The following is a 57,671-nucleotide window of genomic DNA, read 5'->3' as shown; positions in this document are numbered from 1 at the left end:
CCGAAAATCACCAGGGAACGCCGGCTGCGGCTGATCTGCCACGGCCTCGGCAAGCGCGACGGCTTCGAGCCGGTCACGCAGTCGCATGCCTACGACGCCCTGGCGGCCTGGGGATTGCCGGTGTCGCCGCATACGCGAGTGCTGCGGACCGGCAAGGAACTCACCGATCACATCGCCTACTGGGGTGAACATCGGCACGACGCCGAGCACGAGATCGACGGCGTTGTGATCAAGGTCGACCAGGTCGCCTTGCAGCGACGCCTCGGCACCACCTCGCGCGCGCCGCGGTGGGCGATCGCATACAAGTACCCGCCGGAAGAAGCGATCACGACGCTGCTCGACATCCAGGTCGGAGTGGGCCGCACGGGACGGGTCACGCCGTTCGCCGTCACCGAGCCGGTCAAGGTCGCGGGCTCGACGGTCGCGCGGGCGACCCTGCACAACCAGGAAGAGGTCAAGCGCAAAGGCGTGCTGATCGGCGATCGGATCGTCATCCGCAAGGCCGGCGACGTGATCCCCGAGGTGCTCGGTCCCGTCGTCGACTCGCGGACCGGCGACGAGCGCGAATTCGTGATGCCCACCGAATGTCCGGAATGCGGCACGGAACTCGCCTACCAAAAGGAAGGCGACAAGGACATCCGCTGTCCGAACACCCGCTTCTGTCCCGCGCAGCTGCGGGAACGGCTGTTCCACCTGGCCGGGCGCGGTGCGTTCGACATCGAGGTGCTCGGGTACGAGGCGGCGGTCGCGCTGCTCGACGCCAGGGTGGTCGCTGACGAGGGCGACGTGTTCGACCTCAACGAGGAGTCGCTCGCCGAAGTGGAGTTGTTCCGCACCAAGGCGGGCGACCTGTCGGCGAACGCGCGGAAGCTTCTGGCGAACCTCGACTCGGCGAAGGACCGTCCGCTGTGGAAAGTGATCGTCGCCCTGTCGATCCGGCATGTCGGGCCGACCGCGGCGCAGGCGCTCGCGCGGGAATTCGGTTCGCTGCAACGGATCGAGGACGCGAGCGAGGAGGAACTCGCGAACGTCGACGGCGTCGGGCCGACCATCGCGCACGCCGTGCAGGAATGGTTCGAGGTCGACTGGCACCGGGAAATCGTCGAAAAATGGCGACGGTCCGGGGTGCGGATGGAGGAGGAGCGCGACGAGTCCATCCCGCGGAACCTGGAAGGCCTGTCGATCGTCGTGACTGGTTCCCTTGAAGGATTTTCCCGTGATGAAGCGAAAGAAGTCATCATGGCGCGCGGTGGCAAGGCGGCGGGATCTGTGTCGAAGAAGACGGCGTTCGTCGTGGTGGGCGACTCGCCGGGCTCGAAGTACGACAAGGCTGTGCAGTTGAAAGTGCCGGTGCTAGACGAGAACGGGTTCCGCGCGTTGCTGGAGCGCGGACCGGAAGCGGCTGCGGAACTGGCGCTCGACACCGGTGCGGACGAGGAAGCTGAGGGCGGCGATGAGTGAGGTGGAGATCCGGCCGGCGCGGCGCGAGGAGTTCGACGCGGTTGGCGAGGTGACCGTCGAGGCTTACCGGATCGAGGGGTTCTTCGAGACTGATGCCGCGTACGAGGCGAAGCTTCGTGACGTCTCGGGGCGGGCGGAGCACGCCGAGTTGCTGGTCGCGGTCGATCCGGACGGTCAGGTCGTGGGGTCGGTCGCGATCGTTCAGCCGGGGAGCGAGCTGTCCGAGATTTCCCAGCCGGGGGAGTTGGAGTTCCGCATGTTGGCGGTCGCGGAGGCGGCGCGCGGGCGAGGGGTCGGCGAGGCGCTTACCCAGGCAGTGCTGGACCGTGGCCGGGAACTCGGCGTCGAGCGGGTCGTGCTGAGCAGCCTCGACGTGATGCGGAAGGCGCACCGGCTCTACGAGCGGCTCGGGTTCCGGCGCTTGCCGGGGCGGGATTGGCATCCGCATCCGGGGGTCAACCTGATCGCCTACGAATACGGCTTCTGACGCCCCATTCTTGCAGGTCGGCGGCTTTTGCCGTTTTTTGGCGAAAGCGTTGGGCGGGGTTCGCCTCCGGTATTCGCCGTTGAACGGCGACGGTTCGGCGGATCTCGTCCCGGCTCCCGCCGGGCACTGATGGGGCGCTTAGGGGCCTGGCGGTGAGCGTCGGGCCGAGTGTGAGGCGGTCAGGCCCGTCGGTGGTGGACGGTTGTGCGGGGTGCGTCTGTTTGGCGAGCTTCAACTGTGTATGGGTTGTAACGGCTAGATGTCTGGCTTCGACTCAAGTTGTCACGCGTGAAGTACCGACTCGGATCGAGGAAGCGTGATCATGGCGAAGTTCGTTCAAACTGCCGTTCCGGTCGTTGGCGTTGCCGCGTTTCTTGCCGTCGCGTGCAACGCAGCACCACAGCCCGGTGGCACCTCAACGACGGTCGCGACGGAGACCGTGACCGCGACGGCAACCGAGTCGGCGACGGCGACCGTGAGTGCGCCGGCCAGCGCTGCGCAGCCGGCGACGGTCAAGGTCCCTGACGTGTCCGGCATGAATCATCAGGACGCACAGGACGCGATGCAGGCGGCTGGGTTGTACAACCTGCGCGAGGTCGATTCGTCCGGGAAGAAGCGGATGATGATCATCGACCGGAACTGGTGTCAGACCGGGCAGGATCCCAAGCCCGGAACCGTGGTTTCTGCTGGCACGGTCGTGACTCTCTATGCCGACAAGTGCTGATTACCGACGCCTGGCATGCCGGCGCAACCGGTCGCCATGACGGGCAAAGTCACCTGCATGAGGGAGATTGTCTGCACTTGAGGACCGCTGGTGGCGGCTGGAGGCGGGTGCAAAGAACGGTGGACCAGTCATGGCCGCTGGCGACTACGGCGTTCGCCAGGCTGATTAGCCGATTACCGGCAACCGAGAGGTCGGCCCGATGCTCAGCTCGGCCGCCCTCTAACTGTCAGGACAGCTGACCCAAACCTGGGGTCACCCGTCCAGAACCACCGCGACAATCCCGGCGAAATGCGCCAGCCGGGCGACCTCCGCGGCACGGAAGTTGGGCCCGCCCGGCCGCGCGACCAGCATCGCCTTTCCCGGCTTGCCCAGCGGAGTCGCGGCCAGCTCGGTACCGAGTTCCTTCCACGTGTCCGGGACCCACGAATCCTCGCCGTCCAAGACCGTCGCGCGCTCCAGCGGCAGCCAGGGCAAGTCCGTGAACGGGTTCTCCGGCGCCGCACTCGACGAAGCCAAGCGCCGGGATCCCGATTCCGAATATTCGACGATCACCGCCCACCCGGCGCGGATGATCTTCGGCACACCTTCGGCCAGCAAGTCCAGTCCGGCTTTCGGCTGCGCGGCGATCTCCTCGACCAGTTCGAGCTCGCGATGGGTGTCGAGGATGCCCGCGTACGGCCGCACCGCGTCGACCTCGACGCCTTCCACGCTCTCGGCCGCGGTGATCAGCGCGTCCGGGAGCCGGCCCGACGGGAGTTCGACCACCAGGTCGTCGATCGCGAGCCCGCCGCCGCGTTCCACCACGTCCACGCTCAGGATGTCAGCCCCGACCGTGCCGAGCGCGGTCGCGACCGCGCCGAGCGTGCCGGGGGAGTCCGGTAGCTGGACCCGGATCAGGAACGACACCACGCGCCCCTCTCGCCTCAGGCGTCCCAGCCCTGTCGTGGGACGCGCTTGCCGGGCGCCGATTGTGACAGACCGGGTACCCGCGGGGGCCCGCTGTCCGGCAAGCGGGACGCCCTGCCCGGCGCCCGCGGCCCGATAACCCGGTCGAACCGTCCGACGCCGTCACCATAGACTTGCAGCTTCCGAGAGCACCCGCACAGCACACCCCGGGAGTCACCCGCGTGCCCAACATTTCCCGAGACGAGGTCGCGCACCTCGCCAGGCTGGCCAGGCTGGCCGTGACCGACGACGAGCTGGACGTTTTCGCCGGCCAGCTCGACCAGATCCTGGACTCGGTGGCGAAGGTCAGCGAAGTCGCCGCGGAAGACGTCCCGCCGACCTCGCACGCCGTGCCGCTGACGAACGTCTTCCGCGAGGACACCGTCCGGCCCAGCCTCGAACAGCAGGACGCGCTGGCCGCGGCGCCGGCCGCCGAGGACGGCCGGTTCCGGGTGCCGCGGATCCTGGGAGAAGAACAGTGAGCGAACTCGTCAAGCTGACTGCCGCCGAGCTGGCGGCGAAAATCCACGCGCGCGAGGTGTCCGCGGTCGAGGTCGCGCAGGCGCACCTGGACCGCATCGCCGCGGTGGACGACCACGTGCACGCGTTCCTGCACGTCGACACGGAAGGCGCGCTCGGCGCGGCCAAGGCGGTCGACGAGCAGCTGGCCGCGGGAGAGCAGCCGGCGTCGCCGCTGGCGGGCGTCCCGCTGGCGCTGAAGGACGTGCTGACCACGAAGGGCGTGCCGACGACCTGCGGGTCGCGCACCCTCGAGGGGTGGCTGCCGCCGTACGATGCGACTGTCACGCGCAAGCTGCGCGAAGCCGGCGTCGTGATCCTCGGCAAGACGAACATGGACGAGTTCGCGATGGGCTCCTCCACGGAGAACTCGGCGTACGGGCCGACGCACAACCCGTGGGACCACGCGCGCATCCCGGGCGGTTCGGGCGGTGGCTCGTCCGCGGCGATTTCGGCGTTCGAGGCGGCTCTCGCGATCGGTACGGACACCGGCGGCTCGATCCGTCAGCCCGGCGCTGTCACCGGCACTGTGGGCGTGAAGCCGACGTACGGCGGAGTGTCGCGGTACGGGCTCGTGGCGTTCTCGTCGTCGCTCGACCAGGCCGGGCCGTGCGCGCGTACGGTGCTTGACGCCGCACTGCTGCACGAAGTGATCGCTGGCCACGACCCGATGGACTCGACGTCCATCGACGCACCGGTGCCGCCGGTTGTCGCTGCGGCGCGCGAAGGCGCGAAGGGTGACCTGTCCGGCGTACGCGTCGGCGTCGTGAAGGAGTTCGGCGGCGACGGTTACCAGTCAGGCGTGCTGCGGTCGTTCGAGGCCGCCGTCGAGCAGCTTCGCGCTCTCGGCGCCGAAGTGGTCGAGGTGTCGTGCCCGCACTTCACGTACGCGCTGCCTGCGTACTACCTGATCGCGCCGAGCGAAGCGTCGTCGAACCTCGCGCGCTTCGACGCGATGCGATACGGCCTGCGCGTCTCGGACGACGGCGAGCACAGTGCCGAAGAAGTCATGTCGCTGACCCGCGAGAAGGGCTTCGGCGCTGAAGTGAAGCGTCGCATCATGCTCGGCACGTACGCGCTTTCGTCGGGCTACTACGACGCGTACTACGGCTCCGCGCAGAAGGTGCGCACGCTCATCACGCGTGACTTCACGCAGGCCTTCGAGAAGGTCGACGTACTCGTGTCGCCGACGACGCCGACGACGGCGTTCAAGCTCGGCGAGCGCGTGGACGACCCGATGGCGATGTACCTCGCCGACCTGTGCACCATCCCGTCGAACCTCGCGGGCAACGCCGCCATGAGCGTCCCGAGCGGATTGTCCGACGAGGACGGGCTGCCGGTCGGCCTGCAGATCATGGCCCCGGCGCTCGCCGACGACCGGCTGTACCGCGTCGGCGCCGCGTACGAGGCCGCGCGCGACGCCGCTGCCGGCGGCTCGCTCGTGCACCAGGTTCCGGAGCTGGGAGGAACGAAGTGACTGCCGTGGCCGAGTTGATGGACTACGCCGAGGTCATCGAGCGGTTCGACCCCGTGCTCGGGCTCGAGGTCCACGTGGAGCTCAGCACGAACACGAAGATGTTCTGCGGCTGCGCCAACGAGTTCGGCGGCGAGCCGAACACCAAGACGTGCCCGACCTGCCTCGGCCTGCCCGGTTCGCTGCCGGTCGTGAACGGCAAGGCGGTCGAGGGCGCGATCCGGATCGGTCTCGCGCTCAACTGCCAGATCGCGGAGTGGTGCCGGTTCGCCCGGAAGAACTACTTCTACCCGGACATGCCGAAGAACTTCCAGACGTCGCAGTACGACGAGCCGATCGCGTTCGACGGCTACCTCGACGTGACGCTGGACGACGGCGAGGTCGTGCGCGTCGAGATCGAGCGCGCGCACATGGAAGAGGACACCGGCAAGTCGTTGCACATCGGCGGCGCGACCGGCCGGATCCACGGTGCCGAGCACTCGCTGCTCGACTACAACCGCGCCGGCGTGCCGCTGATCGAGATCGTCACCAAGCCGATCACTGGCACCGGCGAACGCGCACCCGAGGTGGCCCGCGCGTACGTCACCGCGCTGCGCGACCTGCTGCGCGCGCTTGACGTGTCCGACGTTCGCATGGACCAGGGTTCTCTGCGCTGCGACGCGAACGTGTCGTTGATGGCCAAGGACGCGACGGAATTCGGCACGCGCACTGAGACGAAAAACGTCAACTCGCTGCGCAGTGTCGAGCGCGCGGTGCGGTACGAGATGACGCGTCAGGCGGCGATTCTCGCCGAAGGCGGGTCGATCCGCCAGGAAACGCGGCACTTCCAGGAGGCTGACGGCACCACGTCGTCCGGCCGTGCCAAGGAAACCGCGGAGGATTACCGGTACTTCCCGGAGCCCGACCTCGTGCCGATCGCGCCGTCGCGCGAGTGGGTCGAGGAACTGCGCGCGACGCTGCCGGAGATGCCGTGGGAGCGGCGCAAGCGGATCCAGGAAGAGTGGAAGCTCTCCGACGAAGCGCTGCGCGACCTGCTGAACGTCGGTGCCGTCGAGCTCGTCGCGGCGACAGTCGAGGCTGGTGCGACGCCGGACGAAGCACGCGGCTGGTGGGTCAACACGCTCGCGCAGGAAGCGAACGCGCGCGAGGTCGAGCTGGCCGAACTGGCGATCACGCCGGTGCAGGTCGCCGAGGTGATCGGGCTCGTGTCCTCCGGGGAGCTGACGAACAAGCTCGCCAAGGAGGTCGTACAGGGTGTCCTCGCCGGCGAGGGTTCGCCGCGCGAGGTCGTCGAGAAGCGCGGTCTGAAGGTCGTCTCCGACGATTCGGCGCTGCTCACCGCTGTCGACGAAGCCCTGGCCGCCCAGCCGGACATCGCCGACAAGATCCGCGGCGGCAAGGTCGCCGCGGCAGGCGCGATCGTCGGCGCGGTCATGAAGGCGACCAAGGGCCAGGCCGACGCCAAGCGGGTGCGCGAGTTGATCATCGAGCGCGTCGGTTCCTGAGTGGCTTTCTCGCTTCGACGCGTCACCTGGCGCGAGTGGCTCGGCTTGGCGGCCGGGCTGCTCGCGGTCGGGTCGACGGCCCTGCCCTGGACAGTGCTGTCAGCGGATACCGCGACGTCCGACGTCCGCGACGCGTTCCGGACGTTGCCGCATAGCGACGTCGTGCGTACCGCGTGGAATTCGGACCTCTTTTCCTGGGGTCCGCCGCTGCTGCTGGCCGTGGTGGGGCTTGCGGTGGTGTTGTTCGGGCAGGTCACCAAGGCACGGGTGAACGGGCTGCCGCAGCTGTGGCTGGTGGGTGGCCTGACGACGGTTTTGCTGATGGTGATCGGCTGGACGACGCTGGACTGGGTGTTCGACAGTGACCAGCGTGCCTTCCTCGACGCTGCGGGCGTGTCGATCTCGGCTGGGGTCGGGCGGTATCTGGGGATGGCGTTCGCGGTCGGATCGGTCGTGGTGGCGATCGTGGACATCCGGGCGGCTCGGGCGGAGAGCCGGGCTTCGCGTCGTCGCCGCTGAACGGCGACGCCGGGTTCCTGGCTGAGCTGCTGGCGGATTCGCCGTTCGATGGCGAGGGGAGATGGCCTCGTCGTGGTGCGGGCGGTGACGGCGCAGCGGCATCGGTTGGGCGGTTCCCGTTGATGGGTCGGTGAGTGTCGCCGTTTCGTGGCGAACTTTGCTGGCAGGGAAACCCCGGACGGCCAGGTTGAGCGATGCTGAATGTCACCGGCCGCGATGACGGATCAGCTGTCGCCACTAACTGGCTAACCGCAGGTCAACTGGCCTTTCGGGCCCCCGAAAGGGCTCAGTCAGCGCACACCGGGTGTCAGTCCTTGCCCGGACCGCCGCCCGTGTCGCTTACCACGATGAGGACCACGCGGTCGTCGCTGGAGACTGGTTTGCCGCCGTCCTTGTTGACGGTTCCCGCGACGGCCAGTTGCGGGTTGATCATGCTCATGGCGGAGAGCCGGCCGTACGTCGTGGTGGCCTTGCTCTTGCCGTCGAGGGTGACCGTCGGCTTGCCGGTGACCGCTCCGTCCTTGTTGACCGGCACGTTCTGCAGGCCGGTCGACGACGCGATGCCGAGGATGCCGTTCGCGTCGACGAAATCGACGCAGCCCCCGAGGGAAGGCTTGTCCTGCCAGGTCCACGCGGGGGTGTTGAGCGGCTGTCCGGACTGGAGGCGGTACACGGCGTCCGGGCCGTTGGCCGGGTGATCAGTCACCCACGCGCGCTTCCCGTCGGACGAACGGCAGATGCCGCCGGGGGAGTGCAGGCCCGAGGCGTAGACGGCGGACCCGGACGTGGGATTCCCACTCGCCGGTTTGCCGGAGACATCGATGCGGAGAACCTTGCCTGCCAGGGAATTCGGGTCCGCGGCTGCGGCGGGGTTGCCGGCGTCGCCCGTCGCGACGAGCAGTGCGCCGCTTCCGTCGCTGGCCAGCGCGCCGCGGTTGCCCGTGGGGCCTTTCGGGATTCCGGTCAGCACAGGCTTCGGGGCCTGGCCCTTGGCGAATCGCACGACGCGGTTGTCCGACGCCGTGGTCACGTAGGCGAAGACCAGCTGATCCTCGACGTAGCTGGGCGACAGCGCCAGGCTGGTGAGGCCTCCGTCGCCGTCGGCTTGGACGTCCAGTTGCGCGAACGACGTCGCGTCATGCCCGGAGCTGGCCAGCATGACCCGCCCGGTTTTCCGCTCACCGGCGAGAGCGGCTGGCGCGGATCCCTCGCCGGGAAGTCCGGCGACGGCGGCGACGGTGTCGAGGCAGGTGGCGATGACGGCCTTGTCGAAGTCCTTGCAGCCTTGCGGAGGCGGAACTGGCGAGGGCGGAGCTTGTGCGGGGCCGGTCGGGGGACCGCCGCCAGGGCTGTCGCCGTGTTCCTGGACCTGTGGCGGAGATTCCGGGCTCGGCACCGGCGCGGGGGTGAACGTCTGGCCGGCGGCGGTGTCGTCGAACCGCGCGCAGCCGGAAAGCACGAGGCCGCCGCAGGCGAGGAGGGCCAGCGGCGCCGACCACCGGTACCGGGTACGCATGATGTCCCAGCGTAGGCGGCGCGGCGTGAGCCACTGGTAAGTGGTTACGGTGGTGATCATGACAGTCACCGTGCTGGTCCCGGACGACGAGGGCGTCGCCGTGCTGTCCGAAATCCCTCTCGTCCACGCGGTGCGCTACGAATGGGGCCGCCCGTTGCCGCCGGAGGCTGCGAAAGCAGAGGTGCTCGTCCCGCCCATGGATTCGGCGGGCGACGACATCTGGAGCGACCTGCCGAACCTCAAGCTGGTGCAGTTGCTGACCGCCGGAGCTGAGGACTGGGTCGGCCGCGTCCCGGAGGGCGTTCTGTTGTCCACCTGCCGCGGCGCGCACGGCGGCAGCATGGCGGAGTGGGTCGTCGGCGTCCTGCTGTCGATGTACCGGAATCTGGACGTCTACGCGGCGGCGCAACGGGCTGGACGCTGGGAGCAGTTGCCGTCCGACACGTTGCAGGGGAAGCGCGTGCTGATCGTCGGGGCTGGGGATGTCGGGCGGCAGTTGCGGCGACGGTTGGAGCCGTTCGACGTTCGCTGCACGATGGTCGGAATGTCGGCGCGTGAGGGCGTGCACGGTGTCGATGAGTTGCCGGAACTGCTGGCGGACCACGATGTGGTGGTCATGATGGTCCCCCTCACCTCGCGGACGCGAGGCATGGTCGACGCCGATTTTCTTGCGGCCATGCGTGATGACGCGGTGCTGGTCAATGCTGCTCAAGGGCCAGTCGTGGTTACCGACGCGCTGGCGGCGGAGCTCGCGGCGGGACGGCTTCGCGCGGCGCTCGACGTGACCGATCCCGAACCCTTGCCGGCGGACCATCCGCTGTGGACAGCGCCCGGTTTCGTGTTGACGCCGCATGTGGCCGGAGCGGTGCGGGGCGTCCGGCGGCGCGCTTATTTGGTGGCTGCGGCGGAAATCGCCCGGTACGCTGGCGGAGAACTGCCTGGCAATCTCGTGCGCGGCGAATACTGATCATTTCCCGGATGTCGGACCGGCACTCAGGGTGAACCCTGAAAGAGCCCCTGACCTCGGCGTGCTCGCTCGCGGGGCACGGCCGAATCCCCTAATCTTCGCCGCGTGACCACTCAAGGGGACGACTACCAGACCAGCGTGCTGTCCGGTGTCGAGGACTCTGCCGGCAACGACTACGACGAACCCCGGCAGGGCGGTCTCGGCTTCGGCCTGCTCGTCTTGCGCCTGGGGCTCGGCGTGATCATGGGTGCGCACGGCCTGCAGCATTTGTTCGGCGCTTTCGGCGGACCGGGCGTCGGCGGGTTCGCGCACGTGCTCGAGATGTTCGGGTACCACAAACAGACGACGCTGCTGTCCTGGATCACCGGCGTCACCGAGGTCGCGGGCAGCGCGCTGCTGATCGTCGGCCTGTTCACGCCGCTCGCCGCGGCGGGGCTGCTGGGCGTGGCCGCGAACATCGTCTACGCGAAGTTCCACGGCGGCTTCTTCGAAGGCACGGGCCAGGGCTGGGAGTACGAGCTGCTGCTGAGCGTGTGCGCGCTGACGCTGATCTTCACCGGCGCGGGCACCATCTCGCTGGAGCGGAACACGCCGTGGCGGAAGCGGCCGTTGCCCCTTGGTTTCATCTCGTTGCTGCTGGCCGCAGCTGCGTCTGTGGTGGTCATCGTTCTGACTCGCTGACCCGGCGCGGAGTCTGCCGCTGGCCCGGTGTGGTCGGCTGGAGGCAACGGCGGCGTGGTGGGGAGTGCTCCGGTTGGTGACCAGGCCGTTGGGGTGTTGCCGTTTAGTGGCGAATACCAGGTCAGGGCGAGAATCCTGGGGCTCGATGCTGGTGGGATCGGCCCGTGAATGGCGACTGTGGACGAAGGCGTCGCGGGCTGGAGGTGGAGTCGTGGCGAGGGCGGGGGACCCATTGGCCGTTTAGTGGCGAATGGCGTCGACCGGAGTTGCGGGCTGAGCCGGGGTGGCTGTTCGCCGTTGAGCGGCGATTCGGGTCGATCCGGGGCTGGGGCCGAGAGAGCGTTCGCCGCTGAGTGGCGAATGTTGTGGGCCGGGGGAGCGGGCCGCGGGTCGGCCGCGGTGACCGTTGGCCGTTGAGCGGCAAATCGCGTCGACCGGGATCCGGCGGCAGCGGCCGAGATTCCCGCAGTGGCAGTCGCCTAGCCGAGACACGGAAAAGGGGCCCGCGCACCACGCGCGGGCCCCTTCCAGCAGAAGCAAACAGCAGAATCAGCGGTTCGGGTCCCGAACAGCGCCGGTATCGGCCGACGTGGCCATCCGGGCATAGGCCCGCAGCGCCGAGGTGATCGGGCGCTCCCGGTCCTTCGGCTGCCACGGACGCTCCGAAGCTTCCATCTTCGCCCGCCGTTCCGCCAGAACCTCCGGTTCGACCAGCAACTCGAGCCGCCGTTCGTGGACGTCCAGGACAATCTGGTCGCCGTTCTCCACCAGGCCGATCAGACCGCCCGCGGCGGCTTCCGGCGAGATGTGGCCGACCGAAATACCCGAGGAGCCGCCGGAGAAACGGCCGTCGGTGATCAGCGCGCACTTCTTGCCGAGGCCGGAACCCTTGAGGAACGCTGTCGGGTGCAGCATTTCCTGCATGCCGGGGCCGCCAGCCGGGCCCTCGTAGCGGATGACCAGCACCTCGCCCGGCTGGATCTCCTTCTTGAGGATCGCCGAAACGGCTTCCTCCTGGCTCTCCAGCACCCGCGCCGGGCCCTGGAAGTGCCACAGGTCTTCGTCGATGCCCGCGGCCTTGATCACAGCGCCGTTCTCGGCCAGGTTGCCGCGCAGGATCGCGAGGCCGCCGTCCTTCGTGTAGGCGTGCTCGATGTCGCGGATACAACCGCCGGCAGCGTCAGTGTCCAGGGACGACCAGCGGTTGTCCGTCGAGAACGCCTGCGTGGTCCGCACCCCGCCCGGTGCGGCGTGGAACAGCTCCAGCGCCTTCTCCGACGGGGACTCGGCGCGGATGTCCCACTCGTTCAGCCACGTGGCGAGGTCCGGTGCGTGGACCGCGTGCACGTCGGTGTTCAGCAGACCGCCGCGGTACAGCTCGCCCAGGATGGCGGGGATTCCGCCGGCCCGGTGGACGTCTTCCATGTGGTAATCGGAGTTCGGCGCGACCTTCGACAGGCACGGCACGCGCCGCCCGATGGCGTCGATGTCGCTGATCGTGAAGTCGACCTCGCCCTCCTGCGCGGCGGCGAGAATGTGCAGCACGGTGTTCGTCGAGCCGCCCATGGCCATGTCGAGCGCCATCGCGTTCTCGAACGCCGCCTTCGTGGCGATCGACCGCGGCAACGCCGACTCGTCGTCCTCGCCGTACCAGCGCTTGCACAGTTCGACCACCGTGCGTCCGGCGTTGGAGAACAACTCGCGCCGAGCCGCGTGTGTCGCGAGCGTGGAACCGTTGCCCGGCAACGACAATCCCAGCGCTTCGGTGAGGCAGTTCATCGAGTTCGCGGTGAACATGCCGGAGCACGAACCGCAGGTCGGACAGGCGGAGCGCTCGACCTCGGCCAGACCGGCCTCGTCGATCGCCGAGTTCGCGGACGCCGCGATGGTGGTGATCAGGTCGGTCGGGGCGTGCGCGACGCCTTCGACGACCACCGCCTTGCCGGCTTCCATCGGACCGCCGGAGACGAACACAGTCGGGATGTTGAGCCGCATCGCGGCGTTGAGCATGCCCGGCGTGATCTTGTCGCAGTTCGAGATGCACACCAGCGCGTCGGCCTGGTGCGCGTTGACCATGTACTCCACCGAGTCGGCGATGATCTCGCGCGAGGGCAGCGAGTAGAGCATGCCCGAGTGACCCATCGCGATGCCGTCGTCGACCGCGATCGTGTGGAACTCGCGCGCGATGCCGCCCGCTTCGGCGACCGCCTCGGCGACGATCTCGCCGAGGTCCTTGAGGTGCACGTGGCCGGGCACGAACTGGGTGTAGGAGTTGGCGATCGCGACGATCGGCTTGCCGAAATCGCTGTCGGTCATTCCGGTCGCACGCCAGAGCGAGCGTGCGCCCGCCGCGTTGCGACCGTGGGTGGTGGTCCGGGAACGGAGGTGCGGCACGGCATTCTCCCAGGTCAGAAGGCTGAACCAGGCGGAGGGGAACTACGGCTCCGCAAACTGGTTCTACCAATTCTACTCGGCTGGTTTGCCGTTGCCGCCGCCGGTCCGTTCCGCGTCGGCGGAGGGCTCCGGCTCGGCGGGCTCGGGAGCGGATTCCGGGGCGGGCTCCGCGGCAGCGTCCGGCGCGGTCTCGGCGGCCGGTTTCTGACCGGTGAGCTCCTCGTCGCTCAGCACGCCGGACGGGTCCTGGATCTTGCCCTCGCTCACCAGTGCCAGCACCGGAAGATGCCGCGTCCGCACCGTGGGAAGACTGACCTGGGTGTCGTCGCCGAGGACGGCGCGCACGCGAGCCTTGTTAGTGATCGCCAACCCCTTGAGCGACGACCACGGCAGGTCGCGCTGGCCGAAGACCGTCCGGACGTGCAGTCCTTCGCGGGTCGCGACGGTGCGCGTGCGCGCTACGAACACGAGCAGCGCGAGCGGGAAGACGTACAGCCACTGGAATCCGCCGATCTCGCCCAGTGCGATAGGTGTCACACACACGGTCAGCAGACCGATCGCGAGATACGCCGTGGTGGGGATCCGGAACACGGCCTTCCGGCCCTCGTCCGCACGCTGTTCCTGCTGTTTCTTGGCCACGAAGGAATGGTGCACCGGTGCCCGGAGTGACCTGCGTCCGGGTCGCGCGCGGGCAGTACTGGCCGTCCACGATGCGGAACCGCTGTCCCGTAGAGTTGACACTCGCCCGGGCGCGCGACTAACGTCCATGCCGTGATTACGCAGACCGGTCTCGTACTTCCTCAGCGCGCCGACGCTTAGGAAGAGTCCTCTGCGTCGACGCGCGACCCTCGTGCGACCTTACGGTCGGCGAGGGTTTTTTGTTGCGTGAAACCGGTTCCCCGACCGGAAGTACGGCCCAGACAACCCGAACGAGTGACACCGAGAACCCACGAGGCAGAACCGATGACCAGTGCCACGTCGCGCAGCGACGCGAAGCCCGGGCCGACCGCGCCCGGTGTCCCAGGAGCACGTCCGAAGCCCGCCCCGCCGGCGGGTACGCCGGTGCGCGTCACCGGCGCGCAGTCGCTCGTCCGCTCGCTCGAGGCGGTCGGCGCGGAGGTCGTGTTCGGCATTCCGGGTGGCACCATCCTTCCCGCCTACGACCCGCTGCTCGACTCCACGAAGGTCCGGCACGTCCTGGTCCGCCATGAGCAGGGCGCCGGGCACGCGGCCACCGGCTACGCGCAGGCGACCGGCAAGGTCGGCGTCTGCATGGCGACCTCGGGTCCGGGCGCCACGAACCTCGTCACCCCGCTGGCCGACGCCAACATGGACTCGGTTCCGGTCGTCGCCATCACCGGGCAGCAGTCGCGCAACCTGATCGGCACCGACGCGTTCCAGGAAGCCGACATCTGCGGCATCACCATGCCGATCACCAAGCACAACTTCCTCGTCACCGACCCGGCGGAGATCCCGCGGGCGATCGCCGAGGCGTTCCACCTGGCCTCAACCGGCCGGCCCGGCCCGGTGCTGGTGGACATCCCCAAGGACGTGCTGCAGGAGATGACCTCGTTCTCCTGGCCGCCCGAACTCCGGCTGCCCGGCTACCGCCCGACGCTGCGGCCGCACGGCAAGCAGGTCCGCGAGGCCGCGAAGCTGATCGCGCAGGCCCAGCGGCCGGTGCTGTACGTCGGCGGCGGCGTGATCAAGGCCGAGGCGTCCGAGCAGCTGCGCGAACTCGCCGAGCTGACCGGCATCCCGGTCGCGACCACGCTGATGGCGCGCGGCGCGTTCCCCGACTCGCATCGCCAGCACGTCGGCATGCCCGGCATGCACGGGTCCGTCGCCGCGGTCGCCTCGATGCAGCGCGCCGACCTGCTGGTCGCGCTCGGCGCCCGGTTCGACGACCGGGTCACCGGCCAGCTGTCGTCGTTCGCGCCGGACGCGAAGATCGTCCACGCGGACATCGACCCGGCCGAGATCTCCAAGAACCGCAAGGCGGACGTGCCGATCGTCGGCGACTGCAAGGAGATCATCGGCGAGCTGATCGACGCGGTGAAGACCGAGTTCGACCGCGCCCGTCCCGACCTGACGGACTGGTGGACGCAGGTCGACTCGTGGCGCGAGGACTACCCGGCGGGCTACGAATGGCCCGACGACGGTTCGCTGTCGCCGCAGTACGTCATCGAGCGGATCGGCGAACTGGTCGGCCCGGACGCGGTGTACGCGGCGGGCGTCGGGCAGCACCAGATGTGGGCCGCGCAGTTCGTGAAGTACGAGAAGCCGCGCACCTGGATCAACTCCGGCGGCCTCGGCACCATGGGCTTCGCCGTGCCGGCCGCGATGGGCGCGCAGTTCGGCCTGCCGGACACGCAGGTGTGGGCGATCGACGGCGACGGCTGCTTCCAGATGACCAACCAGGAACTCGCCACGTGCGCCATCGAGGGCGCGCCGATCAAGGTCGCCGTGATCAACAACGGCAACCTCGGCATGGTCCGCCAGTGGCAGAACCTGTTCTACTCCGAGCGGTACTCCAACACCGATCTCGGCACGCACAAGCACCGCATCCCGGACTTCACGCTGCTGGCCGAGGCGCTCGGCTGCGCCGGCCTGCGCTGCGAGGCCAAGGAGGACGTCGACGCGACGATCCGGCGCGCGATGGAAATCAACGACCGCCCCGTCGTGATCGATTTCGTCGTGGGGAAGGATGCCCAGGTGTGGCCGATGGTCGCCGCGGGCACCGGGAACGACGAGATCATGGCCGTGCGCGGCATCCGGCCGCTGTTCGACGACGACGAGGTTTCGCAGGAAGCTGTCGAGGCCGCCGCCGCGGAGGGAGAGCAAGCATGACTGTCCACACGCTGAGCGTGCTGGTCGAGAACAAGCCCGGTGTGCTCGCCCGGGTCTCCGGACTGTTCTCCCGCCGCGGCTTCAACATCGAGTCCCTTGCTGTCGGGCCCACGGAGAACCCCGAGGTGTCCCGGATGACGATCGTGGTCGCCGTCGAAGAGCTACCGCTCGAACAGGTGACCAAACAGCTCAACAAGCTGGTGAATGTGATCAAGATCGTCGAGCTGGAAGCAGGCAGCGCGGTCCAGCGCGAACTGCTGCTCGTGAAGGTCCGGGCCGACGCCACCGTGCGCAGCCAGGTCCTCGAGACCGTCCAGCTCTTCCGCGCCAAGGTGGTGGACGTCTCGCCGGAGGCGCTCACCGTCGAGGCGACCGGGACGTCGGACAAGATCGGCGCGCTGCTGCGGATGCTGGAGCCGTACGGCATCCGCGAACTCGTCCAGTCCGGCATGGTCGCGGTGGGCCGCGGGGCCCGCTCGATCACCGCCGCTTCTCCCCGCTGAACCTCAGATTTCGTGTAAGTACGGAAGGAAGTAGTACCCCCCATGGCAGTGGAAATCTTCTACGACGACGACGCCGACCTGTCGATCATCCAGGGTCGCAAGGTCGCCGTGATCGGCTACGGCAGCCAGGGCCACGCGCACTCGCTCAGCCTGCGCGACTCGGGCGTCGACGTCCGGATCGGCCTGCAGGAGGGGTCCAAGTCCCGGGCGAAGGCCGAGGAGCAGGGCCTGCGCGTGCTGTCGGTCGCCGAGGCGGCCGCCGAGGCTGACGTGATCATGATCCTCGCGCCGGACACGAAGCAGCGCTTCATCTACGAGGAGCACATCGCGGCGAACCTCAAGGACGGCGACGCGCTCTTCTTCGGCCACGGCTTCAACATCCGGTACGACCTGATCAAGCCGCCGGCCAACGTCGACGTCGCGATGGTCGCCCCGAAGGGCCCGGGCCACCTGGTCCGCCGCCAGTTCGTGGACGGCAAGGGCGTGCCCTGCCTGATCGCGGTCGAGCAGGACGCTTCGGGCAACGCCCAGGCGCTCGCGCTCTCCTACGCCGCGGCGATCGGCGGCGCGCGGGCCGGCGTCATCAAGACGACCTTCACCGAGGAGACCGAGACCGACCTCTTCGGCGAGCAGGCGGTGCTCTGCGGTGGCGCGTCCGCGCTGGTGCAGACCGGTTTCGAGGTGCTCACCGAGGCCGGCTACGCCCCGGAGATCGCCTACTTCGAGGTGCTGCACGAGCTGAAGCTGATCGTCGACCTCATGTACGAGGGCGGCATCGCGCGCCAGCGCTACTCCATCTCCGACACCGCCGAGTACGGCGACCTCACCCGCGGCCCGCGCGTCATCTCGCCGGCCGTCAAGGAGGAGATGAAGAAGATCCTGGGCGAGATCCAGGACGGCACCTTCGCCCGCGAATGGGTCGCCGAGGACGAGGCGGGCCGGCCGAACTTCACGAAGCTCGAGGAGCAGGGTAACCAGCACCCGATCGAGAAGACCGGCAAGAAGCTGCGCGACCTGATGTCGTGGGTGGACCGCCCGATCACCGAGACCGCCTGACCGGTTTCCCAGGAGGAGGCCCTGTCGTCCGTTCGCCGGACGGCAGGGTCTCTTTTCGTTCCAAGGCGTTGCCGCCGAATGGCGGATACGCTGTGCCGATGAGCCGCCCGACCGACGACAAGGCGCACATCCGGCACGAGCTCGACCTGACCGGCGCGACCTGGATCCGCGCCGAACCGCCGGGCGTGACCCTGGAGCACTGCGCGGAGTTCGCGTTCGTACCGCATTCGGACGGGGTGACCTACGTGGCCATCCGGCAGCCGTCCGATCCGGACGGGGTGGTGCTGGTGTTCACGCCTTCGGAATGGGACGCGTTCACTCGCGGGGTCCGGGACGGGGAGTTCGAGTTGCCGGGGGAATCGTAGGTTTTCGTCGGGCCTTGCTGGCCGGGAGATCGGCCTGATTGCCTTTGGACGGCTGTTGCCGTTTAGTGGCGAATCTGCGGTTCGCGGTACGAATGCCCAGGTCAGAGGTCAGCGCGTCTTCGTGGGCGGGCTGGGTTCGGTCGTCAGGATTAGAGGCTCCGAGTGTCGCGATGAGTTCGGTGACCTGGTGGGTCGTCGGGAAGTCCGATGCTGAGTAGCGCAGAGTGCGGTCGTCCCCGCGGTTGGCCAGCGTCTTCGGGACCGCCGCGTTCGATCCGGTCGCACGCCTCGACGGGATGCAGCATCGCGGCCGCGCGGGCACCCAGCGCGTGTTTGACCACCACCGAACGGACGCCCGGAGCAACTTCGGCCGCCTCAGGGCCCACGGTGTCATCGCCGCTTGCCAGTACCGGCGGCACGCCGTAGTGCGCCGTGCTCGATCGTCGGCGTCGCTGTCGGGGCGGAGCGGGTGTAGGCCGGTTTCGCCACTGAGCGGCGACAGTTCCTTTTGCCCGCCGAGTTTGACCTTGACATTGTGACAAGGTCTTCACTGGTCGGCGGAGGTGATCCCGATGAACTCGGCCCAGAGGAATTTCCAGCCGACCCGGCTGATCGAGGCGTTGGGCGCCGGGGACTCGTCGACGCGGTTGCGGGCCGCCCTGACGATCGGAACGCACCCGGACGGCCCTGGTCTCGTCGAGGCGCTCGTCGCACGGTGCGCGATCGAGCCGGACTTTTATGTGCGCGACATGCTCACCTGGGCGTTGACCCGGTTCCCGACGGGGGACGTGGTGCTGCGGCTTCTCGCGGAGCTGCGGTCCCCGGTGGCGCAGGCCCGGAGCCAGTCGCTGCACACGTTGTCGAAAATCGGCGACCGGAACGCGTGGCCAGCGATCACCCGGTCGTTGCTGTACGACTCCGATGACGAGGTCGCGAGAAGCGCATGGCGGGCGGCTGTCGTCCTCGTGCCGGACGGGGACAAGGCCGCGCTGGCTGCGGAATTGGCGACCCAGCTTGGCCGTGGCGACCGGACCGTGCAGCTCAGCCTCAGCCGGGCGTTGGTCGCGCTCGGTTCCGTTATCGAGCCGGCTTTGGAGGTCGCAGTGACGAGCGCCGACCCGGCCGTTCGGGAGCACGCCGTTGCCACCGAGCGGTTGCTCCGGGACCCGGACACCGGTTTTGACCAGGCCGTCGACGAGGCGAAACGGATCGTTGCGCTCGGTCCGGAGCGGGCTCAGGAAACCGCATGCTGATCGGCGAGGTCGCCCGCCGCTCGGGGGTGAGCACCCGGATGCTCCGGCATTACGACGCCCTCGGGCTGGTGCGACCAACCGGTCGCACCGTAGGCGGTTATCGCGAGTACTCCGAGGACGACATCCGCCGGATCTTTCACGTGGAGAGCCTCCGGTCGCTCGGGATGTCGCTGCGGCAGATCGGCCGGGCGCTGGAGGATCCCGCCTTCGTGCCGTCGGAGCTCGTCCGCGACCTCATCCGGCGGGCCGAAGACCGGCTGAAGAGGGAACAGGAGCTGCTTGCCCGGCTCCGCGCGGTCGATGCCTCGGCACCCTCTGGCTGGGAGGGTGCCTTGCGCATCATCGAACTGCTGCGCGGGCTCAGTTCACCTGGTGCCGCTCGTCGGCAGCAGACGATCCTGGCTCCCGCCGACGAGGTGCCGGTTCCCGCTGAAGTCCTGGCCAAGGCGGTGCTCGCCGAATCCGACCCGAACGTCGCCGGCGCGCTTCGGTGGGCCCTCGCCCGGACCGGCGGCGACGGGGTGGCGAATGTGGCGTCCGGGCTTCGTTCGGAGAACGCCGACATCCGCCGACGCGCGATCCTGGCGCTCATCGAGCTGCCCGGCGACGAGGCGACTCCGCTGTTGATGGACGCGCTCGCTGGTTCGGACGCTGCGGTCCGTCGGCATGCGGCGCTCGCTCTCGGTGCGCGCGGTGCTGAAGAGGCTGTGCCGACGCTTGTCGAAATGGTCGTCGAGGGGCGAAACGACGTCGAGGCGGCCGAGGTTTTGGGCGCATTGGCGGCTGGGGGTGTGGACGGGATCGTCGGCGCGTTGGTCGATGCGTCGGCGGCGCATCCTGCGGATTCCGCGGTGCGGATCCGATTGACGCAGGCGCTCGCCGAGATGCCGGGGACTCTCGCGCACGCGGCGCTGCAGAGGTTGGCGGGGGATGAGGATCGGGATGTGGCGTTGGTGGCTTCGGCTCTTCTGAGGGTGGTTGAAGAGCGTGAGGGCTTTGGTGGTGAGGGCTCTGAAAGCACCTAGCCAGTGCGAGTGGCTGGCGGGAATTCGGGGGATCGGTGCTGGTCAGAGGCATTTGCCATTTAATGGCGAAAGTTGCTTTGGCGAGTGTTGCCGTTCAGCGCCGACCGGTGTGGCCGATTGGGTGGCGGCCTGTGGAGTGAATTGCCGTTGTCTGGCGAAAGCCGTGGAGACATCGCCGCCCAGCCGTGGGCGTTCGCCGCTGGACGGCGAGCCGTGGCGGCGGGCGTTTGCCGTTGAGCGGCGACAGCTGGGACGGTCGGTGTGCCGTCGAACGGCGACGAGAGTGGGCGTGACGTTCGCTGTTGAGTGGCGAGGGACTGCGGTGGCGGGCGTTGGCCGCTGAGTGGCGAGGATCGTGGCGGTGTGCGGTTGCCGTCTCATGGGCGACAGCCGGGAGGGCAGTTGTAGTCGTTGAGCGGCGACGGCTCGGGTGAGCGTTTGCTGCGCGGCCAGAGCGTGGTGGTCGATGTTGCCGCTGAATGGCGACGACGGTTTCAACGGTCGGTTGGCTGTCGTTGGGCAGCGTGGTGCCGATTCGCCCTTAAGTGGCGACGTTGTGCTGAGCCGCGCGCGGTGGTTGTGTCCAGCATTGGCGACGACGCTCACCGGCGTCGCAGTGCAGGCTGCCGTGAGCAGCCAGGGCGTCCGGTGTCGGCTGAGGTGTTGCCGTTCAGTGGCGAACGAGTGGAGGCCTTGCCTTTATTCGGCGACGCGGGCGATGAGTTCCGGTAGACGGCCGGTGGCTGCGGCCAGTGCGAGGTGGTCGCCGTAGTCACGGGATTCGACGATCTGTCCGTCTCGGATGCGCATTGCGAAGATGTTGTTCACCTGGAAGGGGGTCCCGGAGCTGGTTTCGCCCACGTAGGTCGATTCGCCGATGATGACTTCCGGATCGGTGCTCAGGTGGAGAACCAGGTCGGTCACCTCGATGCGGAAGGCTGCCGCGGCACCGGCGGCGAAGTGGGTGCGCAGGTCGTCTCGGGTGCGGAGGACGGGGGCTCCGGGCAGGAACGGATGCCGCACATCGGTTTTTGCCGCATAGAGGTCGGGGAGTTCGGACCAGCGCCCGTCGGCGACGCCGAAGACGACTCGTTGGAAAACGCCTTCACGGCTGTTCGGTGGGAAGAGTTCAGCCGGGTGCGGCGCGATGGGGCGAGATTCGTAAGCGGGCGCTTGGGCGTATGCCTCGACTAGGCCGGCGGTCGCGTCTTGGACGGCGGCCAGGCGCAGGTAGTCGTGATAGTCGCGGGTGTGGGTGAGGAGTCCGTCGCGGGCGCGGAGGACCTGGATGTTGGCCGTTTCGGTCGTTCGGCCGGTTTTCCGCGATTCGGCGGTGTACTGGTATTCGGCGACGATGACCTCCGGATCGGCGGTTTCGTGGACGGTCACGTCGTGGCGTTTGAGGCGAAGGGTTTGGCCTAGGCCGCTGACGAAACGGTCGTGCACTGCGGCGCGGCCTTCCATGCGTCCGGGCCTGGGCACTGCGGTGGGGTGCTCCACGACGGTGTCCTCGGCGTAGAGCTGCGCGAGATCGGCGAAACGACCGTCGGTGATTCCGCTGGAGAGTTGGTCGAACAGGTCGCGTGGCGTGGTCATGAGGGTCTCCACGGGTCGGTTAACCGGAGTCTGTAGTCCGCAAAGATACGGACTGCAGACTCCGGTTGTCTACCGTCGGGCGTTGCCGATTAGCGGCGACTGAGGCGGCGCAGCAGCTCTTGAGCGGCGGCGCTGTCGCAGGCTTCTGCCCAGCCCTCAGGGGTGCTGTCCCAGATGGAGTCGCGGGCGGCGAGGTCGGCACCGGCGTTTACGAGGAGTTCGATGACGTCCAGGTGGTTGCCTTCGGCGGCCAGGTGCAGTGCTGTGATGCCGACGCCGTGGCGTGGACCGCCGAAGGTGCCGACCTGGTTGACGTTCGCGCCGAGTGACAGCAGCGTTTCTGTTGCCGCTGAGTGGCCACGCGCCGCTGCCCAGGTGAGGGCGGTGCCGCGGTAGACGTCGGCGTCCAGGTTTGCGCCGCGCGCCGCCAAGGTGCGGAGTGCGGCTACTTGGTTGTTGCGGGCCGCCCAGGAGAGTGATTCGTCGAGGATCTCTGCGGGGTCGTTCGTCGGCTGCCAGAAGGGAAAACCGCTGTGCGGCCGGTAGAACTCACGGTGTGCACCGGCTGCTGGAGAAAGAGTCCCCTTTGGACTGACGAGTTCATCCAGCAGTGCGTCGTCGCCAAGACCGGCTGCGACGCGGAGGTTGTGAGGGGACCGTTCGTGCGTGGCCAGTTTTTCGGCAACAGCGCGATTTCCCCAAAACAGGGCCACGATGAGCGGGGTTCCGCCGTCTCCGCGGCCAGAAACGGCCAACGGTGCGCCGGCGTTGATCAACATGTCGGCGATCAGTGGTAAATTGCTGTAAGCAGCTTGATGTAAGGCAGTCCATCCGTGTGCGTTGGCTCGCGCGGGGTCGGCACCGTGGGCGAGCAGGACGCGGACGAGGCGTTCGTCATGGGTCGCGGAGGCCATGCCGAGGAGATCGTTCCCGTTGGTGCCGCGGGCGTGGGCCAGGTGCGGAGCTTCGGTCAGCAGCGTGGTCAGGCCGTCGACGTCGCGGGCTTCCACCAGCTGATAGGCCCGGGCGAACGGTTCGCCGTTTTTCGGCAAATCCTCGACATAGGCCTTCAGTGCCCGCCACGTCGGGAAGCCGTGCTCCCGAGCGACGACGGTCAACGCGCCGGTGCGGGTCAGCGGTTGCTTGTGCCGGTCGAAGGCGGCGCGGGCGTCCGGGGTGCCGTCTTCGGCTGAGGCGAGGAGGCCGACGGCGCGGCCGTGGTAGTACTCGACGTCCTGGTGGTAGGCATGCTGGACGTCTGGTCCGTGCTCGGCGATTCGGCGCACGTACGCCTGAAGCTGCGGCCAGCTGGGGAATCCGTAGCGGCGAGCGAGCCGGAACTGCGCTTCCGACAGTGCGACCGAGTCGGCGCGGGCGAGTTCCTTCGCCTGTTTGCGGAGCTGGCCGAGGTCGGGCTTGGCGGGCAAAGCCGTCATCAGGGAGTCCTTCCTTCCCTTGCGCGCCCCGTGGTCCGCCGGCACCGGGCAGGGAAGAAAGAAAGCTCGGCAACTCGTGGTACGGGGGCGGGCTCAGCCCTTTCCGCGGACAGGACGCGGCCCCTGCCGCGCGAGAAACACTTTAGCTCACTCAGGTCAACGTCCGCCGGTGATGACGCTGACCGCGATGCCGAGCGTGGCCGTGTTGTACATGAACGACAGCACGCTGTGCGCGAGCACCAGGGAGCGGATCGACGTCGTCCGCGTTTCGACGTCCGAGACCGCGAAGCTTGTCCCGATGGTGAACGCGAAATAGGTGAAATCGGCCAGCGTGGGACGTTCGGTTTCGGGGAAGCGGAAGTGCTGTGTCGGCAGGCTGTCGTAGTACGTCTGCGCGTAACGCTCCGCGTAACCGAAGTGCAGGATCGCCCAGGCCAGCAGGACCGCGGGGACGCCGACGACTTTCGCGTCGGTGGGGTCGATGCCGGCCGTTTCCGGCAGGACGATCGACAGGCCGGCGGTGACGCCGACGAGGCTGGTCAACAGGGTGAACAGGAGTCCGAGCCGACGTCCGAGGACGCCTTTCAGACACCGGGCGTCGGTGTGGTCGATTTTCCGGCTACGGGACACTCGCGCGATCCGGATGCCGAGGTAGACCAGCGCGAGCAGATCCCAGAAGAGAAGAGCGAGGACGTTGTTGTCCTTGACGAAGGTGACGATCCCCAGCGCTAGCAGGACGAGTTCGACCAACCGGGACGCGGCGAGGGCGAGTTTCGTGAACACCGGCGGCTCCTGGGCGAACGCGGGCGAGGCGTCCCGCGAAGGTAACAGCGGGTTGTCGCCTCTGGACGGCGAAACGATCCCGTCGGGGTCGCCCGTTCAGGGGAAGTGTTCGTCTGGAAGTCCTGCGGCGGACGCGGAAGTGCTCGAATGCCTTCGACGAGCGGAAAAGTGGCTCTATGCAGGCGATGAACGGTTTCGCCGTTCATTGGCGAATCCCTGGTGGGACGGGGTTTCCGACGTCCGGGGAGAGCGTCGGCGATGACGCGGCGGCCCGGTAGTCCGGAGACGGCGGAGACATCGGCGAACCGGTTGGGGTGGGGCTTTCGCGAGAAGCTCCGAAAGCCCCACCCCGGAATCAGAGAACCAGCGGAGCGAGGCGACGCCAGCCGTCCACCGGGATCTCTGGCCCGTCGCCCAGCACCTGGATGCAGACGTGGTCCGCGCCGGCGTCGAAGTGTGCGCGGATTCGGTCGGCGACTTCGTTCTCGTTTCGGTAGGCCACGAGCGCGTCGACGAGCCGGTCGCTGCCACCGTCGGACAAATCTTCCTCGGTGTAGCCGAGTCGGCGCAGATTCGCCCGTTGGTGTGCGGCCAGCCGCACGTATCCGGCGACGTGTTCGCGAGCGGTCTGCCTTGCCCGCACTGGATCCGCGTCGAGGACGACAGCTTGTTCGACAGCAAGGTAAGCGTCGGGTCCCATCGTTTCGCGGGCGAACGCCGTGTGCTCAGGAGGGACGAAGTACGGGTGCGCGCCGTCGGCCCGGGTCGCCGCGAGTTTCAGCAGTTTGGGCCCGAGAGCGGCTAGAAGCCGACGCGGCCGAGAACCGGAAGCGCTGCCAGGGGCAAAGTCCAGGTCCGCCGCGTCCATGGCGTCGAGGTAGTCCTGCAGCGCAGTAGCCCCACCGCCCGAGCGATGTCCGCCGAGGCCGAGCGTGAATCGTCCCGGATACGCCTCCGCCAGCGTGCGTCCAGCAGCTTCAGCCGTCGCCGCCGACCGCTCCGAGTACCGTGCGATCCCCGTCGCCACAGCCAACGTCGTGGTCGCCTCGAGCAGCAACGCGGCCTGTGTGAACGCCTCCCTCCCGCGGTATTCGCCGAACCACAGCGCGGTGAAACCCAGCGACTCGACCTCGCGGGCAGCCGCACGCACCTCGCTGATTTCCTTCCCGTCAAAGGAAAATGTCCAGATTCCGACCGTCATCGCGCACCGCCGTGTGCGGCGGCGTCAAGCTTCGCGAACAAATCCACAACAGACTCCAAGAGAGTTCTCTGGCCGCGGAGCGCGGCGGTGATCCCGGTGCAGCCAACGTCCACTGAGGACGCACCCCAGAACCAGAGGCTGCCTCCGGTTACTATACGGAGGAAGCCTCCGATTTGTCACGGGGATAAACTCCGGCCGAGATGACCGACGCCAAGCCGATGCGCGCGGACGCCCGCCGCAACTACGAACGCCTGCTGGCCGAAGCGAGGCGCGCCTTCGCCGAGCGCGGCGTCGACGCCTCGCTCGAAGACGTCGCCCGCGGTGCCGGCGTCGGGATCGGCACCCTCTATCGCCATTTCCCGACCAGGGAAGACCTGATCGAGACGCTGCTGCGGGACCGATTCGACACCCAGGCGGAAAAGGCGCGCGAGCTGCTGCTCGCCGAGGATCCGCTCGACGGGCTGTACACCTGGCTGATCGGCCTCGGCGAGACGTCCGCCGTTTACCGCGGCCTTACCGAAATGCTGGCCGACGCGTTCGACGATCCGGAGTCGCGGCTGCACGCGTCCTGTGAAGCGATGAAGGACGCCGCGTCCCATCTAGTGGACAGGGCGCAAGCGGCTGGCGTTTTCCGTGCCGACGTGACTGTCCGAGAGCTGCTTTTGTTGCTGCACGGTGCTTCCTGGGCAGGCTCCCACCTTCCGGGAGAAGGCGGTACAGAGCGCCTGATGGCGCTTGTCTTCACCGGATTACAGACAAGTGAACAGCGGGGGCAGCGGGTTGTCGGTGCACCGCGTTAAACTCCGCGAGTCCGGGCACAACGACGTGCGCCGCGAGAGAGCGTCCTCGATTTCGTGACCAGATAGTGGGAGCCGCATCGTGACCAAGCCCAGCAAACCCGTAGTCCTCATCGCGGAGAAGCTCGCGCCCTCCGTGCTGAGTGTGTTCGGTGACGAGGTGGAGGTCCGGCACGTGGACGGCACCGACCGTCCCGCGCTGCTCGAGGCGGTGAAGAGCGCCGGCGCGCTCTTGGTCCGATCCGCGACCAAGGTCGACGCCGAGGTGCTCGGGGCGACCACGCAGCTGAAGGTCGTCGCCCGCGCGGGCGTCGGCCTGGACAACGTCGAGGTCCCGGCCGCCACCGAGCGCGGCGTGCTCGTGGTGAACGCGCCGACGTCGAACATCGTCTCCGCCGCTGAGCACGCGGTCGCGCTGCTGCTCGCGGTCGCCCGTCGCGTTCCCGCCGCCGACCAGAGCCTGCGCGGCGGTGAGTGGAAGCGCAGTTCGTTCACCGGCGTCGAGATCAACGGCAAGACGGTCGGCGTCGTCGGGCTCGGCAAGATCGGCCAGCTGTTCGCGCAGCGGCTCGCCGCCTTCGGGGCCAAGCTCATCGCGTACGACCCGTACGTCTCGGCCGCGCGCGCCGGCCAGCTGGGCATCGAGCTGGTCACCCTCGACGAGCTGCTGGAACGCGCCGACGCGATCTCCATCCACCTGCCGAAGACGCCGGAGACCAAGGGCCTCATCGACGCCGAGGCGCTCAAGAAGACCAAGCCGGGCGTGATCATCGTCAACGCCGCCCGCGGCGGTCTGATCGTGGAGGAGGCGCTGGCCGACGCGGTGCGCAGCGGCCACGTCGGCGGCGCGGGCATCGACGTTTTCGTCACCGAGCCGACCACCGAGAGCCCGCTCTTCGACCTGCCGAACGTCGTCGTCACGCCGCACCTCGGCGCGTCCACCACCGAAGCGCAGGACCGCGCGGGCACGGACGTGGCGCGGTCGGTGCTGCTGGCGCTGCGCGGCGACTTCGTGCCGGACGCGGTGAACGTGTCCGGCGGCGGCTCGGTCGGCGAGCACGTGCGGCCGTACCTGGCGCTGACCCAGAAGCTCGGCCAGGTGCTGACCGCGCTGAACCCGAAGGCTCCGACGTCGCTGACCGTCGAGGTCAAGGGCGAGCTGTCCAGCGAAGACACCGCGGTGCTGAAGCTGGCCGCGCTGCGCGGGCTGTTCGCGGGTGTGGTCGAGGACCAGGTCACCTTCGTCAACGCGCCTCGGCTGGCCGAGGAACTCGGCGTGCAGGCGGAGCTGGTTTCCGAATCGGAGAGCCCGAAGTTCCGCAGCCTGGTCACGCTCCGCGCGGTGCACGGCGACGGCGCGACGCTCACCGTGTCCGGTTCGGTCACCGGCAAGGACGAGGTCGAGAAGATCGTCGAGGTCAAGGGCAGGCACTTCGACCTCCGCGCCGAGGGCGACGTGCTGGTGATCGAGTACCCGGACCGGCCCGGTGTCATGGGCCGCGTCGGCACGCTGCTCGGCGAGGCGGGCATCAACATCGAGGCCGCGCAGATCAGCCAGAGCACCGACGGCTCCGACGCGATCATGCTGCTGCGAGTCGACCGGCACGTGGACACCAACGTGCTCGAGCCGATCGGAGCCACCGTCGGCGCGCACACCATCCGCGCTGTCGACTTCAACTAGTCGCCGATTTCGCGCAACGGCCCCTTTCCCGGACTCCGGGAGAGGGGCCGTTCTGTCGTTCACTCAGACCGGCAACATTCGGGTAACGGACCATTTTCCGCACGAAAGTAGGTGTTTCGGACAGCTAGGTTCTTGCCGCGAGGCTGAACCACGCGCCGTGAGAGCACGGCGCGGCGCCGGTGCTCACTGTCGGGGCGCGAAGGGAGCGCGGGCAGGTTCGTGATCCGGGCCTCGAGAAGGGGTTACTCATGAGCAGAACCCGGTTGCCCGGGTGGGCTGCCCGCTCGGTGGTCGTGGGTTCCGCGGTGGTGCTGGCGGCGGCCGTCGCCGTGCCCGCGGCGTCCGCGCAGAGCGCGCCGCTGGCCGAGCCGGTCGCTCCGGCGAAGGTCGACGCGAGCAAGGTCCAGGGCAAGCTTTCGCCCCGGCTGAGCGCGGCGCAGGGGCAGATCACCGCGTTCGTCGAGCTGGCCAAGAAACCCGCGGTGGACGCGTTCAAGGAGGAGCAGGGCAAGGGCAAGGAGAAGGCCAAGCAGGCAGCGAAGGCGGCTAAGGCCGACGTCGCCGCCGCGGTCAGCTCCGTCGTCGGACAGCTGCGGTCCGCGGACGCGAGCACGAAGCTCGTCACGCAGACGGCCAACGCGGTGCCCGGTGCCGTCGTCACCGCCGACGCGGCCAAGATCCGCGAGCTCGCGGATCGGCCGGACGTCGTGTCGGTGCGCACGGTCGTGCCGAAGAACCGCACCAACGCCAGCGCCGAACAGCTCACCAACACGCTTGCCAGCTGGCAGAAAACCGGCAAGTTCGGCGACAACATCCGCGTCGGCGTGATCGACGACGGCATCGACTACACCCACGCCGACTTCGGCGGCCCTGGCACGCCCGAGGCGTACAAGGCGGTCGACCGCACGAAGCCGTCGCCGTTGTTCCCGAACGCCAAGGTGGTCGGGGGCACCGACCTCGTCGGCGACGACTACGACTCGGCGGGCAAAACCGGTTCGCCGACGCCGAAACCGGACCCCAACCCGATCGCGTGCGGCGAACACGGCACGCACGTCGCGGGCACGATCGGCGGCTTCGGCGTCAACGCCGACGGCAGCACGTTCACCGGCGACTACAAGAAGCTGAGCAAAAAGACGCTCGACGCCATGCGGATCGGGCCGGGCACCGCACCGAAGTCCCTGCTCTACGCGATCAAGGTGTTCGGCTGCAAGGGTTCCACGAACGTCACGTCGCAGGCGCTGGACTGGGCGCTCGACCCTGACGGCGACGGTGACTTCACCGACCACCTCGACGTCGTGAACCTGTCGCTGGGCAGCGACTTCGGCGCTCCGGACGACCCGGACTCGCTGTTCGTGCGCAAGCTCGCGCAGAACAACGTGCTGCCGGTGATCTCGGCGGGCAACGGCGGCGATATCAACGACATCGCCGGTTCGCCGGGCAACACCCCGGAAGCGCTCACCGTGGCCAGCAGCCGCGACGCGGGCGAGCTGCGGGACGCGATCGAGGTCAAGACGCCGACCGCGGGGCAGCAGCCCGGTCAGTACAGCCAGGAGTACACCGGCTACGACACCCTCGACCTCACCGCCCCGGTGGTGCCGATTTCGGCGGGCAACAACGCCGGGTGCGCCGCCTATTCGGCTGAGGACAAGGCGAAGGCCGCGGGCAAGATCGTGTGGCTCGAGTGGGACGACAACGACGCAACCCGGCCGTGCGGCTCCGCCGCGCGGGCCAACAACGCGCAGGCCGCGGGTGCCAAGGGCGTGCTGCTTTCGTCCACTGTGGAGCATTTCGGCGCGGGTATCGCGGGCAACGCGGCGGTTCCGATGTTCCAGCTCACCGGCAAGGCCACCCAGGCCGTACGGGCGGGGCTGACCGCGGGCACGCTCACCGTGCGGCTGTACGGAGCCGGGCGGACCGCCCTGCAGACGTACGACCAGTCCATCGTGGACACTCCCAGCTCGTTCACCTCGCGCGGCGGACGCGGTCCGTCGGTGAAGCCGGACGTCGCCGCGCCTGGCGACACGATCACGTCGGCGTTCCGCGGCAGCGGCAACGCGCGTCTGGTCCTCTCGGGCACGTCGATGGCCGCGCCGCACACGTCGGGCATCACGGCGCTGGTCCGCCAGGCGCATCCGGACTGGAGCGTCGAGGAGGTCAAGGCCGACGTCGTCGGCACCGCGGTGCACGACATCACGGACGGCGCGGGCCACACCTACGGTCCGCAGCGCGTCGGTGCCGGCCGGATCGACGCGAAAGCCGCACTGGACAACGAGGTTCTCGCGTACGTGCAGGACGACCCGGGCGCGGTGAGCCTCACGTTCGGCACCGTCGAGGCGGCTGGTCCGGTCACCTTGAGCAAGACGATCAAGGTGGTCAACAAAGGCGTCAAGGCTGCTGAGTACTCGGTGGGCTACGAGGCCGTCAACAGCCTGCCCGGTGTCGAGTACACAGTGGACAAGAGCTCGGTGAAGCTCAACCCGCGCGGGGTCGCGACGGTGAAGGTTACGTTGAAGATCACCGATCCGAAGGCGCTGCGCAAGGTTCTCGAACCGACCATGGCGGCTTCGCAGGCCGGGCTCGCCCGGCAGTTCGTGGCCGACGCTTCGGGTCGCGTCGCGTTCACCCCGAAGAACGGCGCGACCGTTCCGCTGCGGGTGGCGGTGTACTCGGCACCGAAGCCGGTCTCGGCGATCACCACCCCGGGCGGCGTGCGCTTCGGCGCGAACGCCGACCAGGCCGTGCTGAACCTCGGCGGCAAGGGCATTGACCAGGGCAGCGGCTCCCAGCGGTACCGCTCGCTGATCAGCGTGCTCGAACTGCAGGCCGAATCGCCGCAGCTGCCGGAATGCGACGCGCACGTCACGGCCGACTGCACCCTCAACCGCACCGCGAAGGGCGGCGACCTGCGCTACGTCGGCGCGGCGTCGACGGCCCCGCTCGCCAAGGCGCAAGGGCAGCCGGAGAACGCGACGCTGGCGTTCGGCATCACGACCTGGAGCGATTTCGCGAACCTCGGCAGCAACACGGTGCCGTTCGTGGACATCGACACCACCGGCGACGGCAAGCCGGACTTCGAAACCTTCGTGACGAAGGCGAGGGGGTCGGACGTGCTGCTGGTCAACACGGTGTCGCTGACCAAGCCGGGCAACCCGTCGGTGGACCTGCAGGCGATCAACGGGCAGCTCGGCGACGTCGACACCAACGTGTTCGACTCGAACGTGATGGTGCTGCCGGTCAGCATCGCCGCGCTCGGGATCGACCCGAAGGAGGCGTCGCACCGGATCAGCTACACGGTCGGCACCGCCGGGTACTACGTCGCGCCGGGTACCTCGAACGGGTTGATCGACCAGGTCAGCACTCCGCTGTCGTTCGACGTGCTCGCGCCGGCGTTCTCGGTCCAGGGCGGCGGCGAAGCAGCGCTGGGTTACGTCGCGAAGCCGGGTACGGCTTTGGTGGTCAACCGCAACAAGGCCGCGGTCGCCGGGGACAAGGCGAAGGGGCTGCTGGCGATCGAGCACCACAACGGGGCGGGGCAGCGCGCCTCGGTCGTGCGCATCGAATCCGAGGTGCCGCGCGGCTGACCTGGTTCACCCTTTAAGGGGAACTTGAGGTGCACTGCGGAAGTGGCTGCATAGCGAGACGCGGGGGCTTGCCAAGGCTGTCCGGCCTGGGCAAGCCCCCGTTTCCGTTCGCCCGAACGGGTGTCTCACCCTGTGGGAGGATGCGGCATAAGGGTGGTGCGGCTACGGCACCTTGTCTACGGCCGGTAACCTTCCGCTGCTGGCGTTTTTGTGCGAATGGGCCATCGGTGCGCCCGGTGGCCTGGGCTACGGAGGTGTGTGGATGCGGCTCGCGGTGATCCCAGGGGACGGGATCGGGCCCGAGGTGGTCTCCGAGGCGCTCAAGGTGCTCGGTGAGGTAGCACCGGCGGCGGAGATCACGAACTACGACCTCGGCGCCTCGCGGTGGCACGCCACCGGGGAGCTGCTCCCGGAGTCGGTGCTCGGCGAATTGCGCCAGCACGACGCGATCCTGCTCGGCGCGGTCGGCGACCCGACGGTGCCGAGCGGCATCCTCGAGCGCGGCCTGCTGCTGCGGCTGCGGTTCGAGCTGGACCACCACGTGAACCTGCGCCCGGCGCGGTTGTACCCCGGGGTGCGCGGCCCGCTGGCCGACGCCGGGGACGTCGACATGGTCGTGGTGCGCGAAGGCACCGAAGGCCCGTACGCGGGCAACGGCGGTCTGCTGCGCAAGGACACCGAGCACGAGATCGCCACCGAGGTCAGCGTCAACACGGCCTTCGGCGTGCGGCGCGTGGTCGCGGACGCGTTCAACCGCGCCGAGGAGCGTCCGCGCAAGCACCTCACGCTGGTGCACAAGACCAACGTGCTGGAGCACGCCGGTTCGTTGTGGTCGCGGATCGTCGAAGAGGTTTCGCTGGAGCACCCGGACGTCACCGTCGCGTACTCGCACGTGGACGCCGCCACGATCCACCTGGTCACCGACCCGTCGCGGTTCGACGTGATCGTCACCGACAACCTCTTCGGCGACATCATCACCGACCTCGCGGCCGCAGTGACCGGCGGCATCGGCCTCGCGGCCAGCGGCAACCTCGACATCACGCGCCGGAACCCGAGCATGTTCGAGCCGGTGCACGGCAGCGCGCCGGACATCGCCGGCCAGGGCCTCGCCGACCCGACCGCCGCGGTGCTGTCGGTGTCGCTCCTCCTGGACCACCTCGGCCAGAAGGAAGCGGCGCGGCGCATCGAGGCCTCGGTGGCGTTCGATCTCGCCACGCGCGACCAGTCGTCGCCGGGCGCGACCCAGGCGATCGGCGACCGCCTCGCGGCGCTGGTTTCTTCCAACGTGCGCCAGGTCGGCTGACCGCCTGAGCTTTTCGGACCCCCGCCGCGGAAGCCGGTCGAAGTCCGGCGCTGACCCGCAACGGTAGGCCTTCGGTTCCTCTCTGGACCCGAAGGCGAGCCCGATACCGGCGGGGGTTCGTTCTTCGAACCTCGTCCCCTCCCGTCGTGGTCTGCGGGAGACGACACTCCCGCCGTCGGCGGCTGCCGTCTTTTGCGGGCCCAATGTTCTGATTGGGTCGTCGCCGGTGGTGTCTTCGCCTTCTCCTTCGTCTGAAGGGCGTTCTGCTCGTCCGGGGCCCGTGGATGGTGGGCCTAGGGATTCGCCGGTTTTTGGTGACGGCGGTTCTGGCGGGGTTTCGCCGCCTGCCGCCGGGGATGATTCGGCGGCGGTTCTCGGGGATGGCTCTCTTTCGCCGCTGAGTGGCGAGAGCGCTTCGGCGCTGTCCGGTGGCGGCTCGCTGGCGGGTGGTTCTGGTCCTCTGCCTGCTGGTGGCGAGGACGTTGCTGACCTTTCGCCATCCAGCGGCGACGGTTCGCCGCTGAGTGGCGAGGGCTTTCCGGATGTTTCGCCGCCGGGTGGAGACAGTGCATCGGATCGTTCGGGTTCAAGCGGCGGCGGGGATGATTTGCCGTCTGGCGGCGACGGTGCGTCGGGTGGTTCTCGATCCCGTGGTGACAGGGCTTCGAGTATTTCGCCGCTGAAGGGCGAGGGTAGTTCGGAGGCTTCGCCATCCAACGGCGAAGGTGCCACCCGCGACTCGCGTCGACAGCATGCTTCTCCAGCGAAGGTGGATTCGCCGTTTCGAGGCAACTCGGTGCACCATGGCGAGCCGCCGATCGACGAGCCGCAGGCCGACTACTCGGCTAGCCGTGACCTGACTGACCCCGGCGCTCGCGTCGTCTCGCCGCTGGATGACCAATCCTCAGGCGAAGGGCACATTTCGCCGCGAATCGACGAATCCCAGAGTCGGCGGGTCGCGTCGTCGCGGGTCGGCGAATTCCGGCGGCAGGCGGTTGCGCCGCCGCGGGTCGGCAAATCCCAAGGGCAGCGGGTTGCGTCGTCGCGGGTCGGCGAATTCCGGGGGCAGCGGGTTGCGTCGTCGCGGAGCGGCGAATCCGGCAGCCAGTGGGTCGCGTCGCCATTGAGTGGCGAATCCCAGGTCGGGGCTGTTGCCGTTCAGCGGCGACGGCCGTTGACGCCGGTACTCCTCGGACTCGCGGTGGCATTGCTCGGGTCGATCGTTATCGCTGTCGGGATCGGAACGGTGGCAGTACCGGTCACTCACACGTGGTCCTTTCTCCGCGCGGGGTTGTTTGGCGAGACGATCGGTGCGGACGAGGTCGGGCAGTACCGGATCATCTGGGACCTTCGGCTTCCTCGTGTTCTGCTTGCGGTGGTCGTCGGTGCCGGGTTGTCGACCGTCGGCGTCGCGATTCAAGCGATGGTGCGCAACGCGCTCGCCGAGCCGTATGTGCTGGGTATTTCCTCTGGCGCGTCCGTCGGCGCGACAGCGGTGACGTTGTTCGGCGTCTTCGCGTCGCTCGGGATCTATGCGTTGTCGGTCGGGGCGTTTGTGGCTGCGCTCGCCGCGACGTTGATCGTTTACCTAGTCGCCCGTACGAGGCAAGGGCTTACTCCACTGCGCCTGGTGCTCACGGGAACGACGTTGTCTTACGGGTTCTTCGCGATCACGACGGTCATAGTCTTCCAAGCTCCGAACGGCGAGGCCGCGCGATCGGCACTGTTTTGGTTGCTCGGCAGCCTCGCCGGCGCGAATTGGGGCACGCTGCCGATCTCCGCGATCGTGGTGGTCGGCGGGGCTCTGTTGTTGCTGGCGCTGGCTGGCCAGCTCAATGCGCTCGCCATGGGCGACGAAGCGGCGACGACTCTTGGCGTCGATGTCGGGAAGCTGCGGGTCCTCCTCTTCACCGTTTGCGCTGCGATGACGGGAGTCCTAGTCGCGGTGAGCGGAGCGATCGGATTTGTCGGCCTGATCCTTCCGCATCTGGTGCGGCTAATCGTCGGTGCTGATCATCGACGGGTGCTTGCCGTGGCACCGCTGGCTGGCGCGGTTTTCCTGGTGTGGGTGGACGTCGCGGCGCGGGTGCTCGCCGCACCCGAGGAGCTGCCGATCGGGGTGCTTACGGCGGCGGTCGGGGTACCGGCTTTCCTGTTCTTGATGCGCCGTCGCTCCTATGTGTTCGGAGGCGCGTGAATGGACCTCTCGCTCAACGGCGTCAGCGTGACCGCAGCCGGGCGCAAGCTGATCGACGACGTGACCCTCGAAGCTCGGCAAGGCCAATTCGTCGGCCTGCTCGGCCCGAACGGCAGCGGAAAGTCGACGACTCTGCGGGCCGTCTGCCAAGTGCTCAAGCCATCAGCCGGAGCGGTGCTGGTCGACGGTCAGCCGGTGGACGGCATGGCATCGCGGAAGCGAGCGCGCGCGATTGCCGCGGTCGCGCAGGAAGCGCATGCGGAGTTCGACTTCACCGTCGCCGAAGTGGTGGCGATGGGTCGAATGCCGCATCACGGCCTGCTCGACCGCATGAGCGCGGCCGACCACCGGTTGTGCGCCGACGCACTGGCTCAAGTCGGCCTGACACACCTGTCCGATCGCGGCGTGCTGACGTTGTCCGGAGGCGAACGGCAACGCGTGCTGATCGCGCGCGCACTCGCGCAGCAGCCCCGGATCCTGGTGCTCGACGAGCCGACCAACCATCTCGACATCCGGCACCAGCTCGAAGTTCTCGCACTCGCTCGCACCAGCGGACCGACGGTGCTGGCCGCGCTCCACGACCTGAACCTGGCCGCCGCCGTGTGCGACGTGGTGCACGTGCTCGATGCCGGTCGCCTCGTCGCGAGCGGAACCTCGGCCGAGGTGCTCACGCCTGCTTTGCTCGCCGACGTGTTCGGCGTGCGCGGGCATGTGGTGCCGCATCCCGCCACGGGGCGTCCGCAGTTGTTGTTCGACCTGCTCGAGTCCCAGGAGGACACTCATGCGTAGGACAGTCGCGTTGATCGTGACGGTCGCCCTCGTCGCCACCGGATGCGGTGCTCATGTGTCCGAAGGGGACAGTGGTGTCGCCCCGGCCGGGTATCCCGTGACAGTGACCAACTGTGGTTCATCCTTGACCGTGTCCAAGCCTCCTTCCCGGGTTGTTGCGAATGACATCGGCATCACCGAGTTGATGTTCGCGCTTGGCTTGGGCGACCGGATGGCCGGTTACGTGGTCGACAAAGGACAGTCCGGTGGCGTTGCCTCGTCGCCGTGGAAAGCCGATTTCGCCAAGGTGCCCAAGCTCGCGGAGAAGATCAACCGCGAGGTGGTGCAGGGCGCGGGTGCGGACCTCGTGTTCGCGGGCTGGAATTACGGCTTCTCGGAGGCAATCGGGTTCACCCCGGATTCCCTCGCGAAGCTGGGCATCTCCAGCTACTTGCTCACCGAGGCGTGCCGCAACGGCAATGGCAAGCAACGGGGCATCATGCGGCCGCTCGACGCGCTGTACACAGACGTGCGCAATCTGGGGAAAATCTTCGGAATCAGTGATCGTGCAGAACGTTTGATCGAAGAGTACCGCGCACGCGTCGCCGCTGTCACGAACGCGGTGCCGACCGGACGGCCGAAGCCCAAGGTGTTCCTCTACGACGACGGCCGTGACCAGCCATTCACCTCCGGACGCAACGCGGGCCCGGACGAAATCATCACCAAATCGGGTGGCGCCAACATCTTCGCGGACCTCAACAACAGCTGGACCACCGTCAGCTGGGAAGCCGTGATCCAGCGCGCGCCCGACGTCATCCTCATCAACGACTACGGCGGCGAGGTCGGCAGCGTGGCCGACAAGGAGAACTTCCTCCGCTCGCGTCCCGGCCTGCGCGACATCCCGGCGGTGAAGGAAGGGCGCTTCTTCGCGCTGCCGTACGCGGCTTTGGTAGAGGGGCCGCGAAACGCGGCCGCGGTCGAAGAATTCGGCCGCTACCTGGCGAACCTGCCCGGCTGACGGCTCTCAGAAGGTGGGACGCTTCGCCCGGCGCTTGGAAGCCGGGCGAAGCTGTGGCATGATGGCCGACATGACCGCCATCTCCGTCATTATTGCCTTGCGCGCCGGATAGAAGCTCCACAAGAGCTACCGGCGCGCAACCTCTCGCACCCATGCGGGAGGTTTTTTTGTTGCCTGGACAAGGTTCTGCCCCGCCGCAAGGAGAACACCGTGACCCGCACGGAACCCGCCGGCACGCCGCTCGGCGATGCCTTCCACCTCTACGACACCACTTTGCGCGACGGTGCGCAGCGTGAAGGAATCACCTACTCCGTCACGGACAAACTGGCCGTCGCGCGACTGTTGGACGAGCTGGGTGTCGGGTTCATCGAGGGCGGCTGGCCGGGTGCGCTCCCGAAGGACACGGAGTTCTTTTCCCGTGTGGCCAAGGGAGAACTGTCGCTCAAGCACGCCGCGCTCGTCGCGTTCGGGTCCACGCGCAAGGCGGGGACTGCGGCCGATAAAGATCCGCAGGTCCGGGCGCTGGTGGATTCGGAGGCTCCGGTCATCACTTTGGTGGCCAAATCGGACCTTCGGCACATCGAGCGGGCGCTGCGGGTCGACGTCGACGAGGCGTGTGCGATGGTGCGTGACACGGTCTCGTTCCTCGTCGGCGAAGGACGCCGCGTTTTCCTTGACGCAGAACACTTTTTCGACGGCTATGCCTTCTCTCCCGAAACGTCGCTGCGGGTGCTCGACGCGGCGGCGCACGCTGGCGCGGACGTTCTCGTGCTGTGCGACACGAACGGTGGACAGCTGCCGCTGGGACTTGCCGAAACCGTAGGCGAAATCAAGGAAAAGACCGGATTCCGGCTTGGAATCCATTGCCAGGATGACACTTCCTGTGCCGTGGCGAACTCTGTTGCCGCGGTACAGGCCGGCGCGACGCACGTGCAGTGCACCGCGAACGGCTACGGGGAACGGGCGGGCAACGCCGACCTGTTCGCCGTGGCGGGAAACCTCGTGACCAAGCTCGGAATGGAGGTCCTCCCGACCGGAGGAGCCGCCGAGCTCACTCGCGTCTCCCATGCTTTGGCCGAAATCGCCAACCTCGCACCCGACACCCACCAGGCTTACGTCGGGTCGTCCGCTTTCGCCCACAAGGCGGGGCTGCACGCGAGCGCGATCAAGGTGGATCCGTTGTTGTACAACCACATCGATCCGTCTTCTGTCGGCAACGGCATGCGAGTACTGGTCACTGAGATGGCCGGCAGGGCCAGCCTCGAGCTCAAGGGACGTGAACTCGGGGTCGACCTTGCCGGCCGGCCCGACGCACTCACGAACGCGGTGCGGAAGGTGAAGGAGCTCGAATCGGAGGGTTGGTCGTTCGAAGCGGCCGACGCCTCGTTGGGGCTGTTGCTGCGTCGCGAGGTCGAGGAGGTTTCCGGCGAAAAGTCGGATCCGCCGCCGTTCGAGCTCGAGTCCTATCGGGTGGTGCTGGACCACCGCCCGGATGGCGAGGTCATTTCCGAGGCGACGGTGAAGGTGCACGTCGCGGGCGAGCGCGTCATCGCGACCGCGGAAGGGAACGGCCCGGTGCACGCGCTCGACGCGGCGCTGCGCCAGGCGTTGACGCCGTATCTGTCCTGGTTGGACAGCATGGAGCTGGCTGATTACAAGGTGCGGATCCTGCCGTCGAACCCAGGTACGGACGCCGTGACGCGGGTGCTTATCGAAACTAGTGACGGCGAACACGAATGGACGACGGTGGGCGTGCACGGCAACATCGTCGAGGCGAGCTGGCTGGCGTTGTGCGACGCGTTGGTCCACAAGAGCCTGACGGTCGCGTCGGGGCGGGAGCAGTCGGCGCCTGAGCTGGGGGTGGCTGCTGTGGGTGGGTGATCGAGCTTTCCGGACGTGCCGCGTTGAGAGGCGGTGTTCGTGCGGCGGGTATCGCGGCTCACAGATGGAAGGCTGGTTGCCGTTCGCGTTGGGCGGTGCGGGGGGGGTCGTTTCTTGCTGGTGTGAAGGGTCCCTTCGTGCCAGTCAGGTCGTGGCCGGTCAGCTGGTGCGAGGGCTTCGTTCGCGTGGAACGGAGCGAGGGGGACAGTCGCGCACGCGCGGGGTGCGCGACAGTCGGTGGGGGTACGTAGACTGGTGCGGTGCGTCTAGCTCGTATTGCTCATCCCAGTGGTGTCGCGTTCGCTTCGATCGAGGGGGACGGCGACGATGCCCAGGTCCTGGAGATCGCGGAACACCCGTTCGGCCAGCCGAACTTCACCGGCAAGCGCTGGCCGCTGGCCGACGTGCGGCTGCTCGCGCCGATCCTGCCGTCGAAGGTGATCGCCGTCGGCCGGAACTACGCGAAGCACGCGGCGGAGTTCGGCAACGAGGTGCCGTCCGAGCCGATGCTGTTCATCAAGCCGTCGACGACGGTGGTCGGGCCGAACGCTCCGATCCGCCGGCCGTCGGACGTCGGACGCGTCGACTTCGAGGGCGAACTCGCGATCGTCATCGGACAGCCGGTCAAGAACGTGCCCGCGGCCCGAGCGGCCAGCGCGATCCTCGGCTACACGGTCGCGAACGACGTGAGCGCGCGCGACCTGCAGAAGTCCGACGGCCAGTGGGGCAGGGCGAAGGGTTTCGACACCTTCTGCCCGCTCGGCCCGTGGATCGACACGTCCATCGACCCGTCCGACCTGGCGCTCCGCAGCGAGGTCGACGGCGAACTGAAGCAGGACGGCCGGACTTCGGACCTCGTGCACAAGGTGCCCGAGTTGGTCGAGTTCGTGTCGCGCGTGATGACGCTCCTGCCCGGCGACGTGATCCTGACCGGCACGCCGGAGGGGGTCGGTCCGATCGTCGACGGGCAGTCGGTGTCCATCACGATCGATGGCATCGGAACCCTGACGAACCCGGTGCAGGACGTCTGAGCTGGCCGTTGCCGTTTTGCGGCGACAGTGGCTGGCGGGTCGGTTCGGGTGTTGCCGCTGAGTGGCGAATCCCTGGTCAGGCAGGTTTTCTGGCCGTCGGGGTGATGCTCGGGCGGTGGCACCGGGGCTGTTGCCGCTGAGTGGCGAGCGGACGCTGGTGCCGGGGTAAGTGGGCAGGCGGGGCCGTTGCCGCTGAGTGGCGAATGGTGGCTGGCGCTTCGGTTGGTGAGTGGTCGGCGCTGTCGCCGCTGAGTGGCGAAGGACGGCTTGGCGCTCGCGATGGGAGCTGACGGTGTCGTTGCCGCATGGTGGCGAGAGGCCGAGAGGCGATCGGCGCTCGCGTGCGTGAGCTGGTGATGCTGTTGCCGCTGAGTGGCGAGAGATGATCAGTGCTCGAGTTGGCGATGCTGTTGCTGTTTGGTGGCGAGTGGTGATGGGTGTTCGCGTTGGTGAGTATGCGGGTGCCGCTGCCGCCTAGTGGCGACAGGTGATCGGCGCTCGGCTGGGGGCGGTGGGCTCTTTTGCCGGTGCGTGGCGAATGGTCGTTGATGGTCAGTTGCCAAACGGTTGGTGCTGTTGCCGCAGAGTGGCGACTGGTGCCTGGGCTGGTTAGTGGCGGCGCTGTTGCCGGTCGGTGGCGAGAGCGGTCTCGGATGGTTGGTTGGCGAGTCGGTGGCGTTGTTGCCGCGGGGTGGCGAAGACGCGTCGTCGTTGTTTGGTTGCGGCCCACCGGCGGGGGTTGGCCGGTGGGCGCTGGGTGGTGCCGACAGGGCGCCGTGGCGTTGCCGTTTGGCGGCTGATCGGGTGGTGGGTTAGCGGCGGGCCGGTTCTGCTGGGCGGCGGGCGAAGGCCGGTGCGGATTCCCGGCGGATGCCTACGCCGATGAGGTACGCGGGGACCCCGGCGAGTTTCGGGAAGCGCTTGAGCAGCGCGATCAATTGCGGCGGGGGGCCGTCGGCGTGGCCGGTCATTACTGGGCCCATTACTCGGCGGTGAAGAAGGCGTTGCAGCCCCTGGACGGCGACGGTCGGCAGGAGGCGACGGCGGCGAACGGCGGTGAGGTTCTTTTCGGTCGGTTTGCCGCGGAGGAGCGGGTCGGCCAGTAGCCTCGCGGCGGCGACGGCGTCTTGCACTGCCAGGTTGATTCCGACGCCGCCGACCGGGGACATCGCGTGGGCGGCGTCTCCTATGCACAGCAGGCCGTCGACGTGCCAGCGGTGCAGGCGGTTCAGGCGTACGTTGAGGAACTTGACGTCGTCCATGGACTTCAGTTCGCCGACGCGGTCGGCGAATTCGGGGCAGACCTCGATGACGTCGCGGCGGAAGCTTTCGATGCCGGCGTCGTTTAGGTCATTGCCTTTCGGCGTGAGGTAGGCGATCTGGTAGTAGCCCTTGCGCGGCAACGGCACCGCGAAACGGTGGTTGCGCATCCTCGGCACCAGCGTGGCTTCCTGCTCTTCGGCCTTGCGCGAAAGCCGGAACCACCAGGCGTCGAACGGGGTGTAGTACTCGCGTGGAGTGAGGCCGGCGGAGCGGCGGGCCAGCGACCAGCGGCCGTCGGCGGCGATGACCAGGTTGGCTTTCAGTTCGCCTTCGGCGCCGTCTGCGGTGCGGTAGCGGACGCCGGTGACTCGGCGGCCCGACCGGAGCAGGCCGGTCATTTCGGTTTCGAGCCTCAGGGTGAAGGTCGGCTCTTTCTGGGCCGTTTCGGCGAGCAGGTCCAGGAAATCCCATTGAGGGACCATCGCTACGTAGGGGCGGGGGACCTTCAGCAGGGACATGTCGGCGATGGTCAGCGCGTCGCCGTCGGGGGTCGGGAGTCCGACTGTGGTCACTTTGGTGTGCGGTAGCGCTTCGAACTTCTCGCCCAGGCCCAGTTCGTCCAGGAGTGCGAGGGTGGACGGGTGGACGGTGTCGCCGCGGAAGTCGCGGAGGAAGTCTGCGTGCTTTTCCAGCACTGCCACCTCTACGCCCGCTCGGGCCAAGAGCAGTCCCGCCACCATGCCTGCCGGTCCGCCGCCGACGATGACGCAGCCCGTGTGCTCGGTCATCTTCCCCAGCTCCCTCTTATTCATCGTCTGTTGAATAAGGTGAGGATGCACCTTGCGCGGAGGGTGCGTCAAGTCGGCCGATGGGGTGGGTTCGTGGTCTAGGGGACCGAGATATGCGAGAGGAGGGCGGTCGGGGGGCAGGGCTTGAGAGATGGCCTGAACGGGGCGTGCCATGAGGCGGATTTCGCGGAGGGTGGCGGAAGTGGTTGTGGCATCGAGGGTGCGGGCGGCGTTTGCGGCTGGGCGACAAGAGTCGAGCAGGAGGAGGAAGGAAGAGACCGGGGACGGGAGATGGCTGCGCCGGAGGTGGGAGGTGGCAGGGTCGGGAGTGGGGTTGTTGCGGAGGCGGGAGGCGGCGGGGCCGGGAGTGGGGTTGTTGCGGAGGCGGGAGGCGGCGGGGCCGGGAGTGGGGTTGTTGCGGAGGCGGGAGGCGGCGAGGTCGGGAGTGGGGTTGCTGCGGAGGCGGGAGGCGGCGGGGTCGGGAGGGTTAGCGGCGCCGAGGGCGGAGTCGTGAGCAGGTATGCCCGCCGAGGACCGTGGCGGGATCGGTGGGTGCGGTGTCATCAGTAGCGGAGCGGGAAGTGCGACTGGCTGGTGCCGACAGTGGAGTTGCCGTTGCCGCACAGGGGCCAGAATGTGGGGAGTTTGCGTAATAGGCGGTGGTTCGCGTATGTGGATCTCGGGCGGATCACCGGACACCGTCATCTGGCTGGAAAGACACGGCATTTTCCGGAAAGGATTTCGGGGAGCTAGTTCGGTGGCGGAACTTATGCGTGGTTGTTGTTGCATTGAGGACGGTGGGGGCGCTGGGCACCGGCTCGGTGGCGAGAAATGGTTGCCGCGAAAGGGTTTCTCGGCGGCGGTGCCAAGGGGTGGCGGTACGGGCGGCAGGGAAGATCGTTCGGAAATGGCAAGTTTCAAGGGGAGTGCGGAGTAAGGGCCTTTCACCCGCTCGGCCCTCTGGGACGGTGGCGAACGTCACCGGCCGGACACTTTGCGCACCGGCGGTAGAGCCGGTCAGCGGCAACGGCTCGGCGGTAATCACCTTTTTGGCCGCGTTGCGAACGCGGCGAGTGCCCTAGCCTCACGGGGTGGATTTCGCCCCGGCCGCTCTGTCGCGCGCTCGTACTGCCCCGCCGGCCGCTGCCGGCCGCGAGCCGTGGGCGCCTCCTGAGCTGAGCCTGGTGTGCCTCGACATCGACGATACGTTGATCGACTGCACCGCCGCGATCCGCCGCACCCTTCACGCGCTCACCGGGCGCGGCGATCTTTGGCCGTTGTGGGATTTGATCACCGAGGAGCACGTCTCGCTCGTCGTCGCCGGGAAGCTGGGCTACGACGTGATGCATCACCGGCGCACCGAATGTTTCCTCGCCGAGCTGGGGATCCTCGGGGATTCCGCGCAAGTGACCGCCTTCGAGGCGCGCCGGCGGGAGATTTTGGCGCGGTCTTGGCGGCTATTCGATGATGTTCTTCCGTGCCTGGAATGGCTGCGCGCCGCCGGGCTGCGGCTGGCTGCCGTGACGAACGCCTCAGGGGTTCATCAGCGGCAGAAAATCGCGGAGCTCGGGCTCGCGCCGTTTTTCGACCATGTCGCGATCGCGGGCGAGGTCGGGGTCGCGAAACCCGATCCGGTGATGTTCCACTCGGTGTGCCTGGCGCTGGACTGCCCGCCGGAGCGCACGGTGCACGTCGGGGACAAGCTCGACACCGACGCGATCGGCGCGTTCGACGCCGGGCTCGGCGCGGTCTGGCTCGACCGAGACGGGACCAGCCGCACCGGCGAGCGCGCGCCGGAGGGGGTGCACACTGTGACCGGTCTCGGCGAGCTGCCTGAGCTGCTGGTTTCGGAGTACGCGACGGTCGGCGTGCCCGCCCAGCGGGCGGCGGGGACCCCCGCTGCGACGGTCCGCGGCGGGATGTTCTAGTATTTCTTCTCGTGCGGCGCTGACCTGGGCAACCGGGGAAGTACCTCACTGGGGTATGGTGTAATTGGCAGCACGACTGGTTCTGGTCCAGTTAGTCTAGGTTCGAGTCCTGGTACCCCAGCTGCAGAGGGACCCCCTCTCGGAAGTGCGAAATCGCTTCTGGTAAGTTCTCTCTCGCAAGAAACGCCCCGGAAACGGGGAAGTTCCTAAGCCCCCGTCGTCTAGCGGCCTAGGACGCCGGCCTCTCACGCCGGTAGCGTGGGTTCGAATCCCATCGGGGGTACAGCCAGCCCGGTTGATCAGCAAAAGATCAACCGGGTTTTGTTGTATTTACCGGGAAAGCTTCGGTGTGCGGGAAATGGGGAGCCGCCTGGTGAGCGGAAAGATCACCCTTCCCGCGCACCGCCGAACATCGCTGCCGCGGAGCGGCCATTCGCCTGGTTTTCCGCCACATACGGCCGGAGCTCGGTCTCGTAGCCGGCGAAAGCCTCCGGGTACGCACTGTCCGCCAGGTGCCGGGCCAGCGAACGAGCGCCGAGCAGGGCCTGCGAGGTGCCCATGCCCGCCGTCGGCGCGGCGCAGTATCCGGCGTCTCCCACCAGGGCGACGCGGCCAGTCGACCAGCGGTCCAGGTGCACCTGCGTGCTCGAGCTGAAGTAGAAATCCCGAGCCTCCGACATCGCCTCCAGCAGGAGGGGGTATGCCAACCGTCACCGGCGAAGGCGGCGCGCGTCGCTGCTTCCTGCTCGGCTCGGGAGAGACGGTCCAGGGCTCCCGACGACGTTCCGAACGACAGGCTCACGGTCAGCCGGTCCGGATCCGCTGAGTTGAACAGGTAGACCGCGGTGCCGTCGACGGCGCGGAGGAGACCGCTGTGGTCCAGGCCCAGGAAATTCGGCATGGTGAAGCCCGCGCCGGACAGGCCCAGGTGCTGCAACGCCGCTGAGCTGAAGGCCAGCTGGCGGACCTTCGAGTACACGCCGTCCGCGCCGAAGACCAGGTCGTAAGTCTCGGTGGAACCGTCGGTCAGCGACGCGGTCACGGCGTCCTCAGTCTGCGTCAGCGACGTGATCGAGGTGCCGAAGCGGTACTCGACATGATCGGCAGTCAGGTCGTGCAGCAGCTCGTTCAGGACGTGCTTCGGCACCTCCAGTTCGCCCGCGAAAGCTTCGGCGGGGAGCAGGTCTACCTGGACGCCGTCGCGGTCGACGAGGGCGGTTCCGGTCATTTTCGTGTCGTGCCGGCGGACGTCGTCGAGGATGCCCAGCTCGGACAGGACCTCGAAGGCGGCGCCGCGGAAATCCACGGCGTAACCGGTGTGCCGGAGGGCAGGGGCGCGCTCGACGATCGTCACGCGGTGGCCGGAGCGCGTGAGGAGCTCGTCGAGGGTGGCGCCGGCCACGCCAGCACCGGAGATCAGGACGGTCAAGGAGGCCATGGGAGCAAACGTAGCCCCAGGTTGTCCATTTGGGTAAACCATATGGATAAACCATTTGGACAAGAAATCGGCTAGGCTGCGCGCCATGGGTAATCGGGAGGATCTGCTGGCCGGGGCGAAGCGCTGCTTGATCGAGCGGGGCTGGAGCAACACGACGGTGCGCGACATCGCGGCCGCGGCGGGCGTCAGTCACGCGGCGATCGGGTACCACTTCGGGTCGCGGGACGCGTTGTTGACGCAGGCGTTGGTCGCGGCGGTTGACGAGCTGGGCGGCCAGGTCGCGGATTCGTCGTTCGACCTGTCCGAGGAGGGATTGAAGCGGCTGATCGACAGCTTCGGCGAGCACCGGGCGTTGTGGGTCGCGCAGCTTGAGGCGCTGGTGCGGGCGGAGCGGTCACCGGACGTGCGCCGGCATCTCGCGCAGGGGCTGCGGGAGGCCCGGGCCGGGGTCGGTGGGGCCGTGCAGAGCGCGCTGGTGATCGGGCTGATGGTGCAGTGGCTGCTCGACCCGGAGGAAGCACCGTCGGCGAAAGAAGTGACCGACGGGATTCGCGCGGTGGCGGCGGAAATCTAGACCCAGACGGCGTCGGCGGGATTCCCGGCGGGCGGTTCGCCACCGGCTTCGGCGAACGCGGTCAGCGCGTCGACCAGGCCGCGGCGGGTCGATTCGGGCATTTTCTCCACGATGGCGGCGATTTCGCGCCGCCGCCGCTGGGTGACGAGGCGCACGATCCGGTCGCCTTCCCGGGTGAGTTCGATGACGACCTCGCGCCGGGACGACGGATTGCCCAGCCGGGCGACCAACGCGGCGGCGACCAGCCGGTCGATCATCCGGCTCGCGGTGGACGGCGTGACCCCGAGATGGTCGGCGAGCGCGGCCTGTTTCAGCGGACCGCGCGAATGCAGCACCACCAGCAGCCGGAATTGCGGCACCGTGATGAGGTCGCCCGCGGAGGCGATGGACCGCGCCGACACCGCGACGAGCAGCCGGGAAGCGGTGAGCACGGCTTCGGTGACCGCGTCGACGTCGTCGGATGCGTCGGTGCGGGCAGAGATCGGCGCGCGAGACATATGCCCAGTGTGCCGCATCTCGCCGCGGAATCCGCGCGATAACCGTGCTGGGCAACGAATCAGGGTGAATCCGCCCGGGCGGCCTGCCTGCCGGGCACAAAGAAACGACCCCGCCGTCCCGGCGAACGGGAGGCGGGGTCGTTCCGGTGCTGGCTCAGAGACCGGCGAAAGCCTGGTCCACGAACTGCTTGTGCTGATCCGCCCACTGCTTGGCGGCGGCCTTTTCCTGGCCCTTCGGGGCCTTCTGGATCGCGTCCTCGAGCGAACCGAGGTCCGCGTCCGACATCTTCAGCTTCTTGGCCACGCCGGCGAGAGCCGGGAAGTCCTTGCCGAAGCCCTTGCGGCCCAGCGCGTGGAGCTGCTCGCCCTTGCCCATCGCGCCCTTCGGGTCCTTGAGATCCTTGAGCTGGTAGCGCGAGTACGCCCAGTGCGGGTGCCACAGCGTCACGACGATCGGCTTCTTCGCCTTGATCGAGCTGTCGAGCGCAGCCAGCATCGCGGTGGTCGACGAGTTCTGCAGGGTCATCGCGCCGTCGAGGCCGTACTGCGGGATCGCGTCCTTCTGCACGATGCTCGTCTCGCCCGCGCTCGCCTCGATGCCGGTGATCTTGCCGCCGAACATGCTCGCCTTGTCCTTGAGGTCGGCGATGCTGTTGACCTCGCCCACGTAATTCGGCACGGCGAGGTTGAGGGTCGCGTTGTCGTACCAGACGCCGAGGTCTTCGAGCTGGTCGTGGTACTGGTCCCAGTACTGCTTGTGCGTCGCGGGCAGCCACGAGTCGAGGAACATGTCGACGTCGCCCTTCGCCAGGCCCGCGTAGATCGGGCCGACGTCGAGCATCTGCGTTTTGACCTGGTAGCCCTTTTCCTCCAGCACCGCCTGGTACAGGCTGGTGAGGGCGACGTCCTCGTCCCAGTTGATGTAGCCGATGGTGACGCTCTTGGCTTGCTGGCTGTTGCCCGACTGGGACTCCCGGCCGCCGCACGCCGCGGTGAGGCCGATCAGGGCCGTCACGGCGGCGCCCACGGCGAGGATCCGGCTGAGCCGTTTCGATGTGCGCACTCGTTCGTCCTTTCTCGTTGCGGTGGAGGTGGATCAGGCCGCGTCGGCCCGGCGGAGGGCGCGGCCCACCGCCGAGCGCGCCCCCAGCGAGGAGGTGAGCCGGTCGAGATAGATCGCCAGCACGACAACGCCGAGACCGGCGTTGAAACCCAGGTCCAGCTTCAGGCTCGTGACCGCGGCGTACACCTCGGCGCCGAGCCCGGGCGCGCCGACCATGCCGGAGATCACGACCATGGACAGCGACAGCATGATGATCTGGTTGATGCCCGCCATGATCGACGGCATCGCGAGCGGGATCTGGATCTCCCGCAGGATCCGCCGCGGCGGCGAGCCGAACGCCTCGCCCGCCTCGACCATTTCCGGGTCGACCTGGCGGATGCCGAGTTCGGTCAGCCGCACGCCCGGCGGCAGCGAGAACACGACGGTCGCCACCACGCCCGGCACCGGGCCGATCGAGAAGAAGAAAATGACCGGGATCAGGTAGACGAACGCGGGCAGCGTCTGCATGAAGTCCAGGATCGGCTTCACGATCCGGCTCACCGTTTCGTTGCGCGCGGCCGCGATCCCGACCGGCACCGCGATCGCCACCGCGACCACGCCGGAGATCAGCACCTGCGACAGCGTCTGCATCGCGGACGGGAATTCGCGCAGGCTGTCGATGAGCGCGAACCCGATCGCCGAGCCGAGGCCGAACTTCCAGCCGCGCAGCCACCAGCCGAGCCCGGCGAACACCACGACCAGCACCGGCCACGGCAGCCAGGTCAGGCCCGAGGCGAGCCCGGTGACCGCGCCGTTGACGATCTTGTCGACGAAATCGAAGAACGGGCCGATGTTGCCCTGCAGCCAGTCGATGATCGCCTTGAACCACGTGCCGACGGGAATCTGCGGCAGGTCGCCGACGAGGAGGTTGTCAGACACGGGCGTTCACCTCCTGGGCGTCGTTTTCTCCGGTGCTCAGCGCGTTCAGCAGCGCCTCGCGGGTCACCGCGCCGAGCAGTTCGCCCTCGGCCCCGACCACCGCGAGCGGCGCAGGCGCGGAAGCGGCGTGGCCGAACAGCTCGGCCATCTGGGTTTCCGGGCCGGTGCGCGCGGCGGAACGGTCGACGAGTCCGGCGATCGTTTCCGTGCCGCGGTCGGCGGCGTCGCTCACCGCACGCCGGTCGACCGCTCCGGCGAACTTGCCGTCCTCGGTCACCAGCACGCCGGAGAGTTCGTTCCGGCGCATCGTTTCCAGCGCTTCGACGACGGTTGTCGCCGGGGTGAACGAGATTTCCGCGGGCGCCATCACGGCGGACGCGGTGAGCACCCGGCTGCGGTCGACGTCGCGCACGAACCTCGCGACGTACTCGTCGGCCGGCTCGGTGAGCATCTCCTGCGCGGTCGAAACCTGCACGATCCGGCCGTCGCGCATCATCGCGATCCGGTCGCCGAGGCGCATCGCCTCGTTGAGGTCGTGCGTGATGAACACGATCGTTTTGCCCAGCTGCCGCTGCAGCATCAGGAGCTGGTCCTGCATCTCCTTGCGGATCAACGGGTCCAGCGCGCTGAACGCCTCGTCCATCAGCAGGATCTCGGTGTCCGCGGCCAGCGCGCGGGCGAGGCCGACGCGCTGGCGCATCCCGCCGGAAAGCTGACCGGGCAACCGGTCCTCCCATCCGGTGAGCCCGACCATCTCCAGCGCTTCGGCGGTGCGTTCGCGCTGCCGCTCGCGCGGAGCGTTCTGCACGCTCAGCCCGTAGGCGACGTTCTCCGCGACCGTGCGGTGCGGGAACAGCGCGAAGTGCTGGAACACCATGCTCATCCGCCGCTGGCGCAGCTCGCGCACCTGCGCGGCGGACTTGTCGGTGAGGTCGATGTCGTCCACCAGCACCCGGCCGGAAGTGACCGGGAGCAATCCGTTCAGCGTGCGCAGCAGGGTCGACTTGCCCGAACCGGACAGTCCCATCACCACGAAGATTTCGCCGCGCTCCACGGTGAAGGAGGCGTCGATCACCGCCGCGGTCACGCCGGGCAGGTCCAGTTCGGCGCGGTCGACGCCCTTCTCCAGCTTGCCGACCGCTTCTTCCGCCCGGCGGCCGAACACTTTGTACAGCTTCTCCACACGAACTATCGGCACAGTCGTCTCATGTTCTCGCATTCGGGGTCCTTTGCCGGGCGACATGATTGCATAGACCAACACTGATCGGAGCCCATCGCGCGACCAGTTCACCGATGACGGCCGGTTTTCGTGGCCCGGCACCCACTTTCGCGGACGCGGTGCGCGCGCCCGCGAGACACCGCTGCGGCGACGGGGAAAAGAGGGTGTGCGCTGGCGAAACCAGTACGGATTCGCCGGTTCGCCCGACCGGATTACCAGTGGGTGCCGTGCGTGGTTGTCACGTTCGCATAACAACCCGATAGTCTGTTGTGGACCTTGCGTGGCCTGGGTGATCGCGGACACCCGGCGGCCACGCATGGTGCCGGACCGGACACGGCAAGGAAACCCCGGCGGCCGCTTCGAGCGAGCGTTCGCAGTTGCTTGGGGGAACAGGTGATCGACCGTGGACGGGTGCGGGATGGCCGGTGCGATCAGGAAAACGCGGGGGCCTTCCTTCGATTTCCTTCGCGCTGCGCCGATGTGCTCCGGCTGGGACAATCCGCGGCCGTCCAGACGGCGGAGGCTCGCGCGACGCCGTGTCCGCCGATTCCGCGGTGCTGAGTGCGGCCTCGCGGTCGACGAGATCCGGACGGGCAAGCGCGCCAACGGATCTTGAAGGCGGTCGTCGGAACGCGCTTCTGCCGCTTCGGAATCGGATCGCGCCACGGGCGGCGCGGCATCTTCCTCGGTCATCACGTGTGCGGGGTGCCGCGCCCGTCTGCCGGGCGGCGTCTCCAGGGCGGAAAAGGGGCAGAGATGCGACAAGCCCCGCCCGGGGAGAAGCCGGGCGGGGCTTGTCGGGATGTTCCGGAAAACCGGAGTTACTTCTTCTTCGCGGCCGAGGTGCGCTTGGCCGGAGCCTTCTTCGCGGTCGCCGTGGTCTTCTTGGCGGCCGGCTTGGCGGCGGCCTTCGCCCGCGTGGTGGTGGCCTTCGGAGCCGCCTTGGCCGCGGTGGCCTTGGTGGCGGTCGCCTTGGCGCGGGTGGTGGTGGCCTTCGCGGCGGTGGCCTTGGCGGGAGCCTTGGCCGCGGTGGCGCGGGTGCGGGTGGCGGCCGGCTTGGCGGCGGTGGCCTTGGCGCGAGTGGTGGTCGTCGCCGTGGCGCGAGTGGCGGTCGCCTTCGCGGTGCTGGCGGTCGCACGCTTCACGGCAGTCGCCTTCGGCAGCTTCTTCGAGCCGGAGATGACGTCCTTGAACGTGGTGCCCGCGCGGAACGCCGGAACGTTGGTCTTCTTGACCCGCACGGCTTCGCCGGTGCGCGGGTTGCGCGCGGTGCGGGCGGCACGAGCGCGCTTTTCGAAGACACCGAAGCCGGTGATCGTGACCTTTTCGCCCTTGTGGACGGTGCGGATGATGATGTCGACGAGACCGTCGACGGCTTCCGCGGCTGCCTTCTTGTCGCCGATGCGCTCCGACAGAGCTTCGATCAGCTGGGCCTTGTTGGCCATTCCAGTTCCTCCAACCAGAACTTGTTTTATACGGCCATACAGGCCGAACGCAGTCATTATCACCCATAGACTTCGCAAGTCCAATCGGGACCTGCCTTTTTCGTTGCCGTGTCGGGTAACCGGCAAGTCGGCGAGGGGGCCGCGTCGCCGGATTCTTTCACTGGCCGGAAGACCCGCGAGAGTGCTTGGGGCACCGGCAAAGTCGCATGTAGACACCCGTTGTCCTGCGGTTTTGTCTTCTCTTGGGGCTCTCCGGCCGGGTCGTGCGCGGCCGCTCGGACGACCCCCGAAGCGGCCGGACGGTCTACTGAGGACGATCGAAAACCGCGCGAAAAAGGCTGCCCCGTACGGGCGTGGCGGGGAGGCGGTCTGGGGTTGGCGCGCGGTGGGAGAGGGGCGTCGGAGGCGTTCGTGGAGGGCGTCGGCGGCGAGGGTCGTGCGCCGGGTTCGCGGCTGATGCGTTCGGGGCCCGGGATCGCCGCGGTGGCGGTGGCTGGGAATCGCGCTTTGGAGTTGGGGCGTTCGGAGTGCTCGGTTCGTGTTGGGCGACCCTGGGGTCTGGTTGGTGGTGTGCTTCGCGTGGAGTGGGTCCGGGGTGGGGTCGTGCGTGTGCAAGGCGACTGCCGGTGCGCCGGGAAGGCAGGCCGGGTTGGGGCGCGGTTTGCGGCTGATGTGTTCGGGCGGGGCTGGGGATCGGCGGGGCGGCGGTGGCGGGGAATCGCGTTCCGGGGTTGGGGTGTTCGGGGCGCCGGGTTCGTGTTGGGCGACGCGGTGGGTCCGGTGGCGGTGTGCTTCGGGCGTGCCCGGTGTGGGGTCGTATGCGCGCAAGACGAGTGCCGGTGCGCCGGGAAGGCGCGCCGGGTTGAGGCGCGGCGGGCGGCTGAGGCGTTCGGGATCGGCGCGGTGGCGGTGGCGGGGAATCGCATGCCGGGGCCGGGATGTTCGCGGTGCTTTGGGGCAGCCGCAGCGTGCGTTGCGCGGAGTGGGGTTCGCCGTAGGTCGCGTCGGCGTGAGTCGTCATGGGGTGGAAAGGCGTCTCCTGCCGGTGCGGCGGGGCGGCAGCCCGGGTTGGGGCCGATGTGTTCGGGCGGGCCGGAGACCGGCACAGGGGTGTCGGCGATGACGGCGGTGTCGGCGAATCGCGTGCCGGTGCCGCGGTGCGAGGTTCGCGTTGGGCGGTGTTGGGACCGGCGTGCTTCGCCGAGTGCGTTCGTCGTGCGCGGGGTCGGCTGTGCGAAAAAGGCCGCCTCCCCGCCGGGTGGCGGGGAGGCGGCCTGGGGTTGGTGCGCGGTGGGAGCGGGTGTCAGAGGCGTTCCTGAAGCGCGTCGGCGGCGGCGAGAAGGTCCGCTGCCCATCGTGCGCCGGGTTTGCGCCCTATGCGTTCGATCGGGCCGGACACCGACACCGCGGCGACGACTGTGCCCGAGGAATCGCGCACCGGGGCCGAAACGCTCGCGACGCCCGGTTCGCGTTCGGCGACGCTTTGCGCCCAGCCGCGGCGGCGTACTTCGAGCAGAGTGCGTTCGCCGTAAACCGCGTCGGCGAGGATCGTCCGCTGCGTGTGCGGATCCGACCACGCGGCAAGGACCTTCGCGCCCGAGCCCGCCGTCATCGGCAGCCGCGAACCGATCGGAACCGTGTCGCGCAAACCGCTCGGCGGTTCCGCGGTCGAAACGCACACGCGCTGCACGCCGTCGCGCCGGTAAAGCTGAACGCTTTCGCCGGTGATGTCCCGAAGCTTCGGCAGCACCGAACTCGCCGCGTCGAGCAACGGGTCGGTCGAGCCGCCCGCGAGTTCGGCGAGCGCGGTGCCCGGCCGCCAGCGCCCGTCCGGCCCCCGCCGCAGCAGGCGATGCACTTCGAGCCCGACCGCGAGCCGGTGCGCGGTCGCGCGCGGAAGCCCGGTGCGCGTGCACAGTTCCGCCAGCCCGCACGGGTCCTCGGCGACGGCCTGCAGCACGGCCACGGCTTTGTCCAGTACTCCGATACCGCTATGCTGTCCCACGACGCGATACTATCTTCCCGCAGTGTGGGAAGTCCAGAATCTGGGAAAAACGAAACCCGGAGCCGCGGACAGCCGCGGCTGCCCCCTCCTCACCGGCATCGTCCGGGTTCCGTGCTCCCGGCCGATCCCGAGGAAGGAGCCGGAGATGACCAGCCCCACCGGCAAGGCTCGTACGCTGGCGGAGAAGGTGTGGGACAGCCACCTCGTGCGCCGAGGCGAAGGCGCCGAACCGGATCTGCTCTACATCGACCTCCACCTGGTGCACGAAGTGACCAGCCCGCAGGCGTTCGACGGCCTGCGGCTGGCCGGGCGGAAGGTGCGCCGCCCCGACCTCACCATCGCCACCGAGGACCACAACGTCCCCACGGTGGACATCGACCTCCCGATCGCCGACCCGGTGTCCCGCACCCAGGTCGACACGCTTCGCCGCAACTGCAAGGAGTTCGGCGTCCGGCTGCACCCGATGGGCGACGCCGAACAGGGCATCGTGCACGTGATCGGACCGCAGCTCGGCCTGACCCAGCCGGGCACCACCGTGGTGTGCGGCGACAGTCACACCTCCACGCACGGCGCGTTCGGCGCGATGGCGTTCGGCATCGGCACCTCCGAAGTCGAGCACGTGCTCGCCACCCAGACGCTGCCGCTGCGGCCGTTCAAGACGATGGCGATCAACGTCGACGGCACGCTGCAGCCGGGCGTCACCGCGAAGGACGTGATCCTCGCCGTGATCGCCAAAATCGGCACCGGCGGCGGGCAGGGCTACGTCCTCGAGTACCGCGGCAAGGCCATCGAGGAGCTGTCGATGGAAGCCCGGATGACCATCTGCAACATGTCGATCGAGGCGGGCGCGCGCGCCGGCATGATCGCGCCGGACGAAACGACCTTCGCCTACCTGAAGGGCCGTCCGCACGCTCCGAAGGGCGCGGACTGGGACGCCGCCGTCGCCGCCTGGCGCGAACTGCGCACCGACGAGGGCGCGGAATTCGACGCCGAAGTCCACCTCGACGCGGACCAGCTGACGCCGTTCGTGACGTGGGGCACCAACCCGGGACAGGGCCTGCCGCTGAGCGAGACGGTGCCGGACCCGGCCGCGATCGCGGACGAGAACGCGCGCTTCGCCGCGGAGAAGGCGCTGACTTACATGGATCTGAAGCCGGGCACCCCGCTGCGCGAGATCGCGGTGGACACGGTGTTCCTCGGCTCGTGCACCAACGGCCGGATCGAGGATCTGCGCGCCGCGGCCGAGGTCCTGCGCGGGCGGAAGGTGGCCGATTCGGTCCGGATGCTCGTGGTGCCCGGTTCGATGCGAGTGCGCAAGGCCGCCGAGGAGGAAGGCCTGGACAAGGTCTTCTCCGAGGCGGGAGCCGAATGGCGGCAGGCAGGCTGCTCCATGTGTCTCGGGATGAACCCGGACCAGCTCGCCCCCGGCGAGCGCAGCGCGTCCACCTCCAACCGCAACTTCGAGGGGCGGCAAGGCAAGGGCGGCCGCACGCACCTCGTCTCGCCGCTCGTGGCCGCCGCCACCGCCGTGCGCGGGACGCTGTCCTCGCCCGCCGACCTGCCCGCCTGACTTCCCCGAGAGGAGCTCCCACCATGGAACCGTTCACCCAGCACACCGGGATCGGGGTCCCGCTGCGCAGGTCCAACGTGGACACTGATCAGATCATCCCGGCCGTCTACCTCAAGCGCGTGACCCGCACCGGATTCGAGGACGGGCTGTTCGCCGCCTGGCGCGCGCAGGAGGACTTCATCCTCAATCAGGAACCGTTCTCCAGCGGCTCGGTGCTCGTCGCCGGGCCCGACTTCGGCACCGGTTCGTCGCGCGAGCACGCCGTGTGGGCGTTGCTGGACTACGGCTTCCGGGTCGTCATCTCGTCCCGCTTCGCCGACATCTTCCGCGGCAACTCCGGCAAGGGCGGCCTCGTCGCCGCGCAGTGCGAGCAGTCGGATGTCGAACTGCTCTGGAAGCTGCTGGAGAACGAGCCCGGCACCGAGGTGACGGTGGACCTCGAAGCCAAGACCGTGCGGGCCAAGGACTTCACCGCGCCCTTCCAGATCGACGACTACGTCCGCTGGCGGCTGCTCGAAGGACTCGACGACATCGCGCTGACTCTGCGCCACGCGGGGGACATCGACGCGTTCGAGTCCCAGCGGCCCTCCTGGAAGCCCGTGACGCTGCCCGCCGCGACCTCCTGAACCGCGCCGCCGGGGCGCGGATTCCCTGCTCGGAAAGGGAATCCCGCCCCGGCGGGCCCCCTCTTCGCCCGCGCCAAACGGAGCCTCCCGGGACCGGAAACGGGTCCTTCGGGAGGGCGGAACCGTTCCCGCCGCAAGGGAAAATTTCGCGTGCCGTTTGGAATTTGTGCTGTCTTGGTAATACCGTGTGCGTTAGCCGGCCGACCTGGCCGTGGACGAAGAGTTCTTCTTGGAGGGACTGGAATGGCCAACAAGGCCCAGCTGATCGAGGCGCTGTCGGAGCGTCTGGGCGACAAAAAGGTTGCTTCGGAGGCCGTCGACGGTCTCGTCGACATCATCATCCGGACGGTCAACAAGGGCGAAAAGGTGAACATCACCGGCTTCGGGGTGTTCGAGAAGCGCGCTCGTGCCGCCCGCACCGCGCGCAACCCGCGCACCGGCGAAGCCGTGCGAGTGAAGAAGACGAACGTTCCGGCGTTCCGCGCGGGCACCACGTTCAAGGACGTGATTTCCGGTTCGAAGAAGCTGCCGAAGGCCACGGCGGCGAAGCGGGCCACCGGCACCACCGCGCGCGCCACGAGCACCCGCGCCGCGTCGACGACCGCCACGCGCAGCACCCGTGCCACCGCGGCGAAGCCCGCCGCCACGCGCACTCGCGCCACCGCGGCCAAGGCTCCCGCCAAGGCCACCGCGGCCAAGACGACGACGCGCGCGACGGCCGCGAAGTCGACCACGACCCGCGCCAAGGCGGCCCCGAAGGCCACCACCACGCGGGCGAAGGCCGCCGCCAAGCCTGCCGCCAAGACCACCACGGCAGCGAAGAAGACCACGGCCGCGGCCAAGCGGGCCCCGGCGAAGCGCACCTCGGCGGCCAAGAAGAAGTAATTCGGTAATCGTCGCTTCGCGGCAGGGCCCCGACCTCGGGTGAGGTCGGGGCCCTGCCGCGTTTCCGGGGGTTTCTCGGCTGGACGGGCGGGAGTCGGTGCGGAGGGCGGGGTTATTGGGGCGTGGGTTGGTGGGGGAGCGGTGAGGCGTTGCGAGGGCTGGGGGTCGTCGGGGCAGCGGTGATGCGCTGAGGGGTTGGTCGGCTGGCTGGGGAGGGGTGAGGCGTTGTGGGGCTGGAGGTTGGCGGGGCAACGGTGAGACCTTGCGGGGCCGGGGCAGCGGGGGAGCAGTGAGGCGTTGTGGGGACTGCGGTTCGGCCAGGTGTGGTGTTCGGGTTGATGGGCCGGGGCGGCGTCGTGGTGCTGGTGCGGCGGGCTGTGGGGACTGCGGTTCGGCCAGGCAGGGTGCCCACAGTGGTGATGCGGGGCGGCGTTGTCGTGCTGGCGCGGTGGATTCGGCGGCTGGGTTCGGCTCAGTGGGTGTCCGGATCAGCGGGCTGAGTTGCCGTGCTGGCGGGCCGATTGTGGTGTCGACCTGCTAGGGCGGGTGGCTGACCTGTTGTGGCGGGCGGAGTTGCGGCGCTGGATGCGGTGCCACAGTTTGGCGAGGCGATGCGGGCATCGGGTCGCGGTACCGGGGCGGTTCGGCGGGCGGGCTGGGGTGGCGGTGCGGCTGAGCCGTTGTGGTGCGCCGGGATTCCACACCAGGTGAGGAGGCCGGGGCGGTCGGCTGATGTGGCATGGGGGCAGGGGGCGCTGCGTGCTGGAAGCCGTTGAGGGCGCGTGGTTCCTGGGCGAGCCGGTGCGGGGACGGGCTGAGCAGCCGAACGGGCTGAGCAGCGGAGAGCGTCGCCGGAGATCGGGAATTCGCTGCCTCACCGGGGTTGCCGCGGCCTCGGTCCGGATGGGTGTTGCGGCAGTGAGAAGACAGCGTTTCCCGAGGTCGGCGGGCTGTCCGGGCGTCGAAAAGAACCCCGCCGGATTGCTGATAAGACAACAGATTCCGGCGTCCGGACCGCGTGCCAGGACACCGAGGGAAGGTAATCGGCGCACTGTCCGGGAGGGCTAATCCGACGCCTGGAGATAAATCCCCGCCGGGGGTAATTAAACCCCTCGAGGCTGTCTCGGACGTCGCTTATGCCGGGACCCGGGACAATTGCTGAGCACCGCTCAGCAATACCGGTCTCTATAGAATCCGCGGCCCGCCGAATGGCGGCAGCACCCGCGAACGAGAACGACGTCCGGTGAAAAAGATCAGCCTGCCGAGGGCACCGGAGCGGGCAGCGGGCTGGGGTAATAATCCGCGCTCACCAGAACCGGTCCGTCGTCGCCGGGGCAGAACGACAGGACCCACAGCGAGCCCTTCTTGCTCGGCACCACGCCGTCGCGGGCGGCGGGCAGTTCCAGGCCGTCCCGGTCCGCCAGCGCGCTCACCAGGTCCGGGATCACGCCGCCCTGACTGCTGATCAGCGGGGTGCCCCCGTCGGCCGCGATCGCCAGCAGGCGGCGGATTCCGAGGAGCGGGTCGGGCCAGTAGCCCTCCTCCGACAGCAACGGCTCGTGCTGCACCTCGACGCCGAGCGATTCCGCGATTCCGCCGACGGTCTGCACGCACCGCAGCCGCGGCGCGGAGAACACCCGATCGGGGCCGAAGAGCGGCAGCAGGTCGCGCAGCGCGGCCGCTTGGCGCTGACCGGCTTCCGACAGCGGACGGAGGTCGTCGTCGCCGGTCCAGTCCTCGCGTTTGCCCGCCTTGGCGTGCCGCACCAGCAACACTGTCGTCTGTGCGGGCGGGAGGGCGCAGAACTCGCGCAGCACCCGGACATCCGCCGGGCGCGTGAGCAGCCGCTCCGCCGCGATCGGGTCCAGCCAGCGCAGTTCGTCGACCTCGTGGTTGGGCTCGAAGACGCCGGAAACGGCTTCGGCGCTGAAGTAG

47 protein-coding genes, 2 tRNA genes, 1 pseudogene and 1 riboswitch (2 of these 51 cut by a window edge) are annotated in these 57,671 nt (G+C 68.4%); of the genes and pseudogenes, 31 read left to right on the top strand and 19 right to left on the bottom strand.

All coding sequences use genetic code 11. The features are described 5' to 3' along the window. From ligA to H5411_RS17660, 3 genes are all read left to right on the top strand, one after another. Positions 1-1,461: the 3' portion of an NAD-dependent DNA ligase LigA gene (gene ligA / locus H5411_RS17670; RefSeq protein ID WP_101435313.1), read on the top strand. It extends 699 nt beyond the left edge of the window; 1,461 of the gene's 2,160 nt are visible here — the last part of the coding sequence; its start codon lies off the left edge, out of view; it ends in the stop codon at positions 1,459-1,461. Beyond that, on the top strand, positions 1,454-1,948 hold the full coding sequence (locus H5411_RS17665; RefSeq protein WP_101435312.1) for a GNAT family N-acetyltransferase: 495 nt from the start codon (positions 1,454-1,456) through the stop codon (positions 1,946-1,948). The genes ligA and H5411_RS17665 overlap by 8 nt, the downstream gene beginning before the upstream one ends. Positions 1,949-2,270: 322 nt before the next feature. Further along, positions 2,271-2,672 carry a PASTA domain-containing protein gene (locus H5411_RS17660; RefSeq protein ID WP_101435311.1) on the top strand — a complete coding sequence of 134 codons (402 nt, stop codon included), beginning with the start codon at positions 2,271-2,273 and terminating at the stop codon, positions 2,670-2,672. Between the two features lie 252 nt (positions 2,673-2,924). Here the strand turns inward: H5411_RS17660 and H5411_RS17655 are convergent, their stop codons facing one another. After that, positions 2,925-3,578, bottom strand: coding sequence for an ACT domain-containing protein (locus tag H5411_RS17655; RefSeq protein ID WP_167441874.1), 654 nt, complete (start codon positions 3,576-3,578; stop codon positions 2,925-2,927). A gap of 221 nt (positions 3,579-3,799) precedes the next feature. Between H5411_RS17655 and gatC the strand changes: the two genes are divergently transcribed. The 4 genes from gatC to H5411_RS17635 are packed head-to-tail and all read left to right on the top strand — an operon-like array spanning position 3,800 to position 7,634. Further along, complete coding sequence (gene gatC / locus H5411_RS17650) at positions 3,800-4,099, top strand: Asp-tRNA(Asn)/Glu-tRNA(Gln) amidotransferase subunit GatC (protein WP_009073996.1); 300 nt, start codon at positions 3,800-3,802, stop codon at positions 4,097-4,099. Then, positions 4,096-5,613, top strand: coding sequence for an Asp-tRNA(Asn)/Glu-tRNA(Gln) amidotransferase subunit GatA (gene gatA, locus H5411_RS17645; protein WP_183124354.1), 1,518 nt, complete (start codon positions 4,096-4,098; stop codon positions 5,611-5,613). The genes gatC and gatA overlap by 4 nt, the downstream gene beginning before the upstream one ends. Continuing rightward, complete coding sequence (gene gatB / locus H5411_RS17640) at positions 5,610-7,115, top strand: Asp-tRNA(Asn)/Glu-tRNA(Gln) amidotransferase subunit GatB (protein ID WP_183124353.1); 1,506 nt, start codon at positions 5,610-5,612, stop codon at positions 7,113-7,115. Before gatA ends, gatB begins: the two co-directional genes overlap by 4 nt. Then, a complete protein-coding gene (locus tag H5411_RS17635; protein WP_101435307.1) occupies positions 7,116-7,634 on the top strand; it encodes a hypothetical protein in 519 nt (172 codons plus the stop codon). Positions 7,635-7,941: 307 nt separating this feature from the next. Here the strand turns inward: H5411_RS17635 and H5411_RS17630 are convergent, their stop codons facing one another. After that, the gene (locus H5411_RS17630) at positions 7,942-9,150 is read right to left on the bottom strand and encodes a PQQ-dependent sugar dehydrogenase (protein ID WP_183124358.1); all 1,209 of its coding nucleotides are present in this window, start codon (positions 9,148-9,150) and stop codon (positions 7,942-7,944) included. 58 nt (positions 9,151-9,208) lie between these two features. Here H5411_RS17630 and H5411_RS17625 point away from each other — a divergent pair, with 58 nt between their 5' ends. Together H5411_RS17625 and H5411_RS17620 are read left to right on the top strand one after the other, a co-directional pair. Continuing rightward, a complete protein-coding gene (locus H5411_RS17625) occupies positions 9,209-10,117 on the top strand; it encodes a 2-hydroxyacid dehydrogenase (RefSeq protein WP_183124352.1) in 909 nt (302 codons plus the stop codon). 105 nt (positions 10,118-10,222) lie between these two features. After that, positions 10,223-10,798, top strand: coding sequence for a DoxX family protein (locus tag H5411_RS17620; protein ID WP_183124351.1), 576 nt, complete (start codon positions 10,223-10,225; stop codon positions 10,796-10,798). A 549-nt stretch (positions 10,799-11,347) separates the two neighbouring features. Here H5411_RS17620 and ilvD read toward each other — a convergent pair. Together ilvD and H5411_RS17610 are read right to left on the bottom strand one after the other, a co-directional pair. Further along, entirely contained in the window at positions 11,348-13,192 is a 1,845-nt protein-coding gene (ilvD, locus tag H5411_RS17615) for a dihydroxy-acid dehydratase (protein ID WP_183124350.1), read from the bottom strand. A 72-nt stretch (positions 13,193-13,264) separates the two neighbouring features. After that, complete coding sequence (locus H5411_RS17610) at positions 13,265-13,831, bottom strand: PH domain-containing protein (RefSeq protein WP_312878382.1); 567 nt, start codon at positions 13,829-13,831, stop codon at positions 13,265-13,267. A gap of 324 nt (positions 13,832-14,155) precedes the next feature. On the opposite strand from H5411_RS17610, the gene H5411_RS17605 reads away from it, so the two are divergent. The 4 genes from H5411_RS17605 to H5411_RS17590 all read left to right on the top strand — a co-directional run bounded on the left by H5411_RS17605 (position 14,156) and on the right by H5411_RS17590 (position 17,966). Beyond that, positions 14,156-16,042, top strand: coding sequence for an acetolactate synthase large subunit (locus H5411_RS17605; RefSeq protein WP_167441873.1), 1,887 nt, complete (start codon positions 14,156-14,158; stop codon positions 16,040-16,042). Further along, complete coding sequence (ilvN, locus tag H5411_RS17600; protein ID WP_009074017.1) at positions 16,039-16,545, top strand: acetolactate synthase small subunit; 507 nt, start codon at positions 16,039-16,041, stop codon at positions 16,543-16,545. The genes H5411_RS17605 and ilvN overlap by 4 nt, the downstream gene beginning before the upstream one ends. Positions 16,546-16,587: 42 nt before the next feature. Further along, on the top strand, positions 16,588-17,601 hold the full coding sequence (ilvC, locus tag H5411_RS17595; RefSeq protein ID WP_037367175.1) for a ketol-acid reductoisomerase: 1,014 nt from the start codon (positions 16,588-16,590) through the stop codon (positions 17,599-17,601). 98 nt (positions 17,602-17,699) lie between these two features. Continuing rightward, positions 17,700-17,966, top strand: coding sequence for a DUF397 domain-containing protein (locus tag H5411_RS17590; protein WP_183124348.1), 267 nt, complete (start codon positions 17,700-17,702; stop codon positions 17,964-17,966). A gap of 149 nt (positions 17,967-18,115) precedes the next feature. Here H5411_RS17590 and H5411_RS49330 read toward each other — a convergent pair whose 3' ends face one another. Then, positions 18,116-18,385: a M55 family metallopeptidase gene (locus tag H5411_RS49330; RefSeq protein ID WP_183124347.1), complete on the bottom strand. Its 270-nt coding sequence runs from the start codon at positions 18,383-18,385 to the stop codon at positions 18,116-18,118. 153 nt (positions 18,386-18,538) lie between these two features. Here H5411_RS49330 and H5411_RS17580 point away from each other — a divergent pair, with 153 nt between their 5' ends. Both H5411_RS17580 and H5411_RS17575 read left to right on the top strand, forming a co-directional pair. Beyond that, positions 18,539-19,219, top strand: a complete 681-nt coding sequence (locus tag H5411_RS17580) for a HEAT repeat domain-containing protein (protein WP_183124346.1) — start codon at positions 18,539-18,541, stop codon at positions 19,217-19,219. Continuing rightward, positions 19,213-20,244, top strand: a complete 1,032-nt coding sequence (locus H5411_RS17575; protein ID WP_183124345.1) for a MerR family transcriptional regulator — start codon at positions 19,213-19,215, stop codon at positions 20,242-20,244. The genes H5411_RS17580 and H5411_RS17575 overlap by 7 nt, the downstream gene beginning before the upstream one ends. A 699-nt stretch (positions 20,245-20,943) precedes the next feature. Here the strand turns inward: H5411_RS17575 and H5411_RS17570 are convergent. The 4 genes from H5411_RS17570 to H5411_RS17555 all read right to left on the bottom strand — a co-directional run bounded on the left by H5411_RS17570 (position 20,944) and on the right by H5411_RS17555 (position 25,260). Then, complete coding sequence (locus H5411_RS17570; RefSeq protein ID WP_183124344.1) at positions 20,944-21,840, bottom strand: nuclear transport factor 2 family protein; 897 nt, start codon at positions 21,838-21,840, stop codon at positions 20,944-20,946. 89 nt (positions 21,841-21,929) lie between these two features. Continuing rightward, on the bottom strand, positions 21,930-23,276 hold the full coding sequence (locus tag H5411_RS17565) for an ankyrin repeat domain-containing protein (protein ID WP_101435297.1): 1,347 nt from the start codon (positions 23,274-23,276) through the stop codon (positions 21,930-21,932). Positions 23,277-23,432: 156 nt separating this feature from the next. Continuing rightward, positions 23,433-24,059 (bottom strand): DUF1345 domain-containing protein, encoded by a 627-nt coding sequence (locus H5411_RS17560; protein ID WP_183124343.1) that lies wholly within the window; start codon positions 24,057-24,059, stop codon positions 23,433-23,435. Positions 24,060-24,414: 355 nt separating this feature from the next. Further along, the gene (locus H5411_RS17555; RefSeq protein ID WP_183124342.1) at positions 24,415-25,260 is read right to left on the bottom strand and encodes a TIGR03620 family F420-dependent LLM class oxidoreductase; all 846 of its coding nucleotides are present in this window, start codon (positions 25,258-25,260) and stop codon (positions 24,415-24,417) included. 200 nt (positions 25,261-25,460) lie between these two features. Between H5411_RS17555 and H5411_RS17550 the strand changes: the two genes are divergently transcribed. The 9 genes from H5411_RS17550 (at position 25,461) to H5411_RS17510 (ending at position 39,517) form a co-directional block, all read left to right on the top strand. Further along, positions 25,461-26,060, top strand: coding sequence for a TetR/AcrR family transcriptional regulator (locus H5411_RS17550; RefSeq protein ID WP_183124341.1), 600 nt, complete (start codon positions 25,461-25,463; stop codon positions 26,058-26,060). A gap of 79 nt (positions 26,061-26,139) precedes the next feature. Continuing rightward, positions 26,140-27,738 carry a phosphoglycerate dehydrogenase gene (gene serA, locus H5411_RS17545; RefSeq protein ID WP_183124340.1) on the top strand — a complete coding sequence of 533 codons (1,599 nt, stop codon included), beginning with the start codon at positions 26,140-26,142 and terminating at the stop codon, positions 27,736-27,738. Positions 27,739-27,986: 248 nt separating this feature from the next. Beyond that, entirely contained in the window at positions 27,987-31,319 is a 3,333-nt protein-coding gene (locus tag H5411_RS17540) for a S8 family peptidase (protein ID WP_183124339.1), read from the top strand. A gap of 262 nt (positions 31,320-31,581) precedes the next feature. Next, on the top strand, positions 31,582-32,622 hold the full coding sequence (locus H5411_RS17535) for a 3-isopropylmalate dehydrogenase (protein ID WP_009074046.1): 1,041 nt from the start codon (positions 31,582-31,584) through the stop codon (positions 32,620-32,622). Positions 32,623-32,626: 4 nt separating this feature from the next. Continuing rightward, positions 32,627-32,751: riboswitch (cobalamin riboswitch) on the top strand. A gap of 1,045 nt (positions 32,752-33,796) precedes the next feature. Further along, positions 33,797-34,819: a FecCD family ABC transporter permease gene (locus H5411_RS49790; RefSeq protein WP_460431696.1), complete on the top strand. Its 1,023-nt coding sequence runs from the start codon at positions 33,797-33,799 to the stop codon at positions 34,817-34,819. Then, entirely contained in the window at positions 34,820-35,608 is a 789-nt protein-coding gene (locus H5411_RS17525; protein ID WP_183124338.1) for an ABC transporter ATP-binding protein, read from the top strand. It begins immediately after the preceding gene. Between the two features lie 16 nt (positions 35,609-35,624). Then, positions 35,625-36,605 (top strand): ABC transporter substrate-binding protein, encoded by a 981-nt coding sequence (locus H5411_RS17520; RefSeq protein ID WP_312878387.1) that lies wholly within the window; start codon positions 35,625-35,627, stop codon positions 36,603-36,605. Between the two features lie 210 nt (positions 36,606-36,815). After that, the gene (gene cimA, locus H5411_RS17515; RefSeq protein WP_183124336.1) at positions 36,816-38,486 is read left to right on the top strand and encodes a citramalate synthase; all 1,671 of its coding nucleotides are present in this window, start codon (positions 36,816-36,818) and stop codon (positions 38,484-38,486) included. 260 nt (positions 38,487-38,746) lie between these two features. Continuing rightward, positions 38,747-39,517 carry a fumarylacetoacetate hydrolase family protein gene (locus H5411_RS17510; RefSeq protein WP_101435288.1) on the top strand — a complete coding sequence of 257 codons (771 nt, stop codon included), beginning with the start codon at positions 38,747-38,749 and terminating at the stop codon, positions 39,515-39,517. 812 nt (positions 39,518-40,329) lie between these two features. Here H5411_RS17510 and H5411_RS17505 read toward each other — a convergent pair. Then, positions 40,330-41,568, bottom strand: a complete 1,239-nt coding sequence (locus H5411_RS17505; RefSeq protein ID WP_101435287.1) for an FAD-dependent oxidoreductase — start codon at positions 41,566-41,568, stop codon at positions 40,330-40,332. A gap of 1,184 nt (positions 41,569-42,752) precedes the next feature. Here H5411_RS17505 and H5411_RS17500 point away from each other — a divergent pair. The 3 genes from H5411_RS17500 (at position 42,753) to H5411_RS17490 (ending at position 43,779) form a co-directional block, all read left to right on the top strand. Then, entirely contained in the window at positions 42,753-43,496 is a 744-nt protein-coding gene (locus H5411_RS17500; protein WP_312878386.1) for an HAD family hydrolase, read from the top strand. 49 nt (positions 43,497-43,545) lie between these two features. Then, a tRNA-Gln gene (locus H5411_RS17495) sits at positions 43,546-43,617 on the top strand. An 89-nt stretch (positions 43,618-43,706) separates the two neighbouring features. Beyond that, a tRNA-Glu gene (locus tag H5411_RS17490) sits at positions 43,707-43,779 on the top strand. A 103-nt stretch (positions 43,780-43,882) separates the two neighbouring features. On the opposite strand, the gene H5411_RS47060 is transcribed toward H5411_RS17490, so the two are convergent. Further along, the gene (locus H5411_RS47060; protein ID WP_220817043.1) at positions 43,883-44,203 is read right to left on the bottom strand and encodes an FAD-dependent monooxygenase; all 321 of its coding nucleotides are present in this window, start codon (positions 44,201-44,203) and stop codon (positions 43,883-43,885) included. A gap of 308 nt (positions 44,204-44,511) precedes the next feature. Beyond that, a pseudogene (locus H5411_RS49325) lies at positions 44,512-44,934 on the bottom strand (FAD-dependent monooxygenase); the annotation flags it as partial. An 85-nt stretch (positions 44,935-45,019) separates the two neighbouring features. Here H5411_RS49325 and H5411_RS17480 point away from each other — a divergent pair. Next, complete coding sequence (locus H5411_RS17480) at positions 45,020-45,508, top strand: TetR family transcriptional regulator (protein WP_101435285.1); 489 nt, start codon at positions 45,020-45,022, stop codon at positions 45,506-45,508. Here the strand turns inward: H5411_RS17480 and H5411_RS17475 are convergent. From H5411_RS17475 to H5411_RS17450, 6 genes are all read right to left on the bottom strand, one after another. Further along, the gene (locus H5411_RS17475) at positions 45,505-46,005 is read right to left on the bottom strand and encodes a MarR family winged helix-turn-helix transcriptional regulator (RefSeq protein WP_208637310.1); all 501 of its coding nucleotides are present in this window, start codon (positions 46,003-46,005) and stop codon (positions 45,505-45,507) included. The two genes, H5411_RS17480 and H5411_RS17475, sit on opposite strands and share 4 nt — an antisense overlap. Before the next feature lie 154 nt (positions 46,006-46,159). After that, a complete protein-coding gene (locus tag H5411_RS17470) occupies positions 46,160-47,068 on the bottom strand; it encodes a glycine betaine ABC transporter substrate-binding protein (RefSeq protein WP_101435283.1) in 909 nt (302 codons plus the stop codon). Between the two features lie 33 nt (positions 47,069-47,101). Beyond that, a complete protein-coding gene (locus H5411_RS17465) occupies positions 47,102-47,986 on the bottom strand; it encodes an ABC transporter permease (RefSeq protein WP_101435282.1) in 885 nt (294 codons plus the stop codon). Further along, positions 47,979-49,205, bottom strand: a complete 1,227-nt coding sequence (locus H5411_RS17460; protein ID WP_183124334.1) for a quaternary amine ABC transporter ATP-binding protein — start codon at positions 49,203-49,205, stop codon at positions 47,979-47,981. Before H5411_RS17460 ends, H5411_RS17465 begins: the two co-directional genes overlap by 8 nt. Before the next feature lie 821 nt (positions 49,206-50,026). Then, on the bottom strand, positions 50,027-50,650 hold the full coding sequence (locus H5411_RS49785; RefSeq protein WP_037811736.1) for an HU family DNA-binding protein: 624 nt from the start codon (positions 50,648-50,650) through the stop codon (positions 50,027-50,029). A gap of 1,303 nt (positions 50,651-51,953) precedes the next feature. Continuing rightward, on the bottom strand, positions 51,954-52,655 hold the full coding sequence (locus H5411_RS17450) for an IclR family transcriptional regulator (RefSeq protein ID WP_009074079.1): 702 nt from the start codon (positions 52,653-52,655) through the stop codon (positions 51,954-51,956). A gap of 145 nt (positions 52,656-52,800) precedes the next feature. Here H5411_RS17450 and leuC point away from each other — a divergent pair, with 145 nt between their 5' ends. The 3 genes from leuC to H5411_RS17435 all read left to right on the top strand — a co-directional run bounded on the left by leuC (position 52,801) and on the right by H5411_RS17435 (position 55,736). Then, complete coding sequence (gene leuC / locus H5411_RS17445; protein ID WP_101435281.1) at positions 52,801-54,225, top strand: 3-isopropylmalate dehydratase large subunit; 1,425 nt, start codon at positions 52,801-52,803, stop codon at positions 54,223-54,225. 23 nt (positions 54,226-54,248) lie between these two features. Then, positions 54,249-54,851 carry a 3-isopropylmalate dehydratase small subunit gene (gene leuD, locus H5411_RS17440; protein ID WP_101435280.1) on the top strand — a complete coding sequence of 201 codons (603 nt, stop codon included), beginning with the start codon at positions 54,249-54,251 and terminating at the stop codon, positions 54,849-54,851. A gap of 243 nt (positions 54,852-55,094) precedes the next feature. Then, complete coding sequence (locus H5411_RS17435) at positions 55,095-55,736, top strand: HU family DNA-binding protein (RefSeq protein ID WP_101435279.1); 642 nt, start codon at positions 55,095-55,097, stop codon at positions 55,734-55,736. Positions 55,737-56,989: 1,253 nt separating this feature from the next. On the opposite strand, the gene H5411_RS17430 is transcribed toward H5411_RS17435, so the two are convergent. After that, positions 56,990-57,671, bottom strand: the 3' portion of a protein-coding gene (locus tag H5411_RS17430; protein ID WP_183124333.1) for an NUDIX hydrolase. Its footprint extends 266 nt past the window's final position; only the last 682 of its 948 coding nucleotides appear in the window; the start codon falls outside the window, past its right edge; the stop codon is at positions 56,990-56,992.

Source organism: Amycolatopsis echigonensis (assembly GCF_014174495.1).
Lineage (GTDB): Bacteria > Actinomycetota > Actinomycetes > Mycobacteriales > Pseudonocardiaceae > Amycolatopsis > Amycolatopsis echigonensis.
Note: the sequence above shows the minus strand (reverse complement) of the source record. Positions and strands in the feature narration are given on the sequence as shown.

Bases quoted from the DNA above. Each gene is read 5' to 3' on its own strand.
- H5411_RS17665 (WP_101435312.1), top strand. From the start codon at position 1,454: ATGAGTGAGGTGGAGATCCGGCCGGCGCGGCGCGAGGAGTTCGACGCG.
- H5411_RS17660 (WP_101435311.1), top strand. From the start codon at position 2,271: ATGGCGAAGTTCGTTCAAACTGCCGTTCCGGTCGTTGGCGTTGCCGCG.
- H5411_RS17630 (WP_183124358.1), bottom strand. From the start codon at position 9,150: ATGCGTACCCGGTACCGGTGGTCGGCGCCGCTGGCCCTCCTCGCCTGC.
- H5411_RS17625 (WP_183124352.1), top strand. From the start codon at position 9,209: ATGACAGTCACCGTGCTGGTCCCGGACGACGAGGGCGTCGCCGTGCTG.
- H5411_RS17605 (WP_167441873.1), top strand. From the start codon at position 14,156: ATGACCAGTGCCACGTCGCGCAGCGACGCGAAGCCCGGGCCGACCGCG.
- ilvN (WP_009074017.1), top strand. From the start codon at position 16,039: ATGACTGTCCACACGCTGAGCGTGCTGGTCGAGAACAAGCCCGGTGTG.
- ilvC (WP_037367175.1), top strand. From the start codon at position 16,588: ATGGCAGTGGAAATCTTCTACGACGACGACGCCGACCTGTCGATCATC.
- H5411_RS17590 (WP_183124348.1), top strand. From the start codon at position 17,700: ATGAGCCGCCCGACCGACGACAAGGCGCACATCCGGCACGAGCTCGAC.
- H5411_RS17580 (WP_183124346.1), top strand. From the start codon at position 18,539: ATGAACTCGGCCCAGAGGAATTTCCAGCCGACCCGGCTGATCGAGGCG.
- H5411_RS17575 (WP_183124345.1), top strand. From the start codon at position 19,213: ATGCTGATCGGCGAGGTCGCCCGCCGCTCGGGGGTGAGCACCCGGATG.
- H5411_RS17570 (WP_183124344.1), bottom strand. From the start codon at position 21,840: ATGACCACGCCACGCGACCTGTTCGACCAACTCTCCAGCGGAATCACC.
- H5411_RS17565 (WP_101435297.1), bottom strand. From the start codon at position 23,276: ATGACGGCTTTGCCCGCCAAGCCCGACCTCGGCCAGCTCCGCAAACAG.
- H5411_RS17555 (WP_183124342.1), bottom strand. From the start codon at position 25,260: ATGACGGTCGGAATCTGGACATTTTCCTTTGACGGGAAGGAAATCAGC.
- H5411_RS17550 (WP_183124341.1), top strand. From the start codon at position 25,461: ATGACCGACGCCAAGCCGATGCGCGCGGACGCCCGCCGCAACTACGAA.
- H5411_RS17540 (WP_183124339.1), top strand. From the start codon at position 27,987: ATGAGCAGAACCCGGTTGCCCGGGTGGGCTGCCCGCTCGGTGGTCGTG.
- H5411_RS17535 (WP_009074046.1), top strand. From the start codon at position 31,582: ATGCGGCTCGCGGTGATCCCAGGGGACGGGATCGGGCCCGAGGTGGTC.
- H5411_RS17525 (WP_183124338.1), top strand. From the start codon at position 34,820: ATGGACCTCTCGCTCAACGGCGTCAGCGTGACCGCAGCCGGGCGCAAG.
- H5411_RS17505 (WP_101435287.1), bottom strand. From the start codon at position 41,568: ATGACCGAGCACACGGGCTGCGTCATCGTCGGCGGCGGACCGGCAGGC.
- H5411_RS17480 (WP_101435285.1), top strand. From the start codon at position 45,020: ATGGGTAATCGGGAGGATCTGCTGGCCGGGGCGAAGCGCTGCTTGATC.
- H5411_RS17475 (WP_208637310.1), bottom strand. From the start codon at position 46,005: ATGTCTCGCGCGCCGATCTCTGCCCGCACCGACGCATCCGACGACGTC.
- H5411_RS17460 (WP_183124334.1), bottom strand. From the start codon at position 49,205: ATGCGAGAACATGAGACGACTGTGCCGATAGTTCGTGTGGAGAAGCTG.
- H5411_RS49785 (WP_037811736.1), bottom strand. From the start codon at position 50,650: ATGGCCAACAAGGCCCAGCTGATCGAAGCTCTGTCGGAGCGCATCGGC.
- leuC (WP_101435281.1), top strand. From the start codon at position 52,801: ATGACCAGCCCCACCGGCAAGGCTCGTACGCTGGCGGAGAAGGTGTGG.
- leuD (WP_101435280.1), top strand. From the start codon at position 54,249: ATGGAACCGTTCACCCAGCACACCGGGATCGGGGTCCCGCTGCGCAGG.
- H5411_RS17435 (WP_101435279.1), top strand. From the start codon at position 55,095: ATGGCCAACAAGGCCCAGCTGATCGAGGCGCTGTCGGAGCGTCTGGGC.